We start from the raw sequence: 55,842 nt of genomic DNA on the forward strand, positions 1-55,842 counted from the left end.
TTTACCCAAACTTATGAGTGGCGAAATTGATGTTTCCGACGTAGACATTTAAGCCGCTAAATTATCATTTATCGCATAGAAAACCTAAACGATTGAGTTTTATGCGAGAATATGCTATAATCATAGACGGAGGAACAACAATATGCCGTTCACCGAAGAAAATTATGAAAACTCCGTGATCGAGTTATTCAAAGACATGGGCTATACGCATTTGTATGGTCCCGATGTCGAGCGCGATTATTACAAGCCGCTGTACGAGAGCGAACTCGAACGATCTTTGCGGCGAATCAATCCGAAACTGCCCGACGCGGCGATAGCGGACGCGCTGTATAAGCTCCATAATTTCGAAAATGCCGACCTTCCGCAAAAGAACTCGGTATTTATGAAGTACCTGCAAAACGGCGTGGAAGTAAGCTACTTACATAACGGCGAACAAACCTCGGACATAGTGTACCTGATCGATTACCAAACCCGCGATAACAATTCGTTTATCGTAGCCAACCAATGGACATACATAGAAAACAGCAATAAACGTCCAGATGTTATTCTTTTTATCAACGGCTTGCCGCTCGTGCTCATCGAGCTGAAATCGCCGTCACGCGAAAACACCGACGTGTCGGAAGCGTACCGTCAACTGCGCAATTATATGATAGAGATACCCACGATGTTCGTGTACAACGCGATATGCGTGATGAGTGACCATCTTACGAGCAAAGCGGGAACAATCACGTCGGGCGAAGACCGCTTTATGGAGTGGAAAACCAAGGACGGCAGTTACGAAAATACGCAGTTCGCACAGTTCGATACCTTCTTCGAGGGAATGTTCGAGAAAGACCGATTGCTCGATATACTCAAAAACTTTATATGCTTTTCAAACGAAGGCGTAAAGACATACAAAATACTCGCGGGATACCACCAATACTTTGCCGTGCGCAAGGCGATAGAATCGGCAAAGAAGGCAACGCAGACCGACGGCAAAGGCGGCGTGTTTTGGCATACGCAGGGGAGCGGCAAATCGCTCTCGATGGTATTCTTCGCGCATTTATTGCAAGAGGCGCTGGACAGCCCGACCATTGTCGTATTGACCGACCGCAATGATTTGGATAATCAATTATATGGACAATTCAGCAAGTGCGAAGAGTTCTTGCGGCAAAAGCCTGTGCAAGCGGAGAGCCGCGTACACCTAAAAGAATTGCTTGATAAACGTAAGGCGAACGGCATCATTTTTACGACGATGCAAAAGTTCGAGGAGTCGTTCGATTGCCTTTCCGACCGCCGCAATATCATCGTTATGGCGGACGAGGCGCATCGCGGTCAATACGGACTCGACGAAAAGGTGGACGCCGAAACGGGCAAGATAAAAGTCGGTACGGCGCGAATTATCCGCAACAGCTTGCCGAACGCGACATACGTCGGATTCACGGGTACGCCCATATCGGCGAAAGACCGCAGCACACGCGAGGTGTTCGGCAACTACATAGACGTGTATGATATGACGCAGGCGGTAGAGGATGGAGCCACGCGCCCGGTCTACTACGAGAGCCGCGTCATTAAACTCAAACTCGACGAAACCACACTCAAACTTATAGACACCGAATACGACATAATGGCGAATAACGCCGATCCCGCCGTCGTGCAAAAGAGCAAGCACGAACTCGGACAAATGGAAGCGGTGCTCGGAAATCCGCAAACGATAGACTCGCTTGTTACCGATATACTCGACCACTACGAAAACAACCGCGAACATCTGCTTACGGGCAAGGCAATGATTGTTGCATACTCGCGCTCGATAGCAATGCAAATCTATAAGCGCATACTCGAATTGCGCCCGACGTGGAAAGACAAAGTGGCGGTGGTTATGACGTCGGGCAACGACGATCCCGAAGAGTGGCGCGAGATCATAGGCAATAAGAGCCGCAAAGACGAACTCGCCACTCTATTCAAAGACAACGACAGTCCGCTCAAAATCGCCATCGTCGTGGATATGTGGCTGACGGGATTCGACGTGCCGTCGCTCGCCACGATGTATGTGTACAAGCCGATGAGCGGCTATAACCTTATGCAGGCGATAGCGCGAGTCAATCGCGTGTTCGGGGATAAGGAAGGCGGACTTGTCGTGGACTATGTGGGCATTGCATCCGCGCTCAAACAGGCGATGAACGACTACACCGTGCGCGACAAAAAGAACTACGGCGATACCGACGTCGGCAAGGTGGCGTTCCCGAAATTCATCGAGAAACTGTCGGTGTGCCGCGATCTGTTCTACGGTTACGACTATTCCGCATTTTCGACCGGGCGCGACCTCGACCGCGCAAAGACGATAAGCGGCGCGGTCAACTTTATCATTGCTCGGGGCAAAGAAGACGATAAGGAAACCTTTATAAAAGAGGCTCTTATGCTGCACCAAGCCTTGTCGCTGTGCTCCTCGATGGTGGAAGAAGTCTTGCGCTTGGAGGCGGCGTTCTTTGAATCGGTGCGTGTGCTTGTGCTTCGGTTGATGAACGCGGGCGGCGGCAAAGTCATATCGCTGCGCGAGATGAATGCGCGAATAAACGAACTGTTAAAGCAAAGCATAAAGAGCGACGGCGTTATAAACTTATTCTCGGACATCAACGAAGAGTTCTCGCTGTTCGATCCGAAGTTCCTCGCCGAAGTTGCCAAGATGAAAGAAAAGAACTTGGCGGTCGAATTACTTAAACGACTCATCGCCGACCAAGTGGCAGTGTATAGGCGCACCAACGTGGTCAAATCCGATAAGTTCAGCGAGATAATGCAAGAGGCGATGAATCGGTACTTAAACGGAATGCTGACCAACGAACAGGTCATCGAGGAACTCTTGAACATCGCCCGGCAAATCGCCGATGCAAAGAAAGAGGGCGAGGCAATGGGACTTACTGCCGACGAGTTGGCGTTCTACGATGCGCTCGTTAAGCCGCAAGCCATAAAGGACTTTTACGAAAACGAAGAACTCATCGCCATAACCAAGGAACTCGCCGACACGCTCCGCCGAAATAAAACGGTCGATTGGCAAAAGCGCGACAGCGCGAGAGCCAAGATGCGTATGCTCATAAAGAAACTGCTCAAAAAGCATAAGTACCCGCCTGAAGGGATGGACGACGCGGTGCAAACCGTTATGACCCAGTGCGAACTGTGGACGGATAATCAAACCGATTTATAAAACGGAGGAATAAAAATGAAGAAAGTTATATCTCTTTTTGCTACGCTTATAATCACTATTATGGGACTAAGTTTCGTTGGGTGTTCAAATGATAATACGCCGACAGATACTAAAATCGAATATGATTTGGTTAAACTCACAGTAGACAATTACTCCGATTATATCGCAATTAATACTGACTACAGCGATTATAATCTTATTGCGCTAAGCGAATCGCTTTTATCAGGGCAATATTTTTATACGGCTTCTCTCATAGTGCATATTTCAACGGCAAGTGCTAAACCCGACTTGAAATTCTCCAATGTAAAAATATCGTATTCTGTGGGGACCGTATCCAGTACATGGGAATTAGGTAATGGAATATTAATGCCGACAGCGAGATTGGATTATCAGGGGAATTCTAAGTGCTCTTTTACGGCAATAGCAGAAAATAAAATGATAGGCGTTTTATCTCCTACAATTTTTTCATCGACAAAAAACATCGTGAATACCATCGATGGATTTGTCTATGTTCCCAAAGAGTCCTGAATATTTTATAGGGAGAAGTCTGTTGTATATGAAAAAAGAAAAAGTTTTAGCCGCGCTTATAGCAATATTTTCGATAATGAGCGTGGCAGTATTGATAATGAGTATAGTCGGCTTAAATACAGACAACGATGTGATTATGCTCGTTGGTTTAGTCGCTTTTTTCGTGTTCCTTATTCCAGATGCAGTAGTCATCGTAAAGTACGCAAATATTAAAGGACAGCAAAAAGAGCAAGCGCGAAACGAATATTTCAAAGAGAAGGGAATCGAGCCCGAAATTATCATAGGCACAAAAGAGTATTTCTTTTTTATCGATAAGGAAAAGGGTGTTTTCGGAACGGATACCAACGGCGAACTTTATAATGTGGCGGACATAGTATCCTATCGCAGGCTTTTTTCGACAATAGAAGGCACGACAAAGTATGATAAAATGTCCGTTCGGATTTTTATGAATGGGCAAGAAAAAGCATTGGTTATAGGGCCGAGCTATGTTCGTGCGGATTATGGCTCGTATGAGTATAATCTAAAATTGGCGAACGTGGACAAGATAATAAATGTTCTTGATGAGGTAACGAATACACAATTAAACGATTACCTAAAAGCCAACGACCTATCTCCGACAGAACAATTCATATACGACGGATATGTTTTTGGCTACGATGTCTCAAAGAGAATATTTTATACCCGAAGTGAATATGGATCGTTGGAAAAGCATTCGTTTGACGAGTTAGTGAATTATGACATTGTGCGTGACCATACGACAGTGACTAAACTCGATATTGGCGATGCGATAATAGGGGCATTGATATCGGGATCAATCGGTGCTGCAATATGGGGAAAGTCGAGTGCCGAGTATTGCAGTGAACTGTCTATCCACATAGTATTAGACGGCGACGATATCGATTTTATTTTGGCGCAGCGAGAGAGATTGCCGTTAAATTCTAACGAAGTGCAGGCAAAAGAACGGTTTATTGGAAATGTTGTAAAAGCACTTAAAACCGTTGAAACTCGGCAAACCAAATAGTTGGAGATACACTATGGAACAAAACGAAGAAATAAAACAGGATACTCAATATTTGTTTTATCGAGTAGCCGAGGACAGCACTCGGTGGGATAGAATGACCGGGGTCGAACTAAAGAAAAGGATAAAAACCCTTTTAGCGGACGACAAATCGTTTGAGAAAATGGTGGATGTCATTAGTTGCTTGCGATTAGCGCAAGTATTCTACCTGCGCACCAAAAACAAAAAAGAATGCGCCATTCCGTTCATTGTTACACCGCAAGGGGAAATGCTATTGCTTTTCACGGCTAAATCGCAAATCAAAAATGAACAATACAAACAATATACGGTCGAATCGACTACATATCCCGCGCTTATCAAGAGCCTTACCGCCGCCATTAACAACGTTATAATAAATCCCGATACCCAATTCTTACCGTTGTCGGTCGAGGCTGTTAATAGCATGATAGAGATGATGGATACGGTCGAGGATGATTTGGATAGTTCTATGAAAGAAGGATTCGACAAAGAAAGTCTTTCGCCACTTATGTTCGAAAGATTTTTTGGAAGGCGTGTTGAGTGTAAGACCTCAAACGAAACCTATATCGGCGACGCTTTTCGATATGATGTCGTGGACGGCAAGGCGTATTTGGAAGTAGACCGAGAAAATGTATCGAACGTCAAAATATTCTACGATGACGTTTTATCGATAAAGGACATAACCGAATAGAGAAGCTATTCTCTAAAATAAACAGTAATTTAACATGGAGAACGAGAAATATGGAATATGTTAAACTTACACTTGAAAATTTGCAAGTACAGCATACTTGTTACACTATCTCAAATAGACAGGTAGTATTATGAGCGAACACAAATACCCTCGTATCGAAGCGGCAACGGCGAACGAAGATCTCAAAAAAAAGGACGATAAAAAGACGTCGATTATTTTTCTCTCGATAGCGCTTGCTCTCTTTCTTGCGTGCGTCGGCTTTTTGGTGTGGAATATAGTCAGAATGCGCAAAGTCGATACCGACTATGTAAAAGTTCTGGGCAAAGTGGTCGACGTGGAAACAATGGGCACCTCGTCGTCGGCATCCAGCGGGCGCTCGTATTTTTTGGTGATTTCTTATACGTTCGACGGGCAGGAATACAAGTTTATCGACCGAGAGGGCTATAAGTGGCATGATGAAGCGTATGACTGTGTCGGGAAATACGCGGATATACTCGTCGATCCGCAAAACCCCGCCCATGCGGAAAGGCCGACATCTTCGGGCTTTATTTCAACCTTTTGCGCTTGCTGCTTCGCCTTTTTCTGCATTATATATGCGGCGGGAATGAACATCTTCTTGGCGCGCAAGGGAAGTTCTTTTACAAAGAGATTTCTTTTTATATGGGGAGCGGAAATTTTGCTCGGCGTAACGATTGTGCTATTGTTTTGGACGGGAATGCCCCATGCCAGATTCGGAGAAGTTTTTGCTCGCAACAGCGGGGCGATAGGCGTAACGGTCGTATGCGGATTGCCTCTTTTGGCGACTTTGGTAGACGGCATCATCACGCTTAAACTGCGCCCTTACAAATCGAATCACCGCGTATATCGTATCTCGAAGCGCACCTTAAAGCGCGAAATCGCAGATAGAGTACGGGACCATGAAAACCGCCGAAGTTGATCGGCAACACTTGAATAATTGTCAAAAGAGCTATAAAATTCAATTTATCACTCTAAATAATAATAGCCCACTATTTCGCACTTGCGGATATAGTGGGCTATTTTTTTGAACGGTATAAACTGTAAGGCTTATTATTTCTTTTTTAGCTCTCTCGGCAATATATCATCGCACGGTACTCCGTTGCGTTCTTCTAAAATGTCTTGATGTCCCTTTTTGCATGATTTCTTTTTGCTGTCGTAATGTTGGTAAAGACCGCTTCCGATATGTTCCCGCACCAGCCGTTGCCAAGTTCGGGCTTTGCCTTCCGGGTCAAAATCTTCGGTAAGTTTGTTGATTTTTCTTTTAAAACTGCTCATTGGCATTCCTCCGCTAAAGATTGTTTCTTTTATTCAAATTGAAATCTTCCATAAGACCAGACTCAAAAACGTCGGGGCATATAAAATCCTTTGAGTCGTGATCGAACTGCACCGTAAAATATTTGCCGTCTATTTTTTTAATCACTCCCAAACCGAATGCTTTGTGACTTACCGCATCGCCGACGCGGATAGAAATTTTTGGCGGCGGCGGTGTTATAGGCTCGGCGGCTGTCTTATTGCTCGGAGGAGGGGAGCGATACGATAAATTTTGAGTAACGGATTTATATCCTTTATTCTCAATATGGTCGGCAACTAAAACATAGATAAATAGATACGCCAACGGTGTACATAGAACTGAAAGACCGATTGCTCCCCAAATATTCTTGGCGGTGCTGTCAACCTCGATTTTTTTCGTATAGGTAACCGAGATTGTGCCGCTCGATCTGCCGCCGCAACGACTGCAAGCGGTATAGCCTTTGCTTGTGGCTTCGTGCTTTCCCATAGCGTGTTGAGATTTTGCCAAGTAAGAGCAGCCCGCGCTGTGATAGCGGTCTCCGTAGGTAGTCACATAAACGCGCGGCTCGGTCGCCGTGACGGTTTCGGTTTTATAGGACGGGGTGCTATTGGCGTTTATTATGAAATACCATAAGAACGCCATCGGTATGCAAATAAGGATGACGATTATGGTGTGTTTTATAAACTTTTGCTTGTCGGCTTTATCCATTAAACACCTCATAATTATTATACCGTAAAAGAGCGAAATGTCCAACTAATCAGCGGTGGCTGATTATAGAAATTTGAAAAAGATTTATAATATTAATAAGCCGTGACTGATTAAGGAGGGCGATAAAAATGACATTCAACGAAGCCCTCGCTACGAGGATAAACGAATTGCTGAAAGAAAAGGATATGACGCAATATCGTTTGGCGATGAATAGCGGAGTCGTTGCGCAAAGCATAGACAACATACGACGTCAGCGAAATAAGACGAACGCCGTAAATATCGTGTTTCAAATTGCGCAGGGATTCGGAATGACGCTGAAGGAGTTTTTCGACAGTCCGCTGTTTGACATCGAGAATATAACCGATTGATTGACCGCAAATTAAGCGGTCTTTTTTAATTTCGGATAAAAAATATTTATGACTGTAACGAAACTAACACATCCGAGCATTGACAAATAGAAAATAAAGTAGTATACTATGCCTATCCGTTCCAAAGTGGTGCGGATAGAATACGGCGGAGGTTTTTCGATGCGCACGAAGAACGAAGCATTAATGCAGGAAATAGTGGAGGAAGTTGACGAGTTCTATTCTTTGAGGGGTAGAACGCCGACGACACGCGAACTCGCGGATATGTTGGGGATAAGTCATACAACGGTCATACGGTATTTGCAAGATATGGACGCTCGTAAAATGCTCGATTATGACAACGGCAAGATTGTGACCGAGAAGATAAGCAAGTCGCAGGACGGAACGGTAAGCGTTCCGCTTGTGGGCAGCATATCTTGCGGACAGCCGCTATTGTCGGAAGAGAGCGTGGAGAGTTACATACGCATTCCGACGGAGTGGCTCGGATCGGGCGAATATTTTTTATTGCGAGCAAACGGCAATTCGATGGTGGACGCAGGGATTGACGATGAAGACATCGTTATAATCCGCAAGACCAGCGAAGCCGAGGACGGAGATATCGTGGTCGCGCTCGTGGATAACGAAAACACACTCAAACGGCTATACCGCGACGAGAAAAAACGTAAGATCGTATTGCATCCCGAAAATCCCGACTACGATGATATTGTCGTTGACTACTGCGAGATACAAGGAGTAGCGGTTAAAGTATTAAAAGACCTGTGAGGAGATATGTCAATCAAACAGCAGACATACTATTGCATCGATATGAAGACTTTTTACGCTTCGGTCGAATGCGCGGAGCGAGGGTTGAATCCTTTTGAAACCAACCTTGTCGTTGCCGATGTATCGCGTGGATCGAACGCACTGTGTCTTGCTGTGTCTCCGAAACTGAAAGCGCAAGGCGTTCGCAATCGATGTAGACTTTCCGAAATTCCGCGAGGAATCAAGTACATCATTGCGCCGCCGCAAATGCAATTATACATTGACTATGCCGCCGACATTTACGACATATATCTCGATTACATTTCGCCAGACGATATTCACGTTTACTCAATCGACGAGTCATTCATCGACGCGACTCCGTATTTGAACGTGTATAACACGGACGCTGTGAGTTTTGCGAAATTTCTCGTGCAAGAGATCGCGCGGCGAAAGCATATCCCGGCAACGGCAGGCATCGGTACAAATCTCTATCTTGCCAAAATTGCGTTAGACATTACCGCCAAGAAAAACAAATCGCATATCGGCTATCTCGATGAAAAGACATACTGCGATACGTTATGGCGGCATAAGCCTATAAACGATTTTTGGCAAGTGGCAGACGGCACGGCAAACCGACTCGCAAGGTACGCCATCTACGATATGTACGGAGTGGCGCACGGTCCGATTGACTTATTGTACAAAGAATTCGGCGTCAATGCCGAATTACTCATCGACCATGCTTGGGGACGAGAGTCGTGTACCATAGCCGACATCAAAGCGTATAAAAGCAAATCGCATTCCGTGTCATTCTCGCAAATACTCCCCAGAGATTACTCGTTCGACGAAGCGCGAATCGTGATGACCGAGATGGTGCAGCACGGCGCATACGAACTAATGAAAAGGCACGTCGTATCGAGCAGAGTAGGAATCTATGTAGGATATTCCAAAAGCGAAATACCGTCGATACACGCGGCTGCGCGATTGGGATTGGTCACGGCATTGAATTCCAAGTTCGCTCCGCTCGTCAAAGATTTGTACGACAAAAATGCAAGTCGGACCGTTCCTATACGGCGGCTCGGAATCGACTTTGAAGACGTGGTGGACGAGTCATACGAGAGTTACGACTTATTCACGGATATCAACGAAGTGGAGCGAGAAAAAAGTAGAGAGCGAACGGTGCTTGCGCTGAAAGAAAAGTTCGGGAAGAACTCCATACTCGTCGGAACGAACTACTTGGATTGTGCAACGCAGCGCGAGCGGAATACGTTTATAGGAGGGCATAGAGCAGGCAATGACACAAAGTGAACGAGCAAAACAATTTATGCCTTTCGATGCGATGAAAGGACTCAAAGAAGCGTTACGCGAGAGAGAGGAAAGGCACTTGCGCGAAGAAAAGCGCGAGCTCTCGGAGGATGCGGCGGAAAGGCTGTCAGCACAAATCAATCGAGTAACGAAAGGTGCGGAGATAAAAGTACGATACTACAAGGCATACCACGAAATTGAATTGCAAGGCAAAGTGACGAATATCGATGTGGTGTACAGATACTTGGTTATTGGCGAAGAACGGATATATTTCGACGACCTATACAAATTGACGATACTAAATTAGGAGAGGGAAAAATGCGATACTATGATGTAAAATGTCCGCATTGCGGCACGATGAACAAACATTTATATCTCGAAGAAACGAACGGATGGATGATATGCCAGAATTGCGGCAAAGACTATAAGGCCGCGGACTTTGCGAAAGTCACGAAAATCCCGGTTTATACGGGAGAACAACTCGCCAGAATGGGCGCAAAATATTAGCGAATGCGACTTGCCCCGGTCGCTGACGATTTAATATTCGGATACGAAAGAGTCCATCTTCGGCGTCGGAATTCCCGACCGCGCCAATGAAGTAGCGATAAATCAAAACTTTTGTATCTTGGGAAAACGGAGGTTATGTTGCATGAATCCAATTACACAACAGCCCGAATTCCGATACTGTCGGAATTGCGGGCAAAAGATTGTCGGCTTTCGAAATGCGGAAGGCTTACTTAAGTTACAGTGTCCGCGATGTAAAGCGTGTTCGGTCAGTAAGGTAATAACACGCCGACACGAAGAAGTACAAGAATATGCACCGAAAGGGCAAGGGATAATTTAATAGCAGTATATCGACGGATGGTGTCGGTTGAGATAGTACCGTGTAAACCCATTCAGACCAATACTTAAATCGGATTGGTGATCCAAGAAAATTGAGAAGCCGCCGATAAACGGAAACCCATAGTGGGAGTACGCTTATCGGCGGCTTTTTCTTTTGCCAAAAATAAACCGCCGCAGTAAAGCGACGGTTTGGCTTCGGATGGACGCAGACCCTGTTCTATGACAGCACTCCATCATTCAAAGATACAGCAGATGCGATTTTCTGTATGTCGAAACCGAAAAGACACAGCGAAGATGAAACGGTAATGGGCGCGAAATCTTCGATTACCAGAATCAAACACTGTACTAATATTATACGTCAAAGGGAGCGGCTTGTCAAGCGTAAATCAAAAAAGCGCAACGCGGCTAAGCAATCTTAAATTTTTTGAAAAACTTTTTATAAGCGGACATTAGGTGTCCGCAATACCCGTTAGAATACGCTCATCAAGGGCAAAGGAGGTGGATAGAACAGTGCAAAGCGCTCTCGAACGCAGACAAGAAATACTCGAAGTTTTATGCGAACGCAGACACGAATCGGTCGAAAATCTTGCGACCGAGTTCGGCGTCAACGAACGCACGATTCGTCGAGATATCGAGTACATGACACTGTCCTATCCCATCTACACCGTGCCGGGGAAAGGAGGCGGAGTCTATGTAAGCGACGGGTATAGGTTAGGCAAAAAGTACCTAACGGACAAGCAGGCGGAATTGTTGGAAGACATAGCAAAAGGGCTCGAAGGAGAGCGGCTCGCAATTATGCAGTCAATCTTAAATACATTCAAAGAGCCGAGGAGAAGGTAATGAAAGTACATAGAAAATTATTCATTTCACTAATGAAAAAATCGAACGTCGGCTTTCGGTTTATAGCCAAGGAATTGGGTCTTACGGCTTATGAATTGGCGAGGATGTTGGCTGTGGGCGAGGAGTTCGACTACGCGCAAAGCGCAACGCTGATGGCAATGTTCGGAGCGGAAGAAATGCTCCCGGTCATCGATTGGGAGGGCATCAATGTACGCTGTCCAATCTAACGAAACCATCCGAATCTACGACTCATACCTATACCGCGAGAGCATAAAAGAGATAGACGGTAGACAGTATGATGCGGAAGATAAGTGTTGGGTCGTGCCGCTGTGTTGCGAAAATGTCGCCACGCTGTCGCTCATAGGTTGCGAACTCGATAAAACACTCGCTGCGATGCTTAAAAGCCGACGTGACGCATTTGTGGCGGTTTGTGCGCACGCCGCACCGAGAGTCAAAGCAAAGCTCTACGTTCATCAGCAAAATGCTTACGACTTTGCGCTCCAATCGTTCGAGAAAAGTAAAGGCGTTGCTTTGCTCGCGGATATGGGAACGGGCAAAACGATGATGACGATAGCGATAGCGGGTACGCTCGAAAAAGAGAAAGGCGTCAAGCGTATGCTCATCGTATGTCCGAAGTCGATTGTCGGCGTGTGGGAAGAGGAGTTTCGTAAGTTCGCCGACTACAAATACGCGCTCACTATACTCGACGGAGAGATGAAAAAGAAGCGGTCGGCGTTCGATTTTATGAACGGACAGGCACTCCAAATCATCGTCGTGAACTACGAAAGTTGTTGGCGGTTGGAGGCGGAAATAACCAAGTGGAAACCCGACCTCATTGTATGCGACGAGAGCAGTAAGATAAAGAATCCGAGCGCGTCGCAATCGAAAGCCTTGCACCGATTGGGGCGGCTCACCAAGTACAATATGATACTTACGGGAACACCGATAACAGGCAGTCCGCTCGACATTTTCTCGCAGTACAAGTTTTTGGATGACAGCATACTCGGCACGAGTTTCTATCTATTCCGTAACCGCTACGCCATACTCGGCGGATACCAAAACCGTATGATTATAGGCTATCGGCATATGGCGGAACTTGTGACAAAGGTGCATAGCGTGGCGTTCCGAATCAAGATAGAGGATGCGGTGGACTTGCCACCGTTCATCGACGAAACGCGCATCGTGCCGTTGGAGCCGCAAGCGCAATCTATTTATAAGCGCATCGAAAAAGACTGCTATGCCGAGCTCGACAACGGCGAAGTAACGGCAAGGAATGTGCTGACGCAGCTCTTGCGCCTGTCCCAATGTTCGGGCGGATTTATCCGCGACGATATAAAAGGCGAAGCCGAGCAGGTCAGCAGTGCAAAACTCGAAGCGCTCGAAGACATCATCGATGCCTGCTTGGACGAAGGGCGAAAGGTCGTGGTATTCGCAAGGTTCGTACCCGAAATCGAGGGCATAGAGGAAATGCTCCACGAAAAGAAAATTCCGTACTCGCTCATATACGGCGCAACGAAAGATCGCGCGGAGCAGGTCAGTCGATTCCAAGAAGACCAATCGGTCAAAGTCTTCGTCGGGCAACTGCAAACCACGGGAATGGGGCTCACGCTGACCGCCGCCAATGTCGCTGTTTTTTATTCGCTCGATTTTTCGTATGCGAACTACGAGCAGAGCCGAGCACGGATACACCGCATCGGGCAGACGGAAAAGTGTCTGTACATCCACCTTGTCGGCAAGGGAACGGTGGATGAAAAAATACTCCACGCATTAAAGCACAAAGGCGATATAGCCAATCTTATGGTGGATAATTGGAGGCAAATGCTAAATGGGCAAGATTAACGATTTGACGGGAATGCAGTTCGGGCGGCTGACAGCGGTGGAGAAGTTGCCGCCGCACGGAAAGAACACGGCTGTGATGTGGTTATGCAACTGCGAATGCGGCGGTACGGCAATCGTGCGCGGTACGGACTTAACGCGCGGACATACGCTGTCGTGCGGATGCTATAAACAAATGCGAAAGACTTTGCCGAACAGCGAACTGCGCTTGCACCGCATCTGGCAGAATATGAAACAGCGGTGTGCCAATCCGAAGAACAAGGACTATCGCTACTACGGCGGACGCGGAATAACCGTGTGCGACGAGTGGGCGGAGTTCGAGCCATTCTTTTATTGGGCGATGTCGAACGGATATAAGGACGGACTGACCATCGAGCGCAAGGATAACGACGGCAACTATTGTCCGTCCAACTGTGAGTGGATAACCGCCGCCCGGCAACATCGCAATACGGGCAAAACGAAGAAGTACACATTGTACGGCAAAGAATTCACGCTTGCCGAACTGTGCCGCATTTACGGACAGCCGCGCAGCACGGTAGCCGAACGACTGAAAAAAGGAATTCCCATTGACGACGCTATAAAAAAAGGAGGTAGGAATAAATTGAATAACAAACTGTTGGAACTCTCGGACACGCTGAAATTGCTGAAAGAGAGAAAGAGCGAACTCGATGCCGAGGCGAAAAAGATCGAGGAAGAAATCGACGGAGTTACGACCGAAATGATCGGTATAATGACGACCGAAGAATTGACCTCGTTCAAGCGCGACGGTACGACGTTCTCGCTCGTGGTGCAAGAGTATCCGTCCGCCGAGCCCGACCGCAAACCCGAACTGTGGGATGCGATGCGCTCGAACGGATACGACGACCTTTTCAGCATAAACAGCAAGACGTTGTCGGCAACGGTCAAAGAACTTATGACCGAAAACGGCGGAGCCTTGCCCGAATGGTTGGAAGGACTCATCAAGATAGCGGAAAAGAACAGTATCCGCATGACCAAGTCTAAAAAATATTAATTTGGAGGATAGAAAGACAATGGCAAACGAAATCGTGAAAAGCGAAGGCAACAGCGCGGTAGCGCAGTACACGGGCGGCGTGGATCTCGGCAGCATTCTCGCCGAAGAACTCGACGGACTCAATCTGTCGTTCGACCGCATCAAAATTCCGTCGGGCGGCGGCTTGGCGTTCGAAGTGCCGGGCGACGATCCCGACTCGCCCGACACCGTCAAGGAGTTCAAGGCGGTTATACTGCATCACCATCCCATCAACTGCTACTACAAAGAGGAGTACACGGGAGGCAACAATCCGCCCGACTGCGGCAGTATGGACGGTCATATCGGTATCGACGGAGAAACGGGCGAGGTCAAGTCGTGCGCCGACTGTCCGTTCAATAAGTTCGGCAGCGGCAAGAACGGCGCGAAGGCTTGCAAGCAGAAACGCCGCATCTATCTCTTGCGCGAGGGCGAGCAACTTCCCATCATTCTGTCGTTGCCCACGGGCAGCCTCAGCGAATTCAGCAAGTATGTGATGCGCCTTCTTTCCAAGGGCAAAAAGACCAACAGCGTGGTCACGAAGTTCACGCTCAAGAAAGTGCAGAACAGCGGCGGCATCAACTACTCGCAGGCGGTGTTCGGGGTGGACAGGGAGTTGACGAGCGAAGAACTTGCGGCAATCACGCCGATGAGCGAACAAGTCAAGGCGATGGCGAATAAGGTCACGGCGCTCGATGAAGAGTAAAGATGAAAAGGTACGGGCGGTGGGAAGACCGCCGCCCAAGTCTTTGATTTATATCTGCTCGCCGCTCAAAGGTGACGTAAAGCGTAACATAGAAAAAGCGAATTATTATGCGCGGTACGCTTACAGTCAAGGGTGCATACCGCTTGCACCGCATACCATCTTTACGCAATTTCTCGACGATAATAACCCGAAAGAGCGAAATGATGGAATGGCAATGGGGCTCGCACTTTTGGAGCATTGCGCCGAACTGTGGGTATTCGGTACGAACATAACAAAAGGTATGCGCAAGGAAATCGACTATGCGCGTAAACAAAAAATCGAGATACGGTGGATAGTCTTGCAGGAAACGGAGAAATAGGATGACGGACATATTCGAAAAAGTAAAAACGCAAGTGCATATCGCGGACGCGGTAGCACAGTTCGGAGTACAGCTCAACAGCAAAGACAAAGGGCTGTGTCCGTTTCATAACGAAAAAACGCCGTCCTTCTCCGTGGATCGCAAAACCAACATCTTCACTTGCTTTGGGTGCGGCGCGACGGGCGATGTCATAGCGTTCGTGTCGAAACTGAAAAACATCGAGCCGCTCGAAGCGGCGAAACTGCTCGCGGAGATGTTTCATATCGACATAGGCGAAACGACGAAACCGAGCAAACCCGACATCAAGGCGTACCTCAAAAAGTGCATCGCCGATGTGTCGCAAACGGATTATTTCGCACGACGCGGTTTGACCGTCGAAACCGTCAAGAAATATTGCTTGGGGTATGACGCATACCGCAAGGCGGCGGTCATTCCGTACTCGTCGAAACTTACATACTATCAAACGCGGAGCGTGATTGACAAGAAATTCTTCAAGCCGAAGACCGAGGATGCGGGAGTAGAGCCGCTGTTCAACGGGGATATGCTCTACAAGGGAAAAACGCCAATCGCAGTGGTCGAGTCTCCGATTTGCGCACTCTCCATAATGCAGTGCGGCTTCCCGGCAATCGCGCTGTGCGGCGTGGGAAACATCAATAAACTCGCCCACGCAGTAAAGAGCAAAAAGCCGACGGCAACGCTCATCCTTGCGCTCGACAACGACGACGCAGGGAAAAAGGCAAGCGGCGATCTCGCCGCAATGTTACTCGAACTCAACGTGCAGTATGATGTTTACAATATTGCCGGGGAGTGCAAAGACCCGAACGAACTACTGCTCAAAAACAAATCGCAACTCGAACGCAATCTCAAAGCGGCAAAGACCGCCGCCAAGAAAAAGTACGCCACGGCGAAAGACAGCTTCACCGCATCGGAATTACAAGATGAAGAAGTCGCGCCGCCGACGTGGATCGTGGACGGTATGCTCCCGACAGGACTCGCACTGTTGTGTGCGCCGTCGAAACTCGGCAAGTCGTGGATGATGTTGCAACTGTGTATGGCAGTAGCCGAGGGCAACGAATTCTTGGGATACGCCACAAAGAAATGCGAGTGTCTGTATTATGCGCTCGAAGACAGCAAGGCGCGGCTTAAAGACCGTATGCAAAAAATGCTCAAAGGCAAACGCGCACCGAGCGGCGTACATTTCGCACTCGACGCCGACCCGATCGACAATGGCTTTATGGAGCGCGTGGTCGATGAGATAAAGACATACCCGAACATCAAACTCGTTATAATCGACACGTTGCAAAAGGTGCGTGGCAAGCCGTCGAGCAAAGAGTCGATGTATTCCATAGACTACCGCGAAATGGGCGAGCTCAAACGGTTTGCCGACAAAAACCATATCACAATGCTTTTCGTCCATCACTTGCGGAAGATGGCTGACGAGTCCGACGTCTACAATATGATAAGCGGCAGTACCGCGCTGATGGGTGCGGCGGACACCGTGTTCGTCATATCCAAGAAAAAGCGTACCGATGACGATGCGACAATGAGTATGACCGGGCGAGATATAGAGCAATCGTCCATTGTCGTGCAGTTCAATAAATACGATTATCTATGGGAAGTACGCGGCACGGCGGAAGAAGTCGAAGCAAAGAAAGAACGCCAAGAGTACGAGAACAGTCCCATTGTCATCACGATAAAAGAACTCATCAAACGGAATCCTATGGGCGGATGGAAAGGATCGGCGGCGGAATTGATGAAAGCGGTGTACGATGTTACAGGCAAACAACTTGCCGAGTCCGCGACGGGAGTAGGTAAACTCATCAGTAAATACGAATACCGCTTGCATTGCGACGACATTGAGCATACCGTGACACGGAGCGCAACGCGAACGCACACGTTCAAGCGAATCGTAAGGAATATGCCGTATGGCTATCAACGGACGATATACGACGGAGAGAACGACTGAAAAAGCGTCGCTTATAAAGAAGTATGTGTCGTAAGCGTCGCAAGTGTCGAAGAAAAAAACAGATAAATCCACAAGAGTGAGTTAGTGTCGGTGTGTTTAAGTGTCATATCTCGACACATACGACACTTGTGACACTTGGTTTTGTAAATGAGGTAAAAATGAAAGAAAGCGATTTGATACGCAAAATATCCGAATACTTAAAGACCGTGCCGAGCCTCTTTTTTTGGAAAGAGCACGGCGGCATGTACGGCACGGCGGGAATACCCGACATAGTGGTGTGCTATCGCGGGCGGTTTATAGCGTTCGAGTGTAAAGTCGGGAAGAACAAACCGACCGTACTGCAAGCGCAAACGATACGGCAAATAATAGCCGCAGGCGGATACGCGATTGTGGTGCGGTCTGTGGATGAAGTACGGCAAACGATAAAGGCATTCGAAAAGGAGTAAGTAATGGCGGCGGAAATAATAATCAATAAAGTAGTCGTAACGGACGAGGCGAAGTTCGATTACGAGTGTTTATTCAATCGCCCGATACCGAAAGCGGATATAAAGCGGGAAACCGAGGAATACATAGACGGTCGGCAGGGTCGGATAAACGGTTTTTATTTCCGCACGAAATACTTGGACGAAACCGCCGACGAAATGCTGATGCTGTTCTTTTACAAGGGCAAACGCTTCGGAAAAATGCAACTGTGGGAACTGTCGGGTGTGTGCCGAGCGGACGAATGGACGCGAGAGGCGGAAGACGACGGACAAATACGGAATTGGCTGAATACATCACTCGACAGTAAAGAAAGTACCGATTGGGTGTGGGATTTGCGTATAAGGGAAGCCGAGCAAAAGCGGCTGCTCGAAGAAGAATACGGCAAAGAAGGAGATGACATTATGGCGGCGATAAAAGAGCTGTTGAAAAACTATAAACTCAATAAAGCAAAGGCGGCGGTCGGCGGCACGGTGGAATCCAAGCGGCTTAAAGAGGATATGGACTTTTTGGACGTATGTATTGCCGCACTCGACGACGAAGCGAGAGAGATCATCAGCGGCTTATACATAAACGGTCAGTCGATGAGTAAACTCGGAAATCGCCTCGGCTATTGCAAAGCAGCCATTTACAAAAAGAGAAATCGAGCCGTGGAAATGCTCGAAATCCTATTTGCCGCTCGTGTTTGAAAAGAGTAGACGAAAGTAAACGAAAGTAAACGGAAAAGGCGGTAAACGCCCGTATAATGGAATTGACGGAGGGAAAAACCGAATGCCGAGAAAACCGAAACGACCGTGCAGCTATCCCGGTTGTCCGCGACTCGTGGAAGGGCAATACTGTGAAGAACACAAACGCCTGACGGATAAGCAGTACAACAGATACGGGCGAGATGACTTTACGAAGAATTTTTACAAAACGCCCGAATGGAGAGCGGCACGAAAACGGCAACTGAACAGCCAACCGTTTTGCGAGGAATGTCTGAAAGCGGGCAAGCGCACGAAAGCGACTATGGTCGACCACATTGTGCCGATAAAGCAAGGCGGAGATAAATTCGCGCCGAGCAACTTGCAAAGCCTGTGTTTTAGTTGCCACAGTCGAAAGTCGGTGGAAGAAGGCAGTCGCTTCGGGAAAAAATAAAGTTTGAAAAAGTTTGCGGTTTGGCAAGCGTTTCGCTGGGCTCTTTTGGAAAAAGACGGTATGATGTGTCTACAACTATAAAGGCATAAGCCGAAAGGAGTAGACATGAGCGAAGAAAAAAATAAAGCCGCCGAAAAATATACGTTCGAGTCGGTAACAAAAGAAACGACCGCCGCCGATGTAACCATATACGCGAACGGAATGGTGCGCTTCGGTAAGCGGGCGATTGAAAAGTATGACATACGCAACACCGACCTATTATGGGGAACGGATAACGAAAGCGGAATGCTTGCGCTCCGAAAGGTGCGGAGCGGTAGGTGTTTGCGCAGCAAGAATAAGGATACGACGAGTTGTCCGTTACGGCTTGCGCAAGAGCGCGCGGGCAAGTACGCGCTTGCGGTCGATGGCGAGGTGCTCGTGCTGATACCCATAGGCTGACACGCGCGAGGGGCAGGGGGAGTCAAATCTCTACGGAAACAACACCAAAGAGCGGGGCCGCAACTTCGCGCGAATTTTCGCAAAATCAAAAATCAAACGGGAAAATCAAAAAATCAAATGTTTAACTACGTTAAAGGACGGCAACAGCCGCCCTTTTGATTTTGCCCGAAAAATCAAAATAATCAAAAATCAAAACGGAGGGATTATGGCAAGCGGTGGACGAAGACCGGGCGCAGGCAGACCTAAAAAAGCCGCCGCCCAAAAGATACTCGAAGGCAATCCCGGCAGGCGCGAAATCGAAGTCGTGACATTCAACGCCGAGGGTGTGGAACTGCCGAGCGAGCCGCCTTCTTATTTATCGGCAAAGGCGAAAGAGATATACCGCACGGTGTATGCGTGGCTCAAAGGCATAGGGTGTACGACAGGCATACTGCCATACAACCTCGAAGAGTATGCCTTTTGCAAAGCGCGGTGGTTAGAGTGCGAGGAGATGAACACCAAGCACGGCTTACTCGTCAAAGACCCGACAAACGGAAAGGCAATGCCGTCTCCGTTCGTGGCAATGGCACAGCAATACTTAAAACAGACAAACGACGTGTGGAGCAAAATCTATCTCGTTGTGCGCGAAAGCAAACTGTCGAAGTGGGACGATAAAAATCCGAACGACGACATAATGGAGAAATTGTTGGGAGGCGGAAACTGATGGAATATACGGAGCAAAATCCGTTGCGGCTTGTCGAACTGTTCGCAGGCATCGGCAGTCAAACGCAGGCTCTCAAAAACATAGGCGTACCGCATAAAGTGGTCGGTATATCCGAGATAGACAAGTACGCCATAAAGAGTTACGAGGCGATGCACGGCTCGGCAAACAATCTCGGCGATATACGCGAAATAAAATCGTTGCCGCCCGCCGACCTTTGGACATATTCGTTCCCTTGCCAAGACATTTCGGTGGCGGGACGCGGCGCAGGAATAAGAGAGGGGACGCGCAGCGGTTTACTGTTCGAGGTGGAGCGGTTACTTAATACCGCCGCCCAAGAGGGAACATTGCCCAAATACTTGCTCCTCGAAAACGTGAAAAACCTTGTAGGCAAACGCTTCAAAGCCGACTTTGATAAGTGGCTGTCGTTTCTCGCCGAACTCGGTTACAGCAACTATTGGAAAGTGCTGAATGCCAAGGACTACGGAATTCCGCAAAACCGTGAGCGTGTGTTTTGCGTGTCCATTCGCGGCGAGCACGAGCCTTTTTTCTTTCCGCAAAAGCGCGAACTCAAACTCCGATTGCGCGATATGTTGGACGCAGTTGTGGACGAGAGATACTACTTAAAAGAGAGTACGATTCGGAGCATACTGACATCGCACTTCAACTCGCGCCGAAACAGTGTAAAGCAAGAAGGCGACGTGGCGAATACGATACTCGCCCGTGATTGGAAAGGACCGCAGTGCGTAAAAGTCGGCGACGGTGTCGGCGAAAGATGGGAACGGATGCACGAAACAAGCCGTCGCGTGTTCGATCCGAACGGACTGTCTCCGACCGTGCATTGCGCAGGCGGCGGCAATACCGAACTGAAAATCGTGGTCGACAATGATGATGCAAGCGATGTGGAACGATTATACAAGCAGGCAGTTGAAACGGTTTTGGAAAATGATTGCGAGGTGGGCGATACCGTTGATGCATTCAACCGCAAGATAAACAAAAGCGGTCTATGTCCGACAATAACCACGCGGCCCGAAGGTTTCAAAACCGCAATACTGCCTATAGTAAAAGGCGATCCCGAAACGGTCGTTGTAGCGGGGCAATTTCAACCAGTGGATCGTGATTATAATGGCAAGGGGAAACAGCGCGAGGAGCATTTCGAGTGCCGTCATGACGAGATAAGCAACGCCGTACTCACGGGCGATAGAAAGAACTGCGTGTGTATCGCGGCTATGCGCGGACGCAATCCAGACAATCCGTCCGACCGAAAGGCGGGGCAACAATTAAAACAGCGGCTCGAACTCGGCGAAACCGATGTGAGCAATACGCTGACCTCGGTACAAAAAGACAACCTTGTAGTCGAGGGAGATTTTGTGGCGCGGAAATACGAAGAGTTCATCGAAGAAAAGGGCTACATACCCGAAATGTTCCAACCGTTCAATAAGCAAGAGTTGGATGACGTTGCACCGACGCTGACCGGGCGGTGTTCGGTATCTGGCGGAATGTCGGCGGTGCTGAAACTCGAAGAGCCGCTGAAAGTAAAGGTGGCGACCAAGCAAGGCTACGAGGAAGCCGAGCGCGGCGATTACGTCAACATTACCTATCCCGGCAGCAAGACCAAGCGCGGTCGGGTCGGCAAAGGCATAGCGCATACACTGACGTGCGGCGACGGAAACGCCGTTGTAACCGAAAACGTGCGCATCCGCAAGCTCACGCCGCGAGAGTGCTTGCGGCTTATGGGGTGGATAGACAAGCAGATAGACAAGATAGCCGCCGCCCGTGTCAGCTCGACACAGCAGTATAAGCAAGCGGGCAACGGAATAGTAGTGCAAGTCTTGGAGGCGATATTCAAGGCTTTATTTTTCGGCGAAGTATGAAGCTGTACAACGCCGACTGTTTCGATGTGCTGAACGAAGTGCCTGACGGCTCGGTAGATATGATACTTACCGACTTGCCATACGGTACGACGCGAAACAAATGGGATAATCCGTTACCGCTCGATAGGCTGTGGAAATGTTTTCTACGGATCATAAAAGCTAACGGCGCAATCGTGCTGTTCGCTCAAACGCCATTTGACAAGCTACTCGGCGCAAGCAATGAAAAACTCTTGCGTTACGAATGGATATGGGTAAAGCGGCAAGGGAGCGGACACCTTAACGCAAAGAAGATGCCGCTCAAACGCCACGAAAACATATTGGTGTTTTACAAGAAGCCGCCGAAGTACAATCCGCAAATGACAAAGGGCAAACCTTACTCGGCAAAGAGCGGCAGACCGAGCGCGAACTACGATAAGCAAAAAACGGTGTTCACGGTCAACGCAGGGGAGCGGTATCCGACAAGCGTGTTGGAGTTCAATTCGGAGAAAGGCTATCATCCGACGCAAAAACCCGTTGCGCTTTGCGAATACCTTATACGAACATACACGGACGAGGGCGAAACCGTCCTCGACTGCTGTATGGGTAGCGGTACGACAGGCGTGGCTTGCCGCCACACAAACCGAGAATTCATCGGTATAGAAAAAGACGCCGAAATATTCGAGATAGCCAAGAAACGAATCGAGGGGGAACAATGCAATACATAGCAAGTATCAGTTACGGCAAAGACAGCCTCGCAATGCTCGAAGTCATCCGCCGCCACGGTCTTCCGCTCGACCGAATAGTACACGTCGAGATATTGGCAACAAAGGGAATTCCTGCGGATCTTCCGCCGATGATGGAATTCAAGCGTAAAGCGGACGAGAGCATCAAAGAGAAGTACGGAATAACGGTCGAACATATTTCAGCACCGCGCACATACGAAGATTACTTTTACAGTGTGTGCAAAGGCGAAAAGAGCCGCAATCGCGGCAAGATATACGGATTCCCACTGCAAAAAGGGAATTGGTGTAACGCTCGGCTGAAGGTCGGCGTTCTCGACAAGCTCCAACGCAATGCTATAACGTATATCGGAATTGCGGCCGACGAGCCGAAACGCTTTCATAACTTAACCGACACAAAGCGCAGTCCGCTCGTGGAGTACGGATGGACAGAGGCGATGTGCCGAAAGTGGTGTGAAGACAACGACTTGCTGAGTCCGATTTATACGACCGCCGCCCGTGGAGGCTGTTGGTTTTGTCACAATCAAAGCGTGGCGCAGCTCCGACTGTTGCGCAAGAACTATCCCGAATATTGGGCGATATTGCTCAAATGGGACGCGGATAGTCCCGTTACTTTCAAGGCGAACGGACACACAGTCCGCGATTTCGATAAACGCTTTTCTATGGAAGAACAAGGGATTATACCCGAAAACACAAAATTCAAATGGAGAATGATACAATGACGAAACGCATCTATACCGCCGAGTCCGTTACGAGCGGACATCCCGACAAACTTGCCGACCTTATAGCCGACAGCATTCTCGACGAGTGCTTGGAGCAGGACGAAAACAGCCGCGTCGCTTGTGAAGTTATGCTTGCGCACAACAAGTGTTTTATAAGCGGCGAGATAACGACCGCCGCCCAAGTGGACTACGAGTACATAGCGCGTTCGGTAATAGCGCAAATCGGCTATAACCCGAAAGACATCGAAGTGGAAGTGCGCATCCACGAACAAAGCGCAGACATAGCCGCCGCCGTGGACGGAACGGAATTGGGCGCAGGCGATCAGGGCATCGTGTACGGTTATGCAACAAACGAAACCAAAAACTATATGCCGCTGCCCATAGAACTCGCGCACCGACTGACCGAACGGTTGGAGCAGTGCAGGCGCGAAGGCATTATCAAAGGATTGCAGCCCGACGGCAAAAGCCAAGTGTCCGTGCAGTATGCCGGGGATAAGTTCGACAAGACAACGTCGGTCATCGTATCGGCACAGCACACCGAAGGGAAAGACCTCGGAGTGCTGACCGCCGAGATACGGCACAATGTCATCGGCTATGTGTTCGCGGATTATGACTTGTCAGATGCGGAGATACTCATCAATCCGTCGGGACGGTTTGTGGTCGGGGGATTCGAAGCCGACACGGGATTGACCGGGCGCAAACTTATGGTAGACACATACGGCGGTATGGCGCACCACGGCGGCGGCGCGATGTGCGGCAAGGACGCAAGTAAGGTGGACCGCAGCGGCGCATACCTTGCACGGTACATTGCGAAGAACATTGTCGCGGCACGGCTTGCCGAGAAATGCGAAGTCACGCTGTCCTACGCGATAGGTGTGCCGCATCCGACCGCAATAGACATCAACACTTTCTATACGGGCGCAGTGAACGAAAAGTTCATAGCCGAGGCGGTGGCGAAGGTGTTTGACCTGTCGGTCGCAGGCACGATAAACAAACTCGACCTCCGTCGCCCGGTCTTCGGACAAACTGCTGTCGGAGGGCATTTCGGCAAAGACTATTTTGCTTGGGAGATAACGGATAAAACGGAGGCGCTCAATGACGCAGTTCGACCGTGACAAGCTCGTGACCGACAACCTGCGGCTTGTATATTATCTCTACGAAAAACTGACCAAGAATCCGCTGACCGAAAACTATAAGGACGACATCATTTCCGAGGGAATGGTCGGACTTGTCAAAGCGGCGAATACATTCGATGATGAGCGCGGCATTAAATTCGGCACATACGCCTCGCGGTGCATAACCAACGAAATGCTTATGTTTATTCGGCGGATGAATAAGCAACTCCCGCACGAAGTGTCTTTGTACGAGCCGATAGACAAAGATGCCAACGGACACGTCTTGTGCTATGCGGACATTCTATCGAATGAAGACAGCATTCCCGAAAGTTGCATTTATGCCGCCGCCGTGGATTCGTTTATGGCAAAGCAAAGCGAAACGGACCGTGAAATCATGGATGCGCTTCGGCAAGGTTATAAGCAAAAGGAAATAGCCGAGATCGTGGGTATAAGACAGCCGACTGTCTCGCGTAGGATACGAAAACTGCGGCTGAAATTCCGCAAAGAATTCTCCGAAAAATAGTTTCGGTTTTGTTGCGCTTTTTCGCTGGACTATTCGCGCCGAGCACGGTATTGTTTGTGGTACAACAAAAAGGAGGTGCGGTACAATGCCGACAGTTAGATTTCGCAGTAGAGGTGAAAGCGGAAATATCTTCTTCGTTATGTCGTTGGTCGCCGAAGCGTTAAACGACGAAGAGCGGACGGGACAACTTTGGAAAGAGATAAAGCAAGGCTCATATGACGAGGCGATAGAGAAAATTCGCCGACACGTAAACCTGATCGATTTGGACGGATTATATTGATGGATACCTTTTTCTCGCAGACAAAATGCGACCGTTGCGGCAAGGAATTGACGGACGGTCGCACGATGTCTATGTTTAATACCGAGTGCATTTGCTTGGAATGCAAGCGCAAAGAAAAGCAAATGGACGAATATACCGCCGCCTGCGACGCCGAAACCGCCGCAGTAAAACGGGGCGAAAGGAACTTTCTCGGTGTTGGTCTGCCTTACAAAAAATAAACCGAAAATAATCAAAAAATCTTTGAAAAAGTTTCGGTTTTGGACGCGTTTTCGCTGGGCTCTTTCGATTCTTTACGGTATGCTTTGGTTACAAAATTAAACCAAGGGCAACCGCCCGAAAGGAGAACACGCACATGAAAACACAAACCTTCGGAATCGAAATCGAACTCACAGGCATCACGCGCGAAACCGCCGCCAAGGTTATCGCCGAATACTTCGGCACGACCTCGCGGTACGTCGGCAGCGGCTACGATACCTACGAAGCCACCGATCGCCAAGGCCGCAAATGGAAAGCGATGAGCGACAGCAGCATACGCGCCGAGCGGAAAAACGGACAATCGGCAAACAGCGACTACAAATGCGAAATCGTAACGCCAGTATGCAAATACGAAGACATCGCGGACATACAGGAAGTCGTAAGGCAACTGCGGCACAAAGGCGCGATAGCAAACGAAAGCTGCGGAATACACGTCCACGTCGGCGCGGAGCAACATACGGCAAAAAGCCTACGCAATCTCGTAAACATAATGACGAGCAAAGAAGACCTACTCTTCAAGGCACTCGGCGTAACCGAATCGAGAGCGACGAGATGGTGTAAGAAGAACGAAGAGAGATTCGTACAAAGGATAAACGCAAGCAAGCCGCAAACGACCGCCGCCATCGAAAGATTATGGTACGACGGACCGAGCCGCAGCTACTCGCACTACGATGGGAGCCGCTACCGCGCACTCAACCTGCACAGCTTATGGCAAGGCAAGGGCATCGAGTTCCGATGCTTCAACGGCACGACGCACGCAGGGCAAATTAAAACCTACATACAATTATGCCTCGCAATATGCCATCAAGCACTCACGCAAAACGGTGCAAGCGCAAGGCGGACGGCAAGCACAAACGAAAAGTACACCTTCCGCACATGGCTACTGCGACTCGGAATGATAGGCGACGAGTTCGAAACGGCGAGAATGTTCCTGCTCAAAAACTTCGAGGGCGATACGGGATACAGGAACGGCAGACCGATGACGGTGGCGGCATAAGCCGCCGCCACCATACCAAAATAAAAATCGACATAGGAGAAACGATTATGGCAAACAAATTATATGTAGCATATGGTAGTAACTTAAACCTCGCGCAAATGGCGCACAGGTGTCCGAACGCCAAGGTGGTCGGCAAGGGAATACTGAAAGACTATCAACTGACGTTCCGACACGTCGCAACAATAGAGCCCGAAAAGGGTGCGGAAACACCTGTCGGCGTGTGGGAAATAACGCCCGCTTGCGAGAGAGCCTTGGACATCTACGAGGGATATCCGCGAATGTACCGCAAGGAAACCGTCGATGTCGAAATGATGGACGGTACGACAAAGCAAGCAATGGTGTACATTATGAACGGCGGGGAGCCGTCGCTGCCGAACGAATACTACTACGGCACAATCCGAAGAGGGTATGCGGATGTCGGGCTCGACGAAAAGTACCTTTATACCGCACTCGCCGATACCGTTCGGCGAATGCAAAAATAAATCAAATCAATATGCGTGTTCGGGAAAGAGCGTTTCGGCGCTCTTTTTCATTTCTTAACGGAGGTGGCAATGGCATACAACAAACAACTCGCCGACCGTGCCGTTGCGTTTATAAACTCCTTAAAGCACACGAAAGGCACTTGGCACGGCGTACCGTTCAAACTGTTGCCGTGGCAGAATAAAATCATTTGCGACGTGTTCGGCACGGTAAAGGATAACGGCTATCGGCAATATAATACGGCGTACATCGAGATACCCAAAAAGCAAGGAAAAAGCGAGATCGCGGCGGCGGTCGCGCTTTATCTTTTGGCGGGCGACGGAGAGTGGGGTGCGGAAGTGTATGGATGCGCCGCCGACCGACAGCAGGCAAGCATCGTGTTCGATGTGGCTTGCAATATGGTGGAGCAATGCCCGGCACTCAAAAAGCGCATTAAACCCGTGATGAGCCAAAAACGGCTCGTGTACCAACCGCTGAACGCATTCTACCAAGTGCTGTCGGCTGAGTCGTACACCAAGCACGGACTCAACGTCCACGGTGTGGTGTTCGACGAACTACACGCGCAGCCGAGTCGTGCGCTTTACGACGTTATGACGCACGGATCGGGCGATGCGCGGAAACAGCCGCTGTTCTTCCTTATAACGACGGCGGGAACGGATCGCAACTCGATATGTTGGGAAATACACCAAAAAGCGAAAGACATACTCGAAGGGCGAAAGCACGACCGCTCGTTCTATCCCGTTATATTCGGGGCGGCGGATGATGACGATTGGGGCGATGAGAAGGTATGGTACAAAGCCAATCCGTCGCTCGGCATAACGGTGGATATAGACAAGCTCCGCACCGCTTATGAGTCAGCAAAAGACAATCCCGCCGAGGAAAACCTATTTCGACAACTGCGACTCAACCAATGGGTAAAGCAATCGGTGCGGTGGATGCCGATGGACGCTTGGGATAAGTGTGCCGCCGCCGTGGATGCCGACGCACTTGCCGGGCGAGATTGTTACGGCGGACTCGACCTATCGAGTAGCACCGACGTGACAGCATTCGTGCTTGTGTTTCCGCCGCTCAATGCCGAAGACAAGTACGCCGTACTGCCGTTTTTTTGGATACCCGAAGACACGATAGAACTTCGTGTTCGGCGCGATCACGTTCCGTATGATGTATGGCAAGCCAAGGGGCAAGTGATAACCACCGAGGGCAACGTGATCCACTACGGCTACATCGAGAACTTTATAGAAGAACTCGGAAACAAATATCACATTAAAGAGATAGCGTTCGATAGATGGGGAGCGGTGCAAATGACGCAAAACCTCGAAGGTATGGGATTCACGGTAGTGCCGTTCGGACAGGGATTCAAAGATATGAGCCCGCCGACAAAAGAATTGATGAAACTCGTACTCGAACAAAAGATAGCGCACGGCGGCAACGTGCCGCTTCGGTGGATGATGGACAACGTGTTCGTGCGCACCGATCCTGCCGGGAATATAAAGATGGATAAGGAAAAGTCAACCGAAAGGATAGACGGAGCGGTCGCGCTTGTTATGGCATTGGACCGTGCGATTCGCAATCAAGGGACGGCGGACAGCGTGTACAACGACCGTGGAATCATCGTGATTTAACGAAAAAAATCTTTGAAAAAGTTTCGTGTTTTGGGCGTTTTTCGCTGGGCTCTTTCGTTGTTTTACGGTATTGTTCGGTTACAAAATCAAGCAAGGGCAAGCCTGCCCGAAGGAGTAAAAATGGCTACGGAAAAGAAAGTACAAGCAACACTTAAGAGCGCAATCGGATTCTATATCGGCGATGTATGCTATGCGATGTCCGACGAAGACTACGACGGCGAATGGCACAAAGATGATTATAGCGACTTCGAAGGCGCACACGAACTGCGCGGACACAAATTCGCCATAGGCGGTACGGCATACGGAGACGGCGAATACGAAGACCAGTTCGGACATCGCTACGGCGTCGATTCGGGAACGATAGGCATTCTGCCGTATGAACTCTGCGAAAAGAAAAACCCTTATGAACTCGACAAGCTCGGACGATTCGTAAGAGCGACGACCGCGACATTCACAGCCGAGGACGGCGAGTTCGACATAGAGCTAAGCACAAAACAAAGCTACCACATCAGCACGAATGACTGTGAAGACGACGAGGATGAAGAAGACTACTACGAAAAAGAATACGAGGGCGACTATGACGAGGAGTCCGATGAAGACGATGAAGACTACGATTAAACGGTAAAATCCGCGACCGCTCCGAAAGGGGCGGTTATCATTTTGAAAAGGAGAGCGTAATGCAAATCGAAAAGAAAAAAGTTGACGACCTAAGAGCCGCCGCCTATAATCCGCGCAAAGACCTGCAACCGGGCGACGCGGAATACGAAAAACTCAAACGGAGCATTTTGGAGTTCGGGTACGTCGAGCCTGTTATTTGGAACAAGCGCACGGGCATCGTTGTGGGTGGACACCAACGGCTCAAAGTGATGAAAGACCTCGGCTACACCGAAGTCGACTGCGTTATTGTTGACCTCGACGAGAGCAAAGAAAAGGCGCTCAATATCGCGCTCAATAAAATCAGCGGCGAATGGAACAATGACCTCCTTGCCGACCTTTTGCGCGACTTGGACGGGAGCGGCTATGACATAACGCTGACAGGTTTCGACCTCGCCGAAGCGCAAGAGTTGTTCGGCAGCGGCTCAATGGAAACGTCCACGAAGACGATTTTGACGCGGAGTCGGCGTTAAGCGAAACCGCCGATTGTAAGACCGTTTCGGGCGATTTGTGGCACTTGGGAGAGCATAGGCTACTGTGCGGCGATTGTACGCAAATCGAGGACGTGCGGCGCGTTTTGGACGGCAAGGCGGCGGACGTGATGGTTACCGATCCGCCGTATAATGTTGATTACGGCTCGGCGATTGTTGGAAAGAATAAGTCCAAAACACGCGATAACAGCAACATAGCAAACGATAACCTCTCCGATGACGAGTTCTATCAGTTCCTGTTGGCGTTTTACAAGGCGGCGGAAAGCGGACTGAAAAAGGGTGCGCCCGTTTATGTGTTCCACAGCACAAAGGAAACGGTCAACTTTACTAAAGCGATGGTAGACGCAGGATTTAAGTATGCGCAAACGCTCGTGTGGTACAAAAACCACTTTACGCTCGGAAGGCAAGACTATCAGTGGATACATGAGCCTATACTCTACGGATGGAAGGAAGGCGCAGGGCATTACTTTGTGGACGACCGAACGCAACCGACCGTATACGAGGATTTGCGGCTTGCTGTGAAAAAGATGGGCAAAGCCGAGCTCGTTGAACTGTTGGAGAAAATGCTCGAAAAGCCGACGACCGTTGTTAAAGACAATAAGCCGAGCAAGTCCCCCGATCATCCGACGATGAAGCCGATAACGCTATGTGCGAAACTCATCTTCAACAGCAGCCACGAAGGGGATACGGTGTTCGAGCCGTTTTGCGGCAGCGGAAGTACACTCATTGCCGCCGCCCAGCTCGACCGCAAATGTTGCGCCATAGAATTGGAGCCGCGCTATTGCGACGTGGTCGTTCGGCGATACAAAGAACAGTATCCCGACGCCGAAATAAGGCACATCCGCGAGGGTGTGGAAATCTTCGATTAAACCCCTCGAATTCGAGTACATTAGGCGTAAAACTCTTTGAAAAAGTTTGAGTTTTGGGCGGTGTTTCGCTGGGCTCTTTCGAGTGAGCACGGTATACTTTGGTTACAAAATCAAGCAAGGGCAATCGCCCGAAGGAGTCAAAATGGAAACCAAAATCAGCAGAGCAACCGAAAGAAAGCTCGTCAAGATCGCACAAAGGGAAATCCCCGAACTCGCAAATCGCGCCGACCTCGAACAGCAAATGAGTGACAGCCTCGACTTTATCGACGGCATCGCGGTATGGTCTATCAAAGCAGCGCTCATAGCCGCATACGAACTCGGACGGGCGGCGGCCAAGGAGGGGAAATAAAATGGAAAAGCAAGAACGCACGGCAATCGAGAAAAGGCTGTTCCGCACTCTTAAGAATTATTCGTACGGCTATCACAGCAATGCGACCGAGAAAGAAAAAGAAGCCTACGATGCGAAGGTTGAGCAACTCAAAGCAAGGATACTCGATGACGTGGAACACGCTCCCGAAATCATCGCCGAAGAGTTCGCGGCGCATCAAGCCAAGATGTATCGAGCGCAAATGAGCGGAGAGTACGCAACGCTCAAATGCAACGCCGAATGGAAAGCAATAGACAACGTATGTATGGCACTCATCGACAGCAAGCCATTCAAAGAATAAAAAGCATAGCAAAATATCGAAAATCGAAACCGTCCGACCGGGCGGTTTTATCATTTCAAAAAACGGAGGGAGTATGGGATTATTCGGTCGAAGTCGGGATGCGCCAAAAAAGGAAAAGCGCAACGCACCGAGCAAAGAAATGCAGGAATTTATTCGCGGCGTGGACGTGGATATGGGCGGCGGCTCGGCGAGCGGTGTGCGCGTGGACGAACTCCGCGCTATGCAAACAAGTGCGGTGTACGCTTGCGTAAAGATACTTGCAGAAACGGTGGCGAGTCTGCCGTTGCACTTATATAAAAAAGGAAAAAACGGCAAAAACGAAACGGCGGAGCAACATCCGCTTTTTTCGTGTTTGTACGAATCGCCGAATGAAGAGATGACGAGCTTCGAGTTCCGCGAAACGATGATGACATCGCTGTTATTGTGGGGCAACGCTTATGCGCGAAAGATACGCAAGAACGGACACGTCACCGAACTGTGGTACTTAAAGCCGAATCTAATGACGGTCGAGCGTGACAGCCAAACGGGAAGGATAAAGTACACATACTCCGACGACATAAAGAATCAAACATTCGTATATTCGCCCGATCAGGTGTTCCACGTCAAAGGTTTGTCTATCGACGGGGTACTCGGACTGAGCCCTATTGCTCAAGCGCGTGAGGCAGTCGGACTGTCACTCGCCACCGAGCAGTACGGCGCAAAGTTCTTTGGCAACGGAGCGCGACCGGGCGGTGTTCTCGAACATCCCGGCATTCTGAAAGACCCAGAGAAACTGCGAGAGTCGTGGAACAAGGTATATCAGGGGACGCGGAACAGCCATAAGGTGGCGGTACTCGAAGAAGGGATGAAATACCACACGATAGGCATTGCGCCCGAAGACGCACAGTTTCTCGAAACGCGCAAGTACCAAGTCAACGAAATATGCCGCATCTTCCGTGTTCCGCCGCACCTTGTCGGCGATTTGGATAGAGCCACGTTCAGCAACATAGAACATCAATCCATAGAGTTCGTTCAGCACACGGTACGTCCGTGGCTTGTACGGTGGGAACAAAGTATAAGCCGCCAACTCCTCGACGAGAAAGAGCGGCTTTTGTATTTTGCAAAGTTCAATGTGGACGGACTGTTGCGCGGCGATTACAAGTCGAGAATGGAAGGTTATGCGGTAGGGCGGCAAAACGGATGGCTGTCCATAAACGACATACGACGCTTGGAAGATATGCCGCTCGTGCCTGCCGAAAAAGGCGGCGATGAGTACCTTGTCAACGGCAACATGATAACCGCCAATCAACCGAAACAAAAAGAAGGAGGTAACGATGAATAGCAAAAAGGAATTGCGAATGCTCCCGATGAAGGAATTGCGCATCGCGGATGTCGACGGCGGCGGTCTGGTCATAGAAGGACACGCCGCTGTGTTCGACTCGTGGTCGGAAACGCTCGGAGGGATATTCCCGTTTAAGGAAGTGGTGCGAAAAGGCGCGTTCAACGAAAGCATCGGCAAAGACGATATCCGCGCTCTTTTCAATCACGATCCGAACTATGTGCTTGGGCGTAACCGCGCGGGTACGCTCGAACTCGTGGAAGACGAAATCGGCTTGCGCGTTCGCATAACGCCGCCCGATACGAGCTGGGCAAAGGATGTTGTTACGAGCATTCGGCGCGGCGATATAACGCAAATGTCCATCGGCTTTGTCGTGTTAAACGATAAGTGGTCCACCGATGACGGAATGGATGTGCGCGAAATTCGCAAGGTGCAACTGTTCGATGTGAGTCCCGTCACGTTCCCGGCATACACGGAAACCGACGTCGGTGTTCGCGCTATGCAGGAATACGACGGGTACAAAGCCGAACAGCGCAGCAAAGCGGAAGAAACGGAAAAGGCGGCGGAACTCGCCGCCAAAAGAGCCAAAGAACAAGCAAAGCTCGAAAATCTGAAAACCAAATTCAAAAATATTTAATCGGAGGTTAATCAATAAATGAACATCAAGAAAATTCTTGAAATGAAGGCAAAGCGCGAGGATGCGCGGCTCAAAGCAATGGCGGTACTCAACAAAGCGGACGCCGAAGACCGCTTTTTGACCGACGACGAACAAAAGGAAATCGACAAATACGAATCGGAAATCCGCGCGTGGGACGAGAGCATCGCAAGAGCGGAAAAAATGCTTGCCATCGAGCCCGAAGACAGGGCGGCGGAAAAACCCGAAGTCAAGCCGACGCCGAATAAGAGCGGAGAAGAGAAACGGTTTGCCACGTTCGGCGAACAACTTCTTGCGGCGTACCGCGCGGCGATGCCGGGCGGTGTGACCGATGAGCGTCTTTCCACCAGAGCGGCAAGCGGACTCAACGAAACCACGCCCTCGGACGGCGGATTCCTCGTTCAGCAGGACTTTGTGACCGAACTGCTCAAGCGCACCTACGAGACGGGCATTCTCGCAAGCAAGGCGAAGAAAATCCCCATTTCGACCAATGCGAACGGTCTCAAGATCAATGCCGTTGACGAAGACAGTCGCGGGAACGGCAGTCGTTGGGGCGGCGTTCAAGCGTTTTGGGAGTCGGAGGCGGACGAACATACGGGCAGCAAGCCGAAGTTCCGTCAACTCGATTTGTCGCTGAAAAAGCTCACGGGGCTGTGTTACGCGACCGATGAACTGTTGCAGGATGCGGCGGCACTCGAATCGGTCATTCGCCAAGCATTTGCCGAAGAGTTCGGATTCAAGATCGACGACGCCATTCTGGACGGCAGCGGCGAAGGACAGCCGCTCGGCATTCTCAAAAGCGGTGCGCTTGTCAAAGTCGAAAAAGAGAAAGACCAGTCCGCCGTCGTGACGGTAGAGAATATCGTCAAGATGTGGAATCGGCTGTGGTCGAAATCGCGGTCGAGCGCGGTGTGGTATATCAACCAAGAGATCGAGCCGTACCTGTACACGCTCAAACTCGGAGATAAACCCGTGTATATCCCGGCAGGCGGCATTTCCGAAAAGCCTTACGCAACGATATTCGGCAGACCCGTCGTGCCGCTCGAACAGTGCAATGCGCCGGGCGAAGTCGGAGATATCGTGCTCGCGGACATCGGGCAGTACCTTCTCATCGACAAGGGCGGCGTGAAAGCGGCAAGTTCCATACACGTCCGCTTCCTGTACGACGAGAACGTGTTCCGCTTTATTTATCGCGTGGACGGCAAGCCTATTTGGAACAAACCGCTTGCGCCGTACAAAGGCAAAGCCACGGTTTCGCCGTTTGTTACGCTCGACAAACGCGGTGCATAGCGTAAAGGCGGTGGGCGCGTGATAAGTTTACAGGAAACAAAGGAATTTCTCCGTGTGGACGACGATACCGAAGACGCGCTCATTTCCTCGCTTATTGTAACGGCAAAGGTATTGGTCGAAGACGTATTGCGAAGACCGCTTGCGGACTTCGACCGAATACCAGAGCCGATACACCAAGCAATGCTCATCGTAACCGCGACGCTTTACGAAGAGCGGCAAGTATCGAAGGATAAATCGGGTGTGTCCGTTACGGACACGCTCGATATGATCCGACGAATGCTGTTTGCGTACCGCAAGGGAGCGTTCTAATGCGAATAGGAAAACTCAACCGCCGAGTGGAAATTCTCGAATTCATAACAAGCCGCGACGAATATGGCGGCGAAGTCGGCGAGTGGAAAGCCGTTAAAACGGTTTGGGCGAGCATTGTGACCGTAAGCGGCACGGAGCAACTTGTTTCGCAACAAGTGACTGCGGAGGCGGTAGCGAAAATAACAATGCGGTTTTTGCCGTGGTTGACAGTATTGCACCGCATTCGTTACGGCAAAAAACTGTACGAGATAGTGGGCGCGGTTGACGCGGATACGGCGCACACGGAAACTATAATCAACTGCAAGGAGAAGGTAAACGATGGGCTACAGTGCAAAACAGCGAAAAGTCAAGACTACGGTGGAGGGTGCGGATGCGCTTGTAAAAGACCTGAAAGCAATGGAGGGAGCGGCGGCGGATGCGCTGATGGTGGCGGCGAAAGCGGGCGGTAAAATCGCACTCGAAGATGCCAAGCGCAACTGTCCCGTGGATACGGGCGCACTCAAACAAAGCCTGCATTTGACCGAAGGCAAAGCGACGGCGGTAAAAGCGACCGTGCAAGTCGACTACGATAAATCGCTCAAATACGGTACGCACGTCGAACTTGGCAGCCGAAACCGTCCCGCCAATCCGTTTATGCGTAACGCCGTTGACGACAACCAAAATAAAATCAACGACGCTATCACGGCGGAACTGTCGAGAGCGGTAGGGCGCAAGATATGAAAGACATTTGCCAAGCGGTTTATGAGTATCTGTGTTCGAGAAAGGAGATTACGGCTCGCGTCAAGGACAGGATATATCCCATAATCTTGCCGCAGTCCGCGCCGCTCCCGGCAATCGTGTACGCGCCAGTGCTTGCCAACTACGACAGCGCATTGCAAGGCGATACAGGCTATGTGCGGCAAACGGTGCAGTTTGTAAGCCACGATACGACATACAAGAAAACGCGCGAACTCTCGCGGCTCATAAAGAAAGCATTGCAAGATTACAAAGGGGATATGTGCGGACTGAACATTCAAGCCGTGTTCATCAAATCCGACTACGAGTATAACGGAAACACGGCGCTCAAATTCGATACCGAGGAATACATGTCAAGCATCGAATTCGAGATACATTTCAACGAAAAATAAGGAGGTAAATATGGCGGTAGCAGGCAAAAACGGCAAAGTCGTCATAGGCACGGAAAGCGACCAAAAGGTGGTCGGCATCAAGAATTGGTCGCTCGAACTTTCGCTCGACACGCTCGAAACGACCTCGCTCGGCGACGATTGGAAGAACTATATCACGGGTCTCAAAGAGTGGTCGGCGTCGAGCGAAGGCGATTACGAAGTGCCCGTGGACGAAAAAGGGCAAGCAGCATTGCAAGAGGCGTTTTTGAGCGGCGCGACCGTAACGGTCAAACTGTTCGTGGATGAAAAGAACTACTACACGGGCGAGGCGTACATCAACAGTCTTTCCATAGAAGACCCGGTCGATGACGTTGTGTCCATCAGCATCGAATGCACGGGGACGGGCGCACTGTCGTTCGAACTCGGCGAATAGGAGGCGATATGAAAAAGGGAATCACCATAACACTGGATAAACCGCGCACATTGCGCTACGGAATGAATGCGCTCGCCAAGATCGAAGACATCACGGGCAAAACGCTGATGTCGCTCGACCTCGGCAACGTCGGCATAAAAGACCTGCTCGCCATCGTGTACGCAGGACTTTGCCACGAAGACAAAACGCTGACTATCGAAAAGGTCGGCGATTTAATCGACGAGTACACCGACCTCAACACGATAGCCGAAAAGATAGGCGATGCATTGACCGAGGCATTCGGTACGACAAAGGCGGAGGACGGCGGTACGGGGGAAACCTAACCGCCGCTTTTGACCTTTCGGCAATATTGGACCGTGCAGTCGTGCAATTCGGACTCGATCCGCTTTTTGTGGGCGAGTATACGCCGTATGAACTGACGCTACTTGCCAAGCAAAAACAAAAGCGCGACCAAGACGAATATGAGAATATGCTGTGTCTGTCTTGGCACGTCGAGGCGTTCGCGCGACAAAAGCGATTGCCGACGCTTGCCAAGGTTTTGCGCGATGCACGGAAAAAGCCGAAAAAGAAAGTCAGCAAAAGCGACGCCATACTCAAGGCAATGGCGGCGGAAAAAGGTATTACAATTTAAATAATGCGCCTAAACACTTGACTATTCGCCTAAAATGCGCTATAATTAGGCGAATAAATAAGGAGATAGGCAAATGCGTACATTCGATTATACTAAACTTGCCGAAATGCAATGGGATAGCGAAACACTCGGACTTATTGCCCAAGTACATGAGTATAAGGGGCGGCAGGAGTTATACTTAAAACGTAAGCCTGTTGAACTCGACCGACTCGTGGAGATTGCAAAGATTCAAAGCACGGAGTCATCAAATAAAATCGAGGGCATTGTGACAACCAATGCTCGGATAAAACAGCTGTGCTTGGAAAAAACTACGCCGCGAACACGCGACGAAAAAGAGATACTCGGATACCGTGATGTGCTGAATACCATTCACGAAAATTTTGAGTATATTCCGATTCGCGCTTCGTACATTTTACAACTGCATAGAGATTTATACAGTTATTCCGAAAAGGCGATAGGCGGGCGGTTTAAGAATACGCAGAACTATATATCCGAACAAAGAGAGGATGGTAGTTCGTTTGTACGGTTTACGCCGCTCGCTCCATTCGAAACTCCCGAAGCTGTGGATAGCATTTGCGAGAGCTATAATCGCGCAATCGACAGCTCTGCAATAGATCCGCTATTGCTTATTCCCGTGTTCATAACCGATTTCTTATGCATCCATCCGTTTAACGACGGAAACGGACGCATGAGTCGGTTGCTCACCACATTGTTGCTGTATAAAAGCGGTTATGTTGTGGGCAAATATATAAGCATCGAGAGCAAGATAGAAAAGAACAAATCTTTGTATTATGATGCATTGCAAGACAGCAGTATAGGTTGGCACGAAAACAATAACGATCCAATACCGTTCATAAAGTATCTGCTTGGGATTGTGTTGTCGGCTTACAGAGAATTCGAGAAGCGCATAGATATTGTAAGCGAAAAGAAGAGCAATACCGAAATCGTGAAAATAGCCATAGGACAAATTATCGGCAAATTTACCAAGAGAGATTTAATGGAATTGTGTCCGACCTTAAGCAAAGCGACGATAGAAAACATACTGAAACAACTGACTGAAAGCGGTGAAATAGAACGCCATGAGAAAGGCAGAAATACCTTTTATACCATTAAAAATTAAATAGTAACGAAAATCATTCGTAAAAAGCAAGTATCGAAAGGTGCTTGCTTTTTTCGTGCGCCAAAACTAATAAGGAGGTGGGGAATTGGCAGTTATAAGAAACCTTGTGGTCAAGATAGCGGCGGACATTTCCTCGCTTTCCAAAGGTTTGCAGTCGGCGCAAAAATCAATTCAAAAAGTGTCGGTGGGATTCACGAAAGCAGGCACGAAACTGACCGCGAGCATAACCGCTCCGCTCGTGGCACTCGGCACGGCGGCGGTTAACGTCTCGCAAAAGTTCGAGCAATCTATGGCGAATGCCGCATCGGTAGCAGGCGCGACGGGCGAAGAACTTGCGCGTATGACCGCACTTGCGAGAGAGATGGGCAGTAAAACCGTATTCTCGGCAAGCGATGCGGCGGACGCACTCTATTATATGGCATCCGCAGGATACAAAGTCGACCAAATGGCGGACTCCATACAAGCGACGCTAAACCTTGCCTCGGCAACGCAGAGCGATCTCGCATTTACGACCGATACGGTTATAGCCACACTCAATCAGTTCGGACTTGAAGCCAATCAAGCCGAGCGCGTGACCAACGTGTTCGCGTCGGCAATCGGCAACTCGATGGCGAATATGGAAAAACTCTCGAACTCAATGGGGTACGTCGGGCCTGTGGCAAACAGCCTCGGTTATTCCATAGAGGAAACGACGGGCGCATTATCGGTATTGTACAACGCAGGCTATGACGGCTCGACGGCAGGCACGGCACTGCGGCAATCGCTTGTCTCGCTTATGAATCCGTCAACTGCCGCACTCGGCGTGTTCGAGGAATTGGGGTTGTCGTTTGAAGATGTCAATCCCGCGACAAACGATCTTGCGACGATTATTGACCGCTTGGGTAAAGCGGGGATGAATACATCGCAGGCAATGAAGGTGTTCGGGGCGAGAGCAGGTCCCGGTATGCTTGCGCTCTTGTCGGCGGGCGGCGATGCCGTTCGAGATATGACTGCGTCCATCACGGGAACGAACAAAGCGACCGAAATGGCGGATGTTCAGCTCAATACGTTGCAAGGGCAAATGAAAATCCTAAAATCGGAAGTAGAGGAAATAGCCATTTCGTTCGGCGATGTGCTTATACCCATTATTCGAAACTTCATACAAAAGTATATCTCGCCGCTGACCGCAAAAATGATGGGATTGTCGATGGGAACGAAAAAGAACATCGTGACTATCGCATTATTGGCGGCGGCAATCGGTCCGCTCCTTCTCGTGGTCGGCAAACTCATCGGCAGCGTGGGGACGATTATAAAAGTCGGATCGATGCTGTTCAGCAAGGTCGGGCTCGTCATAGGCATAATCGCGGCGGTTGTCGGCGTTATAACATACTTATGGAAAACCAACGAAGGATTCCGTAACGCCGTGACAAAGATTTGGGAGCGGATAAAGTCGGTTATTCTTTCGGCGGTCGAGAGCATAAAGGCGTGGTGGGAAAAGAACGGCGAAAAGGTTATATCCGCCGTTGTGAAAGCCTTACAAGCGATTTGGACGGTCGTGAGTACGGTGTTCAAGAAAGTATGGAGTATCGCCAAAAAGGTATGGGGCGTCGTTAAAGACATAGTCATAGATGCGGTCAAATCCATACAAAGATTTTGGGAGAAAAACGGCGAAAAGATTTGGGCGACGGTCAAGAAAATATTCACGGCGATTTGGACGTGCATAAAGGCGGCGTATACGAACATAGGGAACGCGCTTGCGAAATTCTTCGGGTACGTTAAACCTATATGGGAAAAACTCAAAACGCTTTTTGCCTCGCTTTGGGATACCATCGTCCAATTATACGAAACCTTAAAGCCCGTGTTTGAACTCATCGGCGGAATCGTGATGACGTTGTATGGCGTGGTGTCGAGCGTTCTCGCAGGCATTATCGACGCACTCGGACCGTTTCTCGAAGCGGTTATCGACGTTGTCAACGCCATTCTCGACATTATAAAGATCGTATGCGCGGTACTGCGCGGCGATTGGTCATCGGCGTGGGAATATATGCAAAGTTTTGCAAGCAATATTTGGTCGGGAATAAAGAACATCTTCCTCGGTATTTGGGAGTTTATCAAGGGATTCGGGGAAGGATTGGTCAGTTTCTTCGGCAGTTGCGGCGATACAATCGGCAGCATTTTCAAGAAAGTATGGGAAGGCATAAGCGGCTTTTTCACGAACATTTGGGACGGCATTTGCTCGGTTTGCGGATGGATATGGGATAAGATTACGGGGCTGTTTTCAAGCATCGGCGATTTTTTCAAAAACCTATTCAAGGACGCATTCAATTGGGGGAAGAACTTAATAAGCAATATTGCCGACGGCATAGAGAGTGCGTGGAATTGGGTGGTGGACGGCGTCAAAGATGTAGGTCACGCAATCGCGGACTTCCTCGGATTCGGCTCGCCGACAAAGAAAGGACCGGGCCATACCGCCGACGAGTGGATACCCAACCTAATGGATATGATGGCGCAAGGCATGTATGCGGATCTTCCGATGATACAACGTGCGGCAATGCAGGTAGCGCAGACGCTCAATCTCGCAACATCGCCCAATCAAGCGGCAGTCGGAACGGGGAGCAGTCCTAACGGCGATCTGTTGAACGGCTTACTGCAAGGAATGGCGGCAATGAACGGAATGACGGGCGGCGGCGAAAGCGGCGATGTCGTGTTGCAAATCGACGGTCAAACTTTTGCTCGGCTCATAATGCCGAAGCTCACAAAGGAATATAAGCGCAACGGTGTAACATTACAGGAGGGATAACTTGGATTTTCTTTTAATCAACGGCAAGGCGATAAAGCCACCGAAAGAAATAACCGTATCGCCCGAAGTGTTGGATAAATCGGAGCGCACGGCGGACGGAACACTCGTCGTGGACATAATCGGCACAAAAAGAAAAGTGGACGCGAATTGGGAGTATCTGTCCGCCGAGGATATGATGACATTGCAAAAGGAAACAGGCGGCGGCGCATTCACCGAATTAACCTTTCACGATAACGCCACAGGCGAACTTGTCACAATAGCGGCTCGCTCGGACGGCATAACGTATATGCCGCATTACGATTGGGCGCGCGGCAGGATAATGTGGAAAAGCGTGTCGGTGTCTTTCCAAGAGAGGTAGCCTATGGGGTACTCGGATAATCCGCGCAAGGTGTTCGGTAAGGTGGAAATTATCTATGCCGACGAAGAACTGAGCCGCGATATAACGACCGAGGAGAGCGGCAATTCGGAAATAAGCCATCCGAAAGAAGTGTACCACTTACCGAGTGAGCCGACCGTCAAGGCTTGCACTATGGATGGAAACGCGACAATGGACGGTACGTTCCAAATGATGGACGACTCGGTGCTGTGCGGTTGGTGGAGCGGAAAACTCTCTGATGCGGACGGTGTGTTCGCCGACAAGCCGTTCATCGAACTAAAATTTACTAACCGACCTATCATCTATTGGAAAGTCATAGGGGATAGCAAACTAAACCAATATCCCGTGGACTTTGCTGTGGAGTACAAGCGAAACGGCAAAGTCGTAAGAACGGAAACGATAGAAGGCAATACGGAAATGGAGCGCGTATTAGAGCCGAGAATCGACGACATAACGTCGGTGCGGCTCACAATAGCCAAGTGGAGCGTTCCGAACGCCTGTGCCAAAATCTTGCGCTTTTACGAGCGATTGTACGAGATATACGAGGGCAATGCTTTGCAGTCGTTTGAGGTCGGCGAAGAACTGTGCTCGACCGAAGGAAACTACAATATCAACTCGGACACAATGACGGTCAGCGTGTACAACGAAGGCCGTAAGTTCGATAAAGGCTATCTTCGGACGCTGATGTTGCTCGACCGAAAACTGTTGCCGAGCATAGGGGTGGAGAATAACGGCAAAGTGGAATACACGCCGCTCGGCACTTTCTATTCCGATGAGTGGCAAATAGACCAAGACAGCCAGTGGGTAAAGTGTAGCGCGACGGATAGACTGATGCGCTTGCAAACCAAGATGTACGTCGGCTTTCCTTTGACCGACAACGCCTCGCTTTACGAGATCGCGGAAGACATACTGCAAAAGACGGGGCATACCGCTGACGAGTATTACATCTCGCTGACGCTCAAAGATATAGTGGTAGACCTTGCGTTCTTGCCGAAAATAGAGGCGTGGGATGCGCTGCAAGACATAGCCAACGCAGGGCTGTGCAAGGTGTTCGTGGATCGACAAAACCGTATTTGCATTACAGCCGAAATCGATGCGGCGGCGGTTAGCGCAATACCGATATATCCCGGCAATATGTTCTCGCTTGTGTCTAATGCAACGCTGACCGACTTTGCCAACTGCATTCACGTCGAGTACAGCACGGTGTCCGTAACCGAAGACATCATAGACGTGACCGACACGGAAATATGCTTGGACGCAGGACAGTCGGTTGACTTGGCGATAGACTACACGTCGGAGATTGCTTATCCGACGGTATCGACCGAAAACGCCGCCGTGCGCATAACGAACTTTGACAGCGGCACAAACTCTTGTACTTGCACGGTAACGAATACGAGTGCTACAACGCAAACGGCAGTCATTACCGTGTCGGGAAACGCAATAGAGATAAAGACAAACAAGATAACGAAACGCGACGAGAAAAGCATCGAGCTGTACGGAGCCGTCGAGTATTCGCACACGGGCAACGAACTTGTGCAATCGCTCGAACAAGCGGAGTACATTGCGACGGTGCTACTGAACAAAATGCGAGCGGGTCAAGGCAGTATAACGACCGTGTGGCGCGGAAATCCCGAACTCGAAATAGGACTCGAATACGACTGCACCGACCGTTTCGGCGAAACGTCGCGGCTTGTTTGCGAGTACAATAAATTCAGCTATGACGGCGGGCTCAAACAGGAAACTCGCGGTCGCAAAAAATAAGGAGGCACTATGGCGGAATGGCAAGAGCCGAAAACCGACTACACGGCAGAGGCGCAAGTAACGCCGAGCATCTTCAATACGCTCGGCGAAAACGAACGGTATTTGCAGGAAAAGAAAATAACGACCGAGCAAGTACAAGACGCATCTATTACGAGTACCCAATACGGTACGCGGACGAACATAAGCGGCACGGAGGTGTTAAAGGTGTGCATAGGTAAGATACGGAAATGGTTTGCGGACTTAAAGGCTTTGGCTTTCAAGTCTACGGTGGGAACGTCGGATATCGACAACTACGCAGTAACATCTTCGAAACTTGGCACGAACTCCGTGACCACGGCAAAGATAAACGCAAACGCTGTGACCGATGCCAAGATAAACTCGGTATCGGCAAGTAAGGTAACGGGGTTACACAAAGTGGCTACGAGCGGAGATTATAACGACCTCAAAAACAAGCCGAATATCGGCGGCGGATCGGGAACGGTCGTGTTTAACGGGAATGCCAATCACTTTGATTATGACCTCGGTTTCGTTATTAAAGGTGGGTATAGATACGCAGTGGAATTAAATTATGCCGTCGGCGAGGGTATTGCGATAGGTGAGGGGAGTGACGCCACGCTGCGCGTTCTCATACCGGGCGATTGCTACGCCGCCGACCGAATGACAAACATCAGCATTATTTGCCTTACCACGGGTTACGATGGAACAGCGGTCTATCACGGCGGCGGTAGTATTTATACCGAGGGCGATGCGACCATTGAGGGCGGAGGTTTGGATAGGGATGCGGGGTACATTGAAATAAGCGGACATAGTTGCCCTGCAATAAAGCGCGTCATAGAACTCGGAAAAGCGTACTGAGAGGAGGCAACATGGCTGAATGGAAAACACCGCGAAATGATTATACCGCAGGAAGTCAAGTTACGCCAGATATTTTTAATACGCTCGGCGAAAACGAACGATATTTGCAAGAAGTCAAAATCGTTATTGACCAAGTGCAAGATGCGTTTATAAAAAGCACCGAGGCGCAAGTGAGAGATAACATTACGGCTATCGAAAGCATAAAGGACGGATTCGGAAAGGTGCGAAAGTGGTTTTCGGATTTGCGTACTCTTGCATTTAAGAGTACCGTTGCCACGGCGGATATTAACGCATTAGCCGTGACATCGGCAAAAATAGCATCGAATGCGGTAACGGTATCAAAGATAGCAGCAAATGCAGTGGAAACAACGAAAATAAAAGACCTTGCCGTAACTACTATAAAAATAGCGAACGGAGCGGTTACCGATGTAAAAATAGACTCGGTGTCAGCAAGCAAAATAACGGGGCTCCATAAGGTGGCAACGAGCGGGAGTTACAACGACCTTGCAGATAAGCCGAGCGTTCCCGATTCGGTGTCCGTTGTGGATAACCTTTCTTCTACAAGTCGAACTGCGGCATTGTCCGCATATCAAGGGAAAGTGCTGAATGATAAAATTGCCGACTTGGGTTTTAGAACGGGTAGTATTAGCGGTGTCTCTAATGCTACCCTCATACGGCAAGGCAAACTCGTAATAGGTTATGTGACTGCAAGCAATAAGACATCGAAACTTTTTACTTTGCCCGAAGGCTTTCGACCCAAAACCGAAGTGAGTGGCGTATATGGAACACAGTCATACAACTCTGGTACGAGATTATATGTGGACGTGCGTACCACTGTTACCTTTAAGACCAATGGCGATGTCACATCATCGACCAATGGTAACCTAAGCCAAAATCTAAATATCCTTTTCGGTTTCGAGGCATCATAGGAGGTTTTATGGCAAGACAAATACTCACGCAGGGCGAGGCATTCAGCATCGCCTTTTTTCATATCAAAATACCCATCGAGGGAGAGAGCGATTGGCGAATCCGCGATTCGGATAAACTGACATTTTCGATAGCGCGGAGAAACCGTTCGCCTGACATAGAAAAGACATTTCCCGATGGCATCGAGCGGTCGGGCGATTCGTTCTTTGTGTTTTTAACCGCCGAAGAAACCGCACGACTTCCGTGTCTGTTATATCGGATGCAACTCACGATAGACTTCGGCGGCAAGGGCAAAGACGTGTACACGCTTGCGGATAAAGAATTGGAGGTGGTGGCAAGATGAGCGAACAAAATTGCAACTGCGAGAATTGCGTACACATCGAGCAGTTCAAAGCAATAACGCGATCCTACGAAGGGACGGAAAACGATGTTGCGGAAACGGTGGTAGACAACGACCTGCGAACGGTCGAGGTTAAACTCAAACCGCAACAATACGCAAGCAAGTACGCATTTCCCAATCGCGGGGATAAAGCCGTTGTGTACATGGACACGGCGGAAAACAGGGCATACCGATGGGATGAGATTACGGGAACGTACATTTGCATCGGTGCGGATTACAGTCAAATCAAAATCATAAACGGAGGTAATGCAAATGGCTAACGAAGCAACGGAAAGGGTATTGGAGAGCAGAATACAACTGCGCAACGATACGGCGGAGAATTGGGCGGCGGCGAATCCCGTTCTCTTAAAAGGCGAGCTCGGCATCGAACTCGATACGCGCAAGATAAAGGTAGGCGACGGCACGACGAATTGGCAATCGCTCAAATACCTTACGGACGATATCGTGCTGTCCGAAACCGATCCGACCGACACCGACTCGCAATACGACTTGGGCGAACTGTGGCTCAACCAAGCGGAAGGCAAGGTGTATATTCTTCTCGCCAAAACCGAAAAGGCGGCGGTGTGGACGCGTATAGCCACGGCGGACGAACTCGCGGTGGTGGCGGAGGCGCAAGTCGCGCAAAAACTCAAAACGCCGCACAAAATCGAGATAACCGGGGATGCCGACGGCTCGGCGAATTTTGACGGTAGCGAGGATGCGCTCATAGAACTCGTGCTGAAGAACAGCGGCGCGACCGAAGGCACGTTTACCAAGTTCACGGTCAACGAAAAAGGCTTGGTGGTAAAGAGCGAACTGCTCACGGCGGACGATATTCCGCAGCTCACGCTTGCCAAGATAGCCGACGCGGGGACGGCGGCGGCAAGGGATGTCGGCACGAAGGCGGGCAACCTCATCGAGTTGAACGCAAAGGGCAAGATAGATAAGAAATATCTGCCCGCGATTGCCATAACGGAGCCGTTCGCGGTGTCGAGCGAAGAAGAAATGCTCGCGCTCACCGCGCAAAAAGGCGACGTTGCGATTCGCTCGGACGAGAGCAGAACGTATATCCTTAAAGAAGCGCCGCCCTCGGTCAAAGAGAATTGGCTCGAACTGCAAACGCCCGATTGTAAGATACATTCGGTCAACGGTCAAATCGGCGCAGTCGTGTTGACAACGGCGGACATTGAAGAGTCGGGCAATCTTTATTATACCGAGGACCGCGCAAAGAGTTCGTTTGCGGAAAACTTCGGACAAACGAGTTCGGCGGATCTTACCGACGGCGAAACCATACTCCACGCGACCGACACCATCATACTCAACGGCGGCAACGCATAGGGCGGCGGCTATGGCGGAAAAAGAAGTACAAGTCAAACTCCGCCTCCGCTCGGACAGCGCGGCGAATTGGCTTAAAGCCAATCCCGTGCTGCTTGCCGGGGAGATTGGAATCGAAACGGATACAGGCAAGATGAAGGTCGGGAACGGTCAAGCAAAATGGCGTGTTTTGCCGTACCTCATAACGGGTATGACGCAGGCGGAAATCCTCGACTGCTTTTGTCCCGTCGGCTCGGTAAAAGTCACGGCAACGAATGCCAATCCCGAAGGCTATGTGGGCGGTGTGTGGGAAAGAATACAAACGGACGGCTCTGCGCTCTATTATTGGGAACGCAAGGCATAGGAGGCAAAATGGCGGCGATAATCATCAGCATCGCGTCGAGCATCATCAGCGGAATGGTGCTCTTTTTCTTGCAAAGGTTTTTCAAAAAGAAAGCCAAAAAGGACGAAGAACGTGACGCGGCAAAGGCAAAAGAAAATATCCTTATACTTAAAAGCATCGACGCTGTCGGCAAATTGACGTATGCGAACGCAATCGCCATACGCGACGGAAAGACCAACGGCGAGATGCACGAAGCAATGGAAAGTTACAACGAATCCAAAGAGGAAATGTACGAATACCTCTTGGAACAAAATTCTCATAAATAAAGGAGGACATAATGGAACAGTATCTCGAACTCATCAGCGTACCCGTGATAGCGGCAATCGTCTATTGGGTAATAAACCTTATTAAATACGCGACCAAGCAAAACGAAAAATTCATGCGCTTTATTCCGCTCGTGGCGGCGGCACTCGGCGCAGCGCTCGGCGTCGTGGCGTACTTTGCCGTGCCGAGTATCGTCCCGGCAGAGAACGTGTTTGTGGCAATTCTCATCGGCATTGCAAGCGGTTTGACTGCGACGGGAACAAACCAGATCATCAAGCAACTCGGTAAGAAGGATGACGGCAATGGCGATAAACAATGATTTTGCAAAGGCGTATGCCGACGCGATAATCGAGCGGTTATGGATAAAAGGGCTCATAACCGAGGAAGAGCGCGACAGGCTATACGAAAAGAATCCGTATAAAAATCTTTGAGTTTTGGCAATTTTTCGCTGGACTTGTCAAAGTGAGCACGGTATGATTTGTCCTGCCCACGACGGGTAGGACAAATTTTTTTACCCTACATTCAAATCCATAACGGCAACATAGTGTAGCGGAAAGGAGGCAATATGGCAAAACAAAGGGCGGTGGCATACATCCGAGTATCCACGAAAAGCGATGCGCAGTCGCACAGTTTTGAGTATCAATTAGAATATTGGCGAAATACGATTACTCAAAACACCGAGTGCGAGTACATGGGCGTTTATGCCGACAAGGGCATAAGCGGTCGGGCATTGGCAAAAAGACCGCAACTGCTGAAACTCCTCACCGACGCAAGGCAACATAAATTCGATGTTGTTTATACGAAGTCGGTATCGAGATTCGGGAGAAACACCGAGGAACTTCTCGAAACGGTAAGAGAGCTACGAGAACTCGGCGTAAAGGTGGTATTCGAGAAAGAGCAAATCGATTCGTTCAATCCTGCGGCGGAAACCTATTTGACGATAGCGGCGTCAATAGCCGAAAACGATTTGCAAATCTATTCGGACAATATGCGATGGTCAATCCGCAACCGATTCAAAAATGGTTGGTTTAGCGTCGGACACGGAATATTTGGATACCGAACGAATAAGGACACCGACGAATTGGAAATCGAGCCAAGCGAAGCGGAAACAGTACGGCGAATGTTCGACTTATACTTGGAGGGGTACGGCACGATAGCAATCGGATTGATACTCGAAAAGGAAAACCGTCCGAACTCATTCGGCAAAGTGAAATGGAATCGGGGCGCGATTCTTTATATGCTTACGAACGAAAAGTATAAAGGCTGCGCACTATCGCAAAAGTATGTGCAGTCTCAAGGCGTGTGTCGCCTCAACAAAAACGAAGCGCCCAAATACTATATCGAAAACACGCATCCGCCGATTATATCGCCCGAACAATTTGACAAAGTTCAAGCGGAATTGGAAAAGCGCGGCAAAAGTCATAAAGGTAAAGGCAAACCGATTTATGCCTTTACTACGAAAATAGTATGCGGACAATGCGGACACGGTTATGTCCATAAAATAAACAGTAGCGGAAAGCCGTGGGCAAATCCAATATGGATATGCAGTCATCAAAATTTCTTCGGCACGAAAAACTGTAACAATCGCCGAATAAAGGATAGCGTACTGAAAGAAAAATTCGTAGAGTGTTTCAATGAGTTTATAGCCAATAAGACGGAAAGCGATGAAGCCATCGAACTGCGACAGCGGTTGGCTTCGCTAATAGAGTCCGAAAATGAATTAAACCTATTGAGAATCAATCGAATGATCGATGGGGCGGCATTCGCTGTCGAGAGCGCATCGCTTCGCAAGGAAATTACGGCGGTAACGATGCAAATCGCGGCAAAGGAAATGCGCGGTATAGACAAGGCGGACTTTACGCAAATAACCGAATACGATGACGATAAGGTAGAGAAGTTCGTCGAAAGGGTTACGATTAACAACAACGTCGTAACCTTTACTTTTATCAACGGAGCGGAAATCAGTAGGGAGTACACAAACGGACCGTCGGGCAATCAAAAGGGTTGGCGAGATAAACAGCGCGAACGCTTGGAAAAAGAAAACAAAACGGAGGTGCAATAATGCCGATTGGAACAACAAAGATCGTAAAGGAAATACCTGCCTTATACCACCAAAAAAATACGATAGTTCCCGATAGACCGAACGTGACGTATTATGCGCGTGTCAGTACGGAGAGCGAAGAACAGGAAGACTCCTACGAACGGCAAAAGGCATATTTCGAAGAAAAAATAAAAGCACATCCCGAATGGAATTATATCGAAGGGTATGCCGATTGGGGTGTGACGGGAACGAAAGCCGAAGCGCGTAAAAACTTTATGCGTATGATAGAAGACTGTCGGGCGGGCAAAATAAACAAAATTCTATGTAAGTCTATATCTCGATTCGGAAGAAACACGGTCGATACGCTGAAATACATACGAGAGTTGCGAGAGCTCGGCATCAGCGTGTTTTTCGACTCGCAGGGGATAGACACACTTACGCCGGGCGGCGATGTGCTGATAACAATCCTTGCGGCTATGGCGGAACAGGAAAGCCGAACGATGTCTACGAATATCAAGTGGGCATTCGAGAAGCGATTCAAAGAGGGCAACGTGTTAATAAACTTTCGGGGTACGCTTGGCTATACGAAAGAAGGCGATGAGTACGTTGTGGTCGAAGACGAAGCGAAAATAGTCCGCCGAATTTATGCCGAATACCTATCGGGTAAATCGTTGCGACAGATTGCCGATGAACTGAATGCGGAAGGTCTACAAACGAAGAAGGGGAAACAATGGATGCCGAGTTCGATACAAGGCATCTTGCAAAACGAACGCTACACTGGGAACGCCATACTCGGCAAATCGTACAAGACCGATGTCCTGAGTAAAACACGAAAGAAAAACGAGGGGCAAGCACCGATGTATTATGTGGAAAACAGCCATCCGCCTATCATCAGTCAAGCAACATTCGAAATGGCGAAGGCGGAACAAATTCGCCGCCGAGATATTCGGAGTTCGGTCAATACGGGAAGCGGAAGATACAGTAGCCGATATCCGTATAGCGGACTGTTGATATGCGGCGACTGTGGAGCGAAGTTAAGACGATTCGGACGTAAAGTAGTCAGCGGCGAATATGTGCCGACTTGGGTGTGTATCACGCATCAAAAGACGCCGAAAGAATGCGATATGCGACCTATAAAAGAAGAAGACATTAATGCGGCATACGAGCGCGTCGTGGGGCGGTTGTTGGGCGATGTCGCGGAAATAAAAGCCGCAGTAAGGAAAACAATCGAGTGCGAGATAAAAATCGAACGTGACGCGGATTTGACACCGATACAACGCGCACTCGACGATGCGCGAGAAAAAATCCACGAACTGTTTCAAAAAAGGCGGAAAAACGAAATCACCGTCGAGGAGTATAACCGATTATACAAAGAGTATAGTGCAGCGGTCATTGACCTGCAAGCGAAAGAGAAAGAACTCCAAACGGTCAACATAGAAACGCAAATGAATCAGCAAAAACTCCTATCGATAATCGATGCGCTCGAAAGCAACGAAACCGATTATAATGATAGTGCGATTATGCGACTGCTATTGGACAATATCAAGGTGGTGGGAAAGCACGAATTGGAGTTTCAATTCAAATGCGGAATCAACATAACCGAAACAATATAAAGATAGCCGACTGTGGGCAAGAGAACGCTCGCAGTCGGCTTTTTTTATTTTCGTTCGGTTGACAACGGCGAAGTTATTTGCTACAATAAAAGAGCAGTCGGCATTTGGATACGAATAGTCGGACATAAAACAAAATGGATTTGCCTCATTGTTATGCAAGTGACATAGGGCAAAGCGAGATGATTTATGTAACACTCATTTGTAAAACGGATGCCTAACGACCACTCACGGTAGTGTATTTTTCGTTAGGCTCTCCTTATGCCCTCTGTGAAAATAACACGGAGGATTTTTTATATGACGGAAGAAGACTACGACAAAATCGAGTCGCTGATTGGCTATGAATTCAAGCGGCGCGATTTATTGCAACAGGCGTTTACGCGCAAGAGTTACACGAATGAAACCAATGACGGCGATAACAACGAAGTGTTGGAATTCATCGGCGATAAGGCATTGGACTTCGTTGTGGTCAAGGCGTTAAGCGAATACTACGGCGAAATCAATAGGCGTGATGAATTCGCTTGCGACCTTGCCGAAGGGAAGCTCACCGAACTGAAGAAACGGTTTGTCGAGAGTACGATGCTTGCACATTGTATTGACGAACTCGAACTGAGCCAATACCTTATTATGGGGAAGGGCGATGAAAAGAACAACGTCCAAAACGATACCCACGTCAAAGAGGATTTGTTCGAGGCGATAATGGGTGCAGTGGCAATCGACAGCGATTGGGATATCGACGCCTTGCAAGACGTTGCCGAGTTGATGCTCAATATCGACCATTACTTGGAGCACGGCTTTGACGACGAAGAAAACTATGTCGCGCTTATTCAGCAATGGTGTCAAAAGGTAAGCGGCGATTTGCCCGAATACGAGTTCGAAGATTCGGGGCTTCATAGATGGAACAGTTTGATAATAGGCGGTCACATTGTAGGGCAACGCGACACCATAACGAATGAGAATAGCGACGGACCGATTGCTTGCAAACTGTACATCGATGAAGGTAATCCGTTTATCGGCTATGGCTATTCAAAGAGTAAGGCGCGAATGGCGGCGGCGGAGATAGCATACGAATATCTCGAAGAAAACGATATGCTCTACACTATGCAGGACGCAATAGGCGAGCCGACGTGGGAGAAAGCCGTTAGTCAGTTGCAAGAACTTGCACAAAAGGGCTATATCAAATATCCCGAATATACTTTTGACGAAAGACACGATGATGACGGCAATCCGTTATGGTATTGCGAATGTCACGTTGAAGGATACGACGATTATTATTGGTCGGAGCAAAGTTCGAAAAAGATTGCCAAACGAAATGCCGCTCACGGTATGTTGCTGAATATCCTCGGTATTTCCGATGACAGCGACGATGATGACGACGATTGGGATGACTGAGGAGGCGAGTGATGAAAATACTGTCTACAAAATTACCGCTTAAATCCGAAGTCACAAAAGAGCAGGTGTATAAAACGATTATACGGTGGCTCAAAGACGGCAAACCGTGTGCGGCAGCCGGGGAGCAGTTCGAGCGAGCCGAGAATAAAGACAATGTGCGCATCGTTGATGGCTATGCAACAATAGAAACGCTGACGGGAAAGAAAAACGATACGCAATACGTTGCAATTCGTCTGACGCATATTTATAGGGAACAAACGTGGGAAACCGAAATACTCTACGGCGAATGCGCGACAGAGAAAAGCGTAACGATACACGTCAACTGTTCGGGCGATAAGACAACATTCAAAAAACCGCCGATAGTACGCACGGAAATCATTCGCGCGTTTATTGTCGACGGTCGAGTGGAGAGTGGGAAACTGCCCATACAAGCCGCACCGATTTATGCCGATTACGATATGATCGATTATCTCGCGTCGGTTATGAACACACACTACGACCAAGCAATCCCTATGGTCTATGTCAGCAAGATATTCAATAGTTCGGGTTACAATTCCGACATTGATAAACTGTCGCGCAATTTGGCGGGCATTGCATACATAGTGGCGGAGAAAAGCGGGGATTTCGGATTCAACCTCAAAGAACGCACGAACGGAAATAATCCGTATAACGGGCATATCGCAATCTATTATCCCAACGGAAAAATAGATAGATTGCGGCCGAGCGAAATATCCGTGTACGGGGCGGCGGATAGCCGAATAATGGATGATGTGATTTCGGTGGTCACAGCGCAAGTGGATAAAGATGCACCGACGTGGCAACAACTGTACACGGATAAGATGGCAGCCGACACTGCACTGCTCGACGTCTTTATGGGCGAATTCGACAGTATGGAGGCAAGACTCGATGCCGCCAAAAAGCGCATTGCCGAGCTCACCGAAGAGAATACGATGCTGCGAAACAAAAACGAAAGTCTTCAATCGGCATTCGACGCAAGCGGGATAGAGGAGAGTATCGTAACGAAATCCCCCGTCAAAGAATTCTACGACGGCGAGCAACACGATTTGCTTGTCACGGTGCTGAAGGAAGCCGCTATGCGAAATGGGAGTTTCGATACTCGGCAGTACGAACTCATCAATAGCCTTTTGGAAAACAATGAGTACATAGGGAACGGACGTGAAGTCGAAGAGGTGGTAAAGCGTGTGCTGTCGAGCGGAGAACAGATCAATAAGCGCGACATCGCCGAATTAAAACGTGTGGGGTTTGACCTCGTAAGCGACAATCCGCATTACAAGTTTGTCTACCGTGGAAATGAGCGCTATTGGTTTACGGTATCGAAATCGCCGAGCGATAGGCGGAGCGGACAAAACAACGCATCGGACATCATAAAGAGAATCACGGTCTATCAATAAATGATGGAAACAGCAGTTTGAAAAGTTGACAATTTTGGAATTTTAAGATACAATAACTTAGACCGCCGATGTGGGATGGGGTTATAGAAACGCGAGATTTTGTCAAACACACTATCAAAAACGCGAGATTTCGTAAAACACACACAAAAAAACCGAGTGTGGGTATTGCCGCTCTCGGTTTTTTATTGTAAAAACTGTAAAAAATTCGCGATAGCAAAAAACATAAAAAATTTGTAAAAAAACTGTTGACAATGTGAGTGAAACGTGATATATAGTAATTATAAACGATACTGCATAATGTAAGAGGTAAAATTTAGGCAATTATTGGTTTTGGACAATTTGAATGATATGGGGGTACTATTATGAATATGAATGTATTTGATAAACGCAAAAGTAAATGTATAGGTTACTTATGCGTTTTTTTAATGAAAATGGATTTTATGGAGAGTGATTGTGCATGAAGAAGAAATTGTTTATTTCGGTAATACTGTTGGCGTTTATTGCAGTTTGTATAATTGGGATGATTAAGTGGTGCGGGAACTCCAAGCCCGACCCAACGAAAAAGTACGTTGTATTTGAAAATGACTACGGAGACGAAAGGTATACATTGACGTATCCCGGCAGTTATAAGGTAGAATTCGATTACGACGAAGAAAAGATTTATTCGTTTAGATATATGGCATATTATACGGATAATGACAAATTTACGGGAGAGACCGGAACGGGTTATTTTGTGATTAAAGCTAACAAACCCGGTAGATATTCCGTTAGTGCTAATATACTACTGGGAGAAGAAGGGTATAGAGAGTTTGAATTGGCTATAACAATCAAAGAAAAGCCTGATTTGCGCGTAATGCCCGAAGTGCGATTTGACCCGAACGGAGCGACGGTAGAGGAACGGGACGGCAAAACCGTGTACGTGTATCAGTATGATAAAAATGTCCATTATCCTCTGATACAGTTGTTTTATGAAGGGAAAGAGATAGAACTAAATTTGAGAAACGAGGGCATTTCGTCTGTTATATACAACGGCGAGGCACATAGAGGTAAACCTCGAGAAATAGGGCTATATGAAGTGGAGTATTGGGTTACAAGTTATGATTATAAACAGGAGGAAGATAAAGAAAAGTATAAGTTTGTTTCCGTAAAAATTTTTGTAGAAATACAATAAAAAATATTTATTTATAGGAGGAAAAGTTATGAAAACCAAAAGAGCAGTGAAAACGCCGATTTTATTGGCTGCAGTAGCGATAGTATTTTTCGCTATTGCCATTGGCGGCACGACTATATTCAGTCGTGCCGAAGCAAATGCCGAAACGGCTTTTTCAATCGAATGCGTGAGCGACGAGTGTGAAAGACTGACGGACTGTAAAATGGGAACAATCAATTGACATTTTTCGGTTTTTATGATAAAATAATAATGTAAACGGAAGGATACGTTTTCATAAAACACACGCCACCAAAAAAACCGAGTGTGGGTATTGCCGCTCTCGGTTTTTTTATAGCGCGCTATAGTCGAAAAAATTCGGAGAAAGTAATGATTGAAGAAAAGACGGTTGTAAAGTCCGCGAAAGAGGATATGCTCGGCAAGGAAAAAATATGGCGGCTGTGCCTTAAAATGGGCATACCTTGCGTGCTTGCGCAGGTGGTAAATCTGCTGTATAATATCGTTGACCGCATTTACATAGGCAATATGCCGCAAAACGGCAGTGCCGCGCTTGCGGGGTTGGGGCTTTGCGCACCCATTCTCACGCTTATCGCCGCGTTTTCGTCTTTCGTTTCGGGCGGAGGTGCGCCGCTTGCCGCCAAAGCTCTCGGCGAGGAGGATAGCGTTCGGGCGCGTAAGATACTCAACAACGGAACGGTGCTGTTGCTGATATTTTCGGTGGTTCTCGGTCTTGCCGCGTTTTTTACCAAAAAGCCGGTACTGCTCTTTATAGGCGCGGATATAGATACCACTTACGTGTACGCCGAGCAGTATTTGTCCGTTTATCTAATCGGCACGCTGT

69 protein-coding genes (1 of these 69 only partly in view) are annotated in these 55,842 nt (G+C 48.9%); 67 read left to right on the forward strand and 2 right to left on the reverse strand.

Annotation, left to right across the window (positions count from 1 at the left end):
• Positions 1–142 precede the first annotated feature (142 nt).
• From NFR55_RS06810 to NFR55_RS06830, 5 genes are all read left to right on the forward strand, one after another.
• On the forward strand, positions 143–3,178 hold the full coding sequence (locus NFR55_RS06810; RefSeq protein WP_251547586.1) for a type I restriction endonuclease subunit R: 3,036 nt from the start codon (positions 143–145) through the stop codon (positions 3,176–3,178).
• A 15-nt stretch (positions 3,179–3,193) separates the two neighbouring features.
• Entirely contained in the window at positions 3,194–3,706 is a 513-nt protein-coding gene (locus NFR55_RS06815; protein WP_251547587.1) for a hypothetical protein, read from the forward strand.
• A gap of 28 nt (positions 3,707–3,734) precedes the next feature.
• A complete protein-coding gene (locus tag NFR55_RS06820) occupies positions 3,735–4,727 on the forward strand; it encodes a hypothetical protein (protein WP_251547589.1) in 993 nt (330 codons plus the stop codon).
• A gap of 13 nt (positions 4,728–4,740) precedes the next feature.
• The gene (locus NFR55_RS06825; protein WP_251547591.1) at positions 4,741–5,433 is read left to right on the forward strand and encodes a hypothetical protein; all 693 of its coding nucleotides are present in this window, start codon (positions 4,741–4,743) and stop codon (positions 5,431–5,433) included.
• 130 nt (positions 5,434–5,563) lie between these two features.
• Positions 5,564–6,370, forward strand: coding sequence for a DUF3592 domain-containing protein (locus NFR55_RS06830; RefSeq protein WP_251547593.1), 807 nt, complete (start codon positions 5,564–5,566; stop codon positions 6,368–6,370).
• 131 nt (positions 6,371–6,501) lie between these two features.
• On the opposite strand, the gene NFR55_RS06835 is transcribed toward NFR55_RS06830, so the two are convergent.
• Both NFR55_RS06835 and NFR55_RS06840 read right to left on the reverse strand, forming a co-directional pair.
• Positions 6,502–6,726: a hypothetical protein gene (locus tag NFR55_RS06835; RefSeq protein ID WP_251547595.1), complete on the reverse strand. Its 225-nt coding sequence runs from the start codon at positions 6,724–6,726 to the stop codon at positions 6,502–6,504.
• A gap of 13 nt (positions 6,727–6,739) precedes the next feature.
• A complete protein-coding gene (locus NFR55_RS06840; RefSeq protein ID WP_251547597.1) occupies positions 6,740–7,450 on the reverse strand; it encodes a hypothetical protein in 711 nt (236 codons plus the stop codon).
• A 128-nt stretch (positions 7,451–7,578) separates the two neighbouring features.
• On the opposite strand from NFR55_RS06840, the gene NFR55_RS06845 reads away from it, so the two are divergent.
• The 62 genes from NFR55_RS06845 to NFR55_RS07140 all read left to right on the forward strand — a co-directional run.
• The gene (locus tag NFR55_RS06845) at positions 7,579–7,818 is read left to right on the forward strand and encodes a helix-turn-helix domain-containing protein (protein WP_251547599.1); all 240 of its coding nucleotides are present in this window, start codon (positions 7,579–7,581) and stop codon (positions 7,816–7,818) included.
• Between the two features lie 159 nt (positions 7,819–7,977).
• A complete protein-coding gene (gene lexA, locus NFR55_RS06850) occupies positions 7,978–8,577 on the forward strand; it encodes a transcriptional repressor LexA (RefSeq protein ID WP_251547601.1) in 600 nt (199 codons plus the stop codon).
• 42 nt (positions 8,578–8,619) lie between these two features.
• Positions 8,620–9,861, forward strand: a complete 1,242-nt coding sequence (locus NFR55_RS06855) for a Y-family DNA polymerase (RefSeq protein ID WP_251547767.1) — start codon at positions 8,620–8,622, stop codon at positions 9,859–9,861.
• A complete protein-coding gene (locus NFR55_RS06860; RefSeq protein WP_251547603.1) occupies positions 9,848–10,165 on the forward strand; it encodes a YolD-like family protein in 318 nt (105 codons plus the stop codon). Before NFR55_RS06855 ends, NFR55_RS06860 begins: the two co-directional genes overlap by 14 nt.
• A gap of 11 nt (positions 10,166–10,176) precedes the next feature.
• Positions 10,177–10,365: a phage terminase large subunit family protein gene (locus NFR55_RS06865; protein ID WP_251547605.1), complete on the forward strand. Its 189-nt coding sequence runs from the start codon at positions 10,177–10,179 to the stop codon at positions 10,363–10,365.
• 846 nt (positions 10,366–11,211) lie between these two features.
• On the forward strand, positions 11,212–11,541 hold the full coding sequence (locus NFR55_RS06870) for a helix-turn-helix transcriptional regulator (RefSeq protein WP_251547607.1): 330 nt from the start codon (positions 11,212–11,214) through the stop codon (positions 11,539–11,541).
• Positions 11,541–11,768, forward strand: a complete 228-nt coding sequence (locus NFR55_RS06875; protein ID WP_251547608.1) for a hypothetical protein — start codon at positions 11,541–11,543, stop codon at positions 11,766–11,768. The genes NFR55_RS06870 and NFR55_RS06875 overlap by 1 nt, the downstream gene beginning before the upstream one ends.
• The gene (locus tag NFR55_RS06880) at positions 11,749–13,380 is read left to right on the forward strand and encodes a DEAD/DEAH box helicase (protein WP_251547609.1); all 1,632 of its coding nucleotides are present in this window, start codon (positions 11,749–11,751) and stop codon (positions 13,378–13,380) included. Before NFR55_RS06875 ends, NFR55_RS06880 begins: the two co-directional genes overlap by 20 nt.
• The gene (locus NFR55_RS06885) at positions 13,367–14,389 is read left to right on the forward strand and encodes a gp33 family protein (RefSeq protein ID WP_251547610.1); all 1,023 of its coding nucleotides are present in this window, start codon (positions 13,367–13,369) and stop codon (positions 14,387–14,389) included. Before NFR55_RS06880 ends, NFR55_RS06885 begins: the two co-directional genes overlap by 14 nt.
• A gap of 19 nt (positions 14,390–14,408) precedes the next feature.
• A complete protein-coding gene (locus NFR55_RS06890; RefSeq protein WP_251547612.1) occupies positions 14,409–15,110 on the forward strand; it encodes a hypothetical protein in 702 nt (233 codons plus the stop codon).
• Positions 15,100–15,468 carry a DUF7768 domain-containing protein gene (locus tag NFR55_RS06895; RefSeq protein WP_251547614.1) on the forward strand — a complete coding sequence of 123 codons (369 nt, stop codon included), beginning with the start codon at positions 15,100–15,102 and terminating at the stop codon, positions 15,466–15,468. Before NFR55_RS06890 ends, NFR55_RS06895 begins: the two co-directional genes overlap by 11 nt.
• Before the next feature lies 1 nt (position 15,469).
• Positions 15,470–17,434: an AAA family ATPase gene (locus NFR55_RS06900; RefSeq protein ID WP_251547616.1), complete on the forward strand. Its 1,965-nt coding sequence runs from the start codon at positions 15,470–15,472 to the stop codon at positions 17,432–17,434.
• Between the two features lie 158 nt (positions 17,435–17,592).
• Positions 17,593–17,880: a VRR-NUC domain-containing protein gene (locus NFR55_RS06905; protein ID WP_251547618.1), complete on the forward strand. Its 288-nt coding sequence runs from the start codon at positions 17,593–17,595 to the stop codon at positions 17,878–17,880.
• A gap of 3 nt (positions 17,881–17,883) precedes the next feature.
• The gene (locus NFR55_RS06910; RefSeq protein ID WP_251547620.1) at positions 17,884–18,603 is read left to right on the forward strand and encodes a hypothetical protein; all 720 of its coding nucleotides are present in this window, start codon (positions 17,884–17,886) and stop codon (positions 18,601–18,603) included.
• Between the two features lie 82 nt (positions 18,604–18,685).
• On the forward strand, positions 18,686–19,051 hold the full coding sequence (locus NFR55_RS06915) for an HNH endonuclease (RefSeq protein WP_251547622.1): 366 nt from the start codon (positions 18,686–18,688) through the stop codon (positions 19,049–19,051).
• Positions 19,052–19,156: 105 nt separating this feature from the next.
• On the forward strand, positions 19,157–19,489 hold the full coding sequence (locus tag NFR55_RS06920; protein WP_251547624.1) for a hypothetical protein: 333 nt from the start codon (positions 19,157–19,159) through the stop codon (positions 19,487–19,489).
• 205 nt (positions 19,490–19,694) lie between these two features.
• Entirely contained in the window at positions 19,695–20,192 is a 498-nt protein-coding gene (locus tag NFR55_RS06925) for a P27 family phage terminase small subunit (protein ID WP_251547626.1), read from the forward strand.
• On the forward strand, positions 20,192–22,063 hold the full coding sequence (gene dcm / locus NFR55_RS06930) for a DNA (cytosine-5-)-methyltransferase (RefSeq protein ID WP_251547635.1): 1,872 nt from the start codon (positions 20,192–20,194) through the stop codon (positions 22,061–22,063). Before NFR55_RS06925 ends, dcm begins: the two co-directional genes overlap by 1 nt.
• Positions 22,060–22,767, forward strand: a complete 708-nt coding sequence (locus NFR55_RS06935) for a DNA-methyltransferase (RefSeq protein ID WP_251547637.1) — start codon at positions 22,060–22,062, stop codon at positions 22,765–22,767. The genes dcm and NFR55_RS06935 overlap by 4 nt, the downstream gene beginning before the upstream one ends.
• Complete coding sequence (locus NFR55_RS06940; protein ID WP_251547639.1) at positions 22,755–23,504, forward strand: adenine nucleotide alpha hydrolase family protein; 750 nt, start codon at positions 22,755–22,757, stop codon at positions 23,502–23,504. The genes NFR55_RS06935 and NFR55_RS06940 overlap by 13 nt, the downstream gene beginning before the upstream one ends.
• Positions 23,501–24,619: a methionine adenosyltransferase gene (gene metK, locus NFR55_RS06945; protein WP_251547641.1), complete on the forward strand. Its 1,119-nt coding sequence runs from the start codon at positions 23,501–23,503 to the stop codon at positions 24,617–24,619. The genes NFR55_RS06940 and metK overlap by 4 nt, the downstream gene beginning before the upstream one ends.
• Positions 24,600–25,142, forward strand: coding sequence for a sigma-70 family RNA polymerase sigma factor (locus tag NFR55_RS06950; RefSeq protein WP_251547643.1), 543 nt, complete (start codon positions 24,600–24,602; stop codon positions 25,140–25,142). The genes metK and NFR55_RS06950 overlap by 20 nt, the downstream gene beginning before the upstream one ends.
• Before the next feature lie 85 nt (positions 25,143–25,227).
• On the forward strand, positions 25,228–25,422 hold the full coding sequence (locus NFR55_RS06955; protein ID WP_251547646.1) for a hypothetical protein: 195 nt from the start codon (positions 25,228–25,230) through the stop codon (positions 25,420–25,422).
• The gene (locus NFR55_RS06960; RefSeq protein WP_251547666.1) at positions 25,422–25,640 is read left to right on the forward strand and encodes a gamma-glutamylcyclotransferase; all 219 of its coding nucleotides are present in this window, start codon (positions 25,422–25,424) and stop codon (positions 25,638–25,640) included. The genes NFR55_RS06955 and NFR55_RS06960 overlap by 1 nt, the downstream gene beginning before the upstream one ends.
• A 134-nt stretch (positions 25,641–25,774) precedes the next feature.
• Complete coding sequence (locus NFR55_RS06965) at positions 25,775–26,674, forward strand: amidoligase family protein (RefSeq protein ID WP_251547668.1); 900 nt, start codon at positions 25,775–25,777, stop codon at positions 26,672–26,674.
• Between the two features lie 47 nt (positions 26,675–26,721).
• Entirely contained in the window at positions 26,722–27,156 is a 435-nt protein-coding gene (locus NFR55_RS06970) for a gamma-glutamylcyclotransferase family protein (RefSeq protein ID WP_251547670.1), read from the forward strand.
• A gap of 69 nt (positions 27,157–27,225) precedes the next feature.
• Positions 27,226–28,776, forward strand: a complete 1,551-nt coding sequence (locus NFR55_RS06975; protein WP_251547672.1) for a terminase large subunit — start codon at positions 27,226–27,228, stop codon at positions 28,774–28,776.
• 120 nt (positions 28,777–28,896) lie between these two features.
• Positions 28,897–29,394, forward strand: coding sequence for a hypothetical protein (locus NFR55_RS06980; RefSeq protein ID WP_251547675.1), 498 nt, complete (start codon positions 28,897–28,899; stop codon positions 29,392–29,394).
• 59 nt (positions 29,395–29,453) lie between these two features.
• A complete protein-coding gene (locus tag NFR55_RS10560; protein WP_338052319.1) occupies positions 29,454–29,903 on the forward strand; it encodes a ParB N-terminal domain-containing protein in 450 nt (149 codons plus the stop codon).
• A 35-nt stretch (positions 29,904–29,938) separates the two neighbouring features.
• The gene (locus tag NFR55_RS10565; protein WP_338052320.1) at positions 29,939–30,790 is read left to right on the forward strand and encodes a DNA-methyltransferase; all 852 of its coding nucleotides are present in this window, start codon (positions 29,939–29,941) and stop codon (positions 30,788–30,790) included.
• Between the two features lie 142 nt (positions 30,791–30,932).
• Positions 30,933–31,139, forward strand: a complete 207-nt coding sequence (locus NFR55_RS06990; RefSeq protein ID WP_251547677.1) for a DUF6900 domain-containing protein — start codon at positions 30,933–30,935, stop codon at positions 31,137–31,139.
• A 1-nt stretch (position 31,140) separates the two neighbouring features.
• The gene (locus NFR55_RS06995) at positions 31,141–31,458 is read left to right on the forward strand and encodes a hypothetical protein (protein ID WP_251547680.1); all 318 of its coding nucleotides are present in this window, start codon (positions 31,141–31,143) and stop codon (positions 31,456–31,458) included.
• 139 nt (positions 31,459–31,597) lie between these two features.
• The gene (locus NFR55_RS07000) at positions 31,598–32,779 is read left to right on the forward strand and encodes a phage portal protein (protein WP_251547770.1); all 1,182 of its coding nucleotides are present in this window, start codon (positions 31,598–31,600) and stop codon (positions 32,777–32,779) included.
• Positions 32,772–33,413, forward strand: a complete 642-nt coding sequence (locus NFR55_RS07005; protein WP_251547682.1) for an HK97 family phage prohead protease — start codon at positions 32,772–32,774, stop codon at positions 33,411–33,413. Before NFR55_RS07000 ends, NFR55_RS07005 begins: the two co-directional genes overlap by 8 nt.
• Before the next feature lie 18 nt (positions 33,414–33,431).
• The gene (locus NFR55_RS07010) at positions 33,432–34,721 is read left to right on the forward strand and encodes a phage major capsid protein (protein WP_251547684.1); all 1,290 of its coding nucleotides are present in this window, start codon (positions 33,432–33,434) and stop codon (positions 34,719–34,721) included.
• Positions 34,722–34,739: 18 nt separating this feature from the next.
• Positions 34,740–35,030, forward strand: a complete 291-nt coding sequence (locus NFR55_RS07015; protein WP_251547686.1) for a head-tail connector protein — start codon at positions 34,740–34,742, stop codon at positions 35,028–35,030.
• Positions 35,030–35,479, forward strand: a complete 450-nt coding sequence (locus tag NFR55_RS07020; protein ID WP_251547688.1) for a phage head closure protein — start codon at positions 35,030–35,032, stop codon at positions 35,477–35,479. The genes NFR55_RS07015 and NFR55_RS07020 overlap by 1 nt, the downstream gene beginning before the upstream one ends.
• Positions 35,427–35,750, forward strand: coding sequence for an HK97-gp10 family putative phage morphogenesis protein (locus tag NFR55_RS07025; protein ID WP_251547690.1), 324 nt, complete (start codon positions 35,427–35,429; stop codon positions 35,748–35,750). The genes NFR55_RS07020 and NFR55_RS07025 overlap by 53 nt, the downstream gene beginning before the upstream one ends.
• Positions 35,747–36,157: a DUF3168 domain-containing protein gene (locus NFR55_RS07030; RefSeq protein WP_251547691.1), complete on the forward strand. Its 411-nt coding sequence runs from the start codon at positions 35,747–35,749 to the stop codon at positions 36,155–36,157. The genes NFR55_RS07025 and NFR55_RS07030 overlap by 4 nt, the downstream gene beginning before the upstream one ends.
• Before the next feature lie 10 nt (positions 36,158–36,167).
• On the forward strand, positions 36,168–36,569 hold the full coding sequence (locus NFR55_RS07035) for a phage tail tube protein (RefSeq protein WP_251547694.1): 402 nt from the start codon (positions 36,168–36,170) through the stop codon (positions 36,567–36,569).
• 8 nt (positions 36,570–36,577) lie between these two features.
• The gene (locus NFR55_RS07040; RefSeq protein ID WP_251547696.1) at positions 36,578–36,892 is read left to right on the forward strand and encodes a hypothetical protein; all 315 of its coding nucleotides are present in this window, start codon (positions 36,578–36,580) and stop codon (positions 36,890–36,892) included.
• Between the two features lie 41 nt (positions 36,893–36,933).
• Positions 36,934–37,200, forward strand: coding sequence for a hypothetical protein (locus tag NFR55_RS07045; protein WP_251547698.1), 267 nt, complete (start codon positions 36,934–36,936; stop codon positions 37,198–37,200).
• Between the two features lie 73 nt (positions 37,201–37,273).
• The gene (locus tag NFR55_RS07050; RefSeq protein WP_251547700.1) at positions 37,274–38,320 is read left to right on the forward strand and encodes a Fic family protein; all 1,047 of its coding nucleotides are present in this window, start codon (positions 37,274–37,276) and stop codon (positions 38,318–38,320) included.
• Between the two features lie 85 nt (positions 38,321–38,405).
• A complete protein-coding gene (locus NFR55_RS07055; RefSeq protein WP_251547702.1) occupies positions 38,406–41,099 on the forward strand; it encodes a phage tail tape measure protein in 2,694 nt (897 codons plus the stop codon).
• Between the two features lies 1 nt (position 41,100).
• A complete protein-coding gene (locus NFR55_RS07060; protein ID WP_251547705.1) occupies positions 41,101–41,457 on the forward strand; it encodes a hypothetical protein in 357 nt (118 codons plus the stop codon).
• A 3-nt stretch (positions 41,458–41,460) separates the two neighbouring features.
• Complete coding sequence (locus tag NFR55_RS07065) at positions 41,461–43,236, forward strand: hypothetical protein (protein WP_251547707.1); 1,776 nt, start codon at positions 41,461–41,463, stop codon at positions 43,234–43,236.
• A gap of 9 nt (positions 43,237–43,245) precedes the next feature.
• Positions 43,246–44,091 (forward strand): hypothetical protein, encoded by an 846-nt coding sequence (locus NFR55_RS07070; RefSeq protein WP_251547709.1) that lies wholly within the window; start codon positions 43,246–43,248, stop codon positions 44,089–44,091.
• A gap of 11 nt (positions 44,092–44,102) precedes the next feature.
• On the forward strand, positions 44,103–45,020 hold the full coding sequence (locus NFR55_RS07075; protein WP_251547711.1) for a hypothetical protein: 918 nt from the start codon (positions 44,103–44,105) through the stop codon (positions 45,018–45,020).
• 8 nt (positions 45,021–45,028) lie between these two features.
• The gene (locus tag NFR55_RS07080; protein WP_251547713.1) at positions 45,029–45,361 is read left to right on the forward strand and encodes a hypothetical protein; all 333 of its coding nucleotides are present in this window, start codon (positions 45,029–45,031) and stop codon (positions 45,359–45,361) included.
• Positions 45,358–45,678, forward strand: a complete 321-nt coding sequence (locus tag NFR55_RS07085) for a hypothetical protein (RefSeq protein WP_251547715.1) — start codon at positions 45,358–45,360, stop codon at positions 45,676–45,678. Before NFR55_RS07080 ends, NFR55_RS07085 begins: the two co-directional genes overlap by 4 nt.
• On the forward strand, positions 45,671–46,735 hold the full coding sequence (locus NFR55_RS07090; RefSeq protein WP_251547717.1) for a hyaluronate lyase N-terminal domain-containing protein: 1,065 nt from the start codon (positions 45,671–45,673) through the stop codon (positions 46,733–46,735). Before NFR55_RS07085 ends, NFR55_RS07090 begins: the two co-directional genes overlap by 8 nt.
• 10 nt (positions 46,736–46,745) lie before the next feature.
• Complete coding sequence (locus NFR55_RS07095) at positions 46,746–47,075, forward strand: hyaluronate lyase N-terminal domain-containing protein (protein WP_251547719.1); 330 nt, start codon at positions 46,746–46,748, stop codon at positions 47,073–47,075.
• Between the two features lie 8 nt (positions 47,076–47,083).
• On the forward strand, positions 47,084–47,380 hold the full coding sequence (locus NFR55_RS07100; protein ID WP_251547720.1) for a hypothetical protein: 297 nt from the start codon (positions 47,084–47,086) through the stop codon (positions 47,378–47,380).
• A gap of 11 nt (positions 47,381–47,391) precedes the next feature.
• Entirely contained in the window at positions 47,392–47,697 is a 306-nt protein-coding gene (locus tag NFR55_RS07105; RefSeq protein ID WP_251547722.1) for a phage holin family protein, read from the forward strand.
• Positions 47,681–47,809 carry a hypothetical protein gene (locus NFR55_RS10540; protein ID WP_275556919.1) on the forward strand — a complete coding sequence of 43 codons (129 nt, stop codon included), beginning with the start codon at positions 47,681–47,683 and terminating at the stop codon, positions 47,807–47,809. The genes NFR55_RS07105 and NFR55_RS10540 overlap by 17 nt, the downstream gene beginning before the upstream one ends.
• Before the next feature lie 134 nt (positions 47,810–47,943).
• On the forward strand, positions 47,944–49,440 hold the full coding sequence (locus NFR55_RS07110) for a recombinase family protein (protein ID WP_251547724.1): 1,497 nt from the start codon (positions 47,944–47,946) through the stop codon (positions 49,438–49,440).
• On the forward strand, positions 49,440–51,032 hold the full coding sequence (locus NFR55_RS07115; RefSeq protein ID WP_251547726.1) for a recombinase family protein: 1,593 nt from the start codon (positions 49,440–49,442) through the stop codon (positions 51,030–51,032). The genes NFR55_RS07110 and NFR55_RS07115 overlap by 1 nt, the downstream gene beginning before the upstream one ends.
• A gap of 294 nt (positions 51,033–51,326) precedes the next feature.
• Positions 51,327–52,421, forward strand: a complete 1,095-nt coding sequence (locus NFR55_RS07120; RefSeq protein ID WP_251547728.1) for a ribonuclease III domain-containing protein — start codon at positions 51,327–51,329, stop codon at positions 52,419–52,421.
• An 11-nt stretch (positions 52,422–52,432) separates the two neighbouring features.
• Positions 52,433–53,833 (forward strand): hypothetical protein, encoded by a 1,401-nt coding sequence (locus NFR55_RS07125; protein ID WP_251547730.1) that lies wholly within the window; start codon positions 52,433–52,435, stop codon positions 53,831–53,833.
• 457 nt (positions 53,834–54,290) lie between these two features.
• Positions 54,291–55,004: a hypothetical protein gene (locus NFR55_RS07130; RefSeq protein ID WP_251547732.1), complete on the forward strand. Its 714-nt coding sequence runs from the start codon at positions 54,291–54,293 to the stop codon at positions 55,002–55,004.
• A 28-nt stretch (positions 55,005–55,032) separates the two neighbouring features.
• Entirely contained in the window at positions 55,033–55,224 is a 192-nt protein-coding gene (locus NFR55_RS07135; RefSeq protein WP_251547734.1) for a hypothetical protein, read from the forward strand.
• Between the two features lie 146 nt (positions 55,225–55,370).
• A protein-coding gene (locus tag NFR55_RS07140; RefSeq protein WP_251547736.1) for an MATE family efflux transporter crosses the window boundary here: on the forward strand, positions 55,371–55,842 show its beginning. 938 nt of this gene lie beyond the right edge of the window; only the first 472 of its 1,410 coding nucleotides appear in the window; it begins with the start codon at positions 55,371–55,373; its stop codon lies beyond the right edge, outside the window.

Source organism: Pumilibacter intestinalis (assembly GCF_943193005.1).
GTDB lineage: Bacteria > Bacillota > Clostridia > Christensenellales > Pumilibacteraceae > Pumilibacter > Pumilibacter intestinalis.

Excerpts from the sequence above, each read along its gene's own strand:
- NFR55_RS06810 (WP_251547586.1), top strand. The coding sequence starts at position 143 with ATGCCGTTCACCGAAGAAAATTATGAAAACTCCGTGATCGAGTTATTC.
- NFR55_RS06815 (WP_251547587.1), top strand. The coding sequence starts at position 3,194 with ATGAAGAAAGTTATATCTCTTTTTGCTACGCTTATAATCACTATTATG.
- NFR55_RS06820 (WP_251547589.1), top strand. The coding sequence starts at position 3,735 with ATGAAAAAAGAAAAAGTTTTAGCCGCGCTTATAGCAATATTTTCGATA.
- NFR55_RS06825 (WP_251547591.1), top strand. The coding sequence starts at position 4,741 with ATGGAACAAAACGAAGAAATAAAACAGGATACTCAATATTTGTTTTAT.
- NFR55_RS06830 (WP_251547593.1), top strand. The coding sequence starts at position 5,564 with ATGAGCGAACACAAATACCCTCGTATCGAAGCGGCAACGGCGAACGAA.
- NFR55_RS06835 (WP_251547595.1), bottom strand. The coding sequence starts at position 6,726 with ATGAGCAGTTTTAAAAGAAAAATCAACAAACTTACCGAAGATTTTGAC.
- NFR55_RS06840 (WP_251547597.1), bottom strand. The coding sequence starts at position 7,450 with ATGGATAAAGCCGACAAGCAAAAGTTTATAAAACACACCATAATCGTC.
- NFR55_RS06845 (WP_251547599.1), top strand. The coding sequence starts at position 7,579 with ATGACATTCAACGAAGCCCTCGCTACGAGGATAAACGAATTGCTGAAA.
- lexA (WP_251547601.1), top strand. The coding sequence starts at position 7,978 with ATGCGCACGAAGAACGAAGCATTAATGCAGGAAATAGTGGAGGAAGTT.
- NFR55_RS06855 (WP_251547767.1), top strand. The coding sequence starts at position 8,620 with ATGAAGACTTTTTACGCTTCGGTCGAATGCGCGGAGCGAGGGTTGAAT.
- NFR55_RS06860 (WP_251547603.1), top strand. The coding sequence starts at position 9,848 with ATGACACAAAGTGAACGAGCAAAACAATTTATGCCTTTCGATGCGATG.
- NFR55_RS06865 (WP_251547605.1), top strand. The coding sequence starts at position 10,177 with ATGCGATACTATGATGTAAAATGTCCGCATTGCGGCACGATGAACAAA.
- NFR55_RS06875 (WP_251547608.1), top strand. The coding sequence starts at position 11,541 with ATGAAAGTACATAGAAAATTATTCATTTCACTAATGAAAAAATCGAAC.
- NFR55_RS06880 (WP_251547609.1), top strand. The coding sequence starts at position 11,749 with ATGTACGCTGTCCAATCTAACGAAACCATCCGAATCTACGACTCATAC.
- NFR55_RS06885 (WP_251547610.1), top strand. The coding sequence starts at position 13,367 with ATGGGCAAGATTAACGATTTGACGGGAATGCAGTTCGGGCGGCTGACA.
- NFR55_RS06890 (WP_251547612.1), top strand. The coding sequence starts at position 14,409 with ATGGCAAACGAAATCGTGAAAAGCGAAGGCAACAGCGCGGTAGCGCAG.
- NFR55_RS06895 (WP_251547614.1), top strand. The coding sequence starts at position 15,100 with ATGAAGAGTAAAGATGAAAAGGTACGGGCGGTGGGAAGACCGCCGCCC.
- NFR55_RS06900 (WP_251547616.1), top strand. The coding sequence starts at position 15,470 with ATGACGGACATATTCGAAAAAGTAAAAACGCAAGTGCATATCGCGGAC.
- NFR55_RS06905 (WP_251547618.1), top strand. The coding sequence starts at position 17,593 with ATGAAAGAAAGCGATTTGATACGCAAAATATCCGAATACTTAAAGACC.
- NFR55_RS06910 (WP_251547620.1), top strand. The coding sequence starts at position 17,884 with ATGGCGGCGGAAATAATAATCAATAAAGTAGTCGTAACGGACGAGGCG.
- NFR55_RS06915 (WP_251547622.1), top strand. The coding sequence starts at position 18,686 with ATGCCGAGAAAACCGAAACGACCGTGCAGCTATCCCGGTTGTCCGCGA.
- NFR55_RS06920 (WP_251547624.1), top strand. The coding sequence starts at position 19,157 with ATGAGCGAAGAAAAAAATAAAGCCGCCGAAAAATATACGTTCGAGTCG.
- NFR55_RS06925 (WP_251547626.1), top strand. The coding sequence starts at position 19,695 with ATGGCAAGCGGTGGACGAAGACCGGGCGCAGGCAGACCTAAAAAAGCC.
- dcm (WP_251547635.1), top strand. The coding sequence starts at position 20,192 with ATGGAATATACGGAGCAAAATCCGTTGCGGCTTGTCGAACTGTTCGCA.
- NFR55_RS06935 (WP_251547637.1), top strand. The coding sequence starts at position 22,060 with ATGAAGCTGTACAACGCCGACTGTTTCGATGTGCTGAACGAAGTGCCT.
- NFR55_RS06940 (WP_251547639.1), top strand. The coding sequence starts at position 22,755 with ATGCAATACATAGCAAGTATCAGTTACGGCAAAGACAGCCTCGCAATG.
- metK (WP_251547641.1), top strand. The coding sequence starts at position 23,501 with ATGACGAAACGCATCTATACCGCCGAGTCCGTTACGAGCGGACATCCC.
- NFR55_RS06950 (WP_251547643.1), top strand. The coding sequence starts at position 24,600 with ATGACGCAGTTCGACCGTGACAAGCTCGTGACCGACAACCTGCGGCTT.
- NFR55_RS06955 (WP_251547646.1), top strand. The coding sequence starts at position 25,228 with ATGCCGACAGTTAGATTTCGCAGTAGAGGTGAAAGCGGAAATATCTTC.
- NFR55_RS06960 (WP_251547666.1), top strand. The coding sequence starts at position 25,422 with ATGGATACCTTTTTCTCGCAGACAAAATGCGACCGTTGCGGCAAGGAA.
- NFR55_RS06965 (WP_251547668.1), top strand. The coding sequence starts at position 25,775 with ATGAAAACACAAACCTTCGGAATCGAAATCGAACTCACAGGCATCACG.
- NFR55_RS06970 (WP_251547670.1), top strand. The coding sequence starts at position 26,722 with ATGGCAAACAAATTATATGTAGCATATGGTAGTAACTTAAACCTCGCG.
- NFR55_RS06975 (WP_251547672.1), top strand. The coding sequence starts at position 27,226 with ATGGCATACAACAAACAACTCGCCGACCGTGCCGTTGCGTTTATAAAC.
- NFR55_RS06980 (WP_251547675.1), top strand. The coding sequence starts at position 28,897 with ATGGCTACGGAAAAGAAAGTACAAGCAACACTTAAGAGCGCAATCGGA.
- NFR55_RS10560 (WP_338052319.1), top strand. The coding sequence starts at position 29,454 with ATGCAAATCGAAAAGAAAAAAGTTGACGACCTAAGAGCCGCCGCCTAT.
- NFR55_RS06990 (WP_251547677.1), top strand. The coding sequence starts at position 30,933 with ATGGAAACCAAAATCAGCAGAGCAACCGAAAGAAAGCTCGTCAAGATC.
- NFR55_RS06995 (WP_251547680.1), top strand. The coding sequence starts at position 31,141 with ATGGAAAAGCAAGAACGCACGGCAATCGAGAAAAGGCTGTTCCGCACT.
- NFR55_RS07000 (WP_251547770.1), top strand. The coding sequence starts at position 31,598 with ATGCAGGAATTTATTCGCGGCGTGGACGTGGATATGGGCGGCGGCTCG.
- NFR55_RS07005 (WP_251547682.1), top strand. The coding sequence starts at position 32,772 with ATGAATAGCAAAAAGGAATTGCGAATGCTCCCGATGAAGGAATTGCGC.
- NFR55_RS07010 (WP_251547684.1), top strand. The coding sequence starts at position 33,432 with ATGAACATCAAGAAAATTCTTGAAATGAAGGCAAAGCGCGAGGATGCG.
- NFR55_RS07020 (WP_251547688.1), top strand. The coding sequence starts at position 35,030 with ATGCGAATAGGAAAACTCAACCGCCGAGTGGAAATTCTCGAATTCATA.
- NFR55_RS07025 (WP_251547690.1), top strand. The coding sequence starts at position 35,427 with ATGGAGGGAGCGGCGGCGGATGCGCTGATGGTGGCGGCGAAAGCGGGC.
- NFR55_RS07030 (WP_251547691.1), top strand. The coding sequence starts at position 35,747 with ATGAAAGACATTTGCCAAGCGGTTTATGAGTATCTGTGTTCGAGAAAG.
- NFR55_RS07035 (WP_251547694.1), top strand. The coding sequence starts at position 36,168 with ATGGCGGTAGCAGGCAAAAACGGCAAAGTCGTCATAGGCACGGAAAGC.
- NFR55_RS07040 (WP_251547696.1), top strand. The coding sequence starts at position 36,578 with ATGAAAAAGGGAATCACCATAACACTGGATAAACCGCGCACATTGCGC.
- NFR55_RS07050 (WP_251547700.1), top strand. The coding sequence starts at position 37,274 with ATGCGTACATTCGATTATACTAAACTTGCCGAAATGCAATGGGATAGC.
- NFR55_RS07065 (WP_251547707.1), top strand. The coding sequence starts at position 41,461 with ATGGGGTACTCGGATAATCCGCGCAAGGTGTTCGGTAAGGTGGAAATT.
- NFR55_RS07070 (WP_251547709.1), top strand. The coding sequence starts at position 43,246 with ATGGCGGAATGGCAAGAGCCGAAAACCGACTACACGGCAGAGGCGCAA.
- NFR55_RS07075 (WP_251547711.1), top strand. The coding sequence starts at position 44,103 with ATGGCTGAATGGAAAACACCGCGAAATGATTATACCGCAGGAAGTCAA.
- NFR55_RS07080 (WP_251547713.1), top strand. The coding sequence starts at position 45,029 with ATGGCAAGACAAATACTCACGCAGGGCGAGGCATTCAGCATCGCCTTT.
- NFR55_RS07085 (WP_251547715.1), top strand. The coding sequence starts at position 45,358 with ATGAGCGAACAAAATTGCAACTGCGAGAATTGCGTACACATCGAGCAG.
- NFR55_RS07090 (WP_251547717.1), top strand. The coding sequence starts at position 45,671 with ATGGCTAACGAAGCAACGGAAAGGGTATTGGAGAGCAGAATACAACTG.
- NFR55_RS07095 (WP_251547719.1), top strand. The coding sequence starts at position 46,746 with ATGGCGGAAAAAGAAGTACAAGTCAAACTCCGCCTCCGCTCGGACAGC.
- NFR55_RS07100 (WP_251547720.1), top strand. The coding sequence starts at position 47,084 with ATGGCGGCGATAATCATCAGCATCGCGTCGAGCATCATCAGCGGAATG.
- NFR55_RS07105 (WP_251547722.1), top strand. The coding sequence starts at position 47,392 with ATGGAACAGTATCTCGAACTCATCAGCGTACCCGTGATAGCGGCAATC.
- NFR55_RS10540 (WP_275556919.1), top strand. The coding sequence starts at position 47,681 with ATGGCGATAAACAATGATTTTGCAAAGGCGTATGCCGACGCGATAATC.
- NFR55_RS07110 (WP_251547724.1), top strand. The coding sequence starts at position 47,944 with ATGGCAAAACAAAGGGCGGTGGCATACATCCGAGTATCCACGAAAAGC.
- NFR55_RS07115 (WP_251547726.1), top strand. The coding sequence starts at position 49,440 with ATGCCGATTGGAACAACAAAGATCGTAAAGGAAATACCTGCCTTATAC.
- NFR55_RS07120 (WP_251547728.1), top strand. The coding sequence starts at position 51,327 with ATGACGGAAGAAGACTACGACAAAATCGAGTCGCTGATTGGCTATGAA.
- NFR55_RS07125 (WP_251547730.1), top strand. The coding sequence starts at position 52,433 with ATGAAAATACTGTCTACAAAATTACCGCTTAAATCCGAAGTCACAAAA.
- NFR55_RS07130 (WP_251547732.1), top strand. The coding sequence starts at position 54,291 with ATGAAGAAGAAATTGTTTATTTCGGTAATACTGTTGGCGTTTATTGCA.
- NFR55_RS07135 (WP_251547734.1), top strand. The coding sequence starts at position 55,033 with ATGAAAACCAAAAGAGCAGTGAAAACGCCGATTTTATTGGCTGCAGTA.